This is a genomic window from Phocaeicola intestinalis (assembly GCF_014837065.1).
In the GTDB taxonomy this organism is placed as follows: Bacteria; Bacteroidota; Bacteroidia; order Bacteroidales; family Bacteroidaceae; genus Phocaeicola; species Phocaeicola intestinalis.
Window position 1 is genome coordinate 1 of sequence record NZ_JACSPP010000012.1, and the last position, 57,671, is coordinate 57,671.

The 57,671-nt window shown below is 41.3% G+C and carries 51 protein-coding genes; 15 read left to right on the forward strand and 36 right to left on the reverse strand.

What is annotated here, in order from left to right:
• The 6 genes from H9625_RS17610 to der form a co-directional block, all read left to right on the forward strand.
• Positions 1–245: hypothetical protein (locus H9625_RS17610; RefSeq protein ID WP_225226287.1), on the forward strand; the 245-nt coding region annotated here is incomplete at its 5' end.
• 25 nt (positions 246–270) lie between these two features.
• Positions 271–783, forward strand: coding sequence for a YceD family protein (locus H9625_RS05650; protein ID WP_087213360.1), 513 nt, complete (start codon positions 271–273; stop codon positions 781–783).
• A gap of 16 nt (positions 784–799) precedes the next feature.
• Positions 800–985, forward strand: coding sequence for a 50S ribosomal protein L32 (gene rpmF, locus H9625_RS05655; RefSeq protein WP_007565939.1), 186 nt, complete (start codon positions 800–802; stop codon positions 983–985).
• A gap of 121 nt (positions 986–1,106) precedes the next feature.
• Positions 1,107–2,111: a beta-ketoacyl-ACP synthase III gene (locus tag H9625_RS05660; protein WP_087213358.1), complete on the forward strand. Its 1,005-nt coding sequence runs from the start codon at positions 1,107–1,109 to the stop codon at positions 2,109–2,111.
• Between the two features lie 81 nt (positions 2,112–2,192).
• Positions 2,193–3,074, forward strand: coding sequence for a GTPase Era (gene era, locus H9625_RS05665; RefSeq protein ID WP_022039215.1), 882 nt, complete (start codon positions 2,193–2,195; stop codon positions 3,072–3,074).
• Between the two features lie 36 nt (positions 3,075–3,110).
• Positions 3,111–4,424: a ribosome biogenesis GTPase Der gene (gene der, locus H9625_RS05670; RefSeq protein WP_022039216.1), complete on the forward strand. Its 1,314-nt coding sequence runs from the start codon at positions 3,111–3,113 to the stop codon at positions 4,422–4,424.
• A 183-nt stretch (positions 4,425–4,607) separates the two neighbouring features.
• Here der and H9625_RS05675 read toward each other — a convergent pair whose 3' ends face one another.
• Positions 4,608–4,784 (reverse strand): hypothetical protein, encoded by a 177-nt coding sequence (locus H9625_RS05675; protein WP_191763364.1) that lies wholly within the window; start codon positions 4,782–4,784, stop codon positions 4,608–4,610.
• Between the two features lie 363 nt (positions 4,785–5,147).
• Between H9625_RS05675 and H9625_RS05680 the strand changes: the two genes are divergently transcribed.
• The 7 genes from H9625_RS05680 (at position 5,148) to H9625_RS05710 (ending at position 15,163) form a co-directional block, all read left to right on the forward strand.
• Positions 5,148–7,493 carry a TonB-dependent receptor gene (locus H9625_RS05680; protein ID WP_087405752.1) on the forward strand — a complete coding sequence of 782 codons (2,346 nt, stop codon included), beginning with the start codon at positions 5,148–5,150 and terminating at the stop codon, positions 7,491–7,493.
• 31 nt (positions 7,494–7,524) lie between these two features.
• Positions 7,525–9,390, forward strand: a complete 1,866-nt coding sequence (locus H9625_RS05685) for a GH32 C-terminal domain-containing protein (RefSeq protein ID WP_191763366.1) — start codon at positions 7,525–7,527, stop codon at positions 9,388–9,390.
• 143 nt (positions 9,391–9,533) lie between these two features.
• On the forward strand, positions 9,534–11,729 hold the full coding sequence (locus H9625_RS05690; protein ID WP_394354920.1) for an alpha-galactosidase: 2,196 nt from the start codon (positions 9,534–9,536) through the stop codon (positions 11,727–11,729).
• 13 nt (positions 11,730–11,742) lie between these two features.
• On the forward strand, positions 11,743–12,906 hold the full coding sequence (locus H9625_RS05695) for an MFS transporter (RefSeq protein ID WP_191763368.1): 1,164 nt from the start codon (positions 11,743–11,745) through the stop codon (positions 12,904–12,906).
• A gap of 181 nt (positions 12,907–13,087) precedes the next feature.
• Positions 13,088–13,975: a carbohydrate kinase family protein gene (locus tag H9625_RS05700; RefSeq protein WP_191763370.1), complete on the forward strand. Its 888-nt coding sequence runs from the start codon at positions 13,088–13,090 to the stop codon at positions 13,973–13,975.
• 233 nt (positions 13,976–14,208) lie between these two features.
• Positions 14,209–14,376, forward strand: a complete 168-nt coding sequence (locus tag H9625_RS17615; RefSeq protein WP_225226289.1) for a hypothetical protein — start codon at positions 14,209–14,211, stop codon at positions 14,374–14,376.
• Between the two features lie 283 nt (positions 14,377–14,659).
• A complete protein-coding gene (locus tag H9625_RS05710; RefSeq protein ID WP_140399981.1) occupies positions 14,660–15,163 on the forward strand; it encodes an energy transducer TonB in 504 nt (167 codons plus the stop codon).
• A gap of 194 nt (positions 15,164–15,357) precedes the next feature.
• On the opposite strand, the gene H9625_RS05715 is transcribed toward H9625_RS05710, so the two are convergent.
• Genes H9625_RS05715 through H9625_RS05725 form a run of 3 tightly spaced genes read right to left on the reverse strand, consistent with a single transcriptional unit; the run spans position 15,358 to position 16,738 of the window.
• The gene (locus H9625_RS05715; protein WP_022041135.1) at positions 15,358–15,960 is read right to left on the reverse strand and encodes a hypothetical protein; all 603 of its coding nucleotides are present in this window, start codon (positions 15,958–15,960) and stop codon (positions 15,358–15,360) included.
• Between the two features lie 35 nt (positions 15,961–15,995).
• Positions 15,996–16,562, reverse strand: coding sequence for a GNAT family N-acetyltransferase (locus tag H9625_RS05720; protein WP_191763372.1), 567 nt, complete (start codon positions 16,560–16,562; stop codon positions 15,996–15,998).
• Positions 16,559–16,738, reverse strand: a complete 180-nt coding sequence (locus H9625_RS05725) for a hypothetical protein (protein ID WP_191763374.1) — start codon at positions 16,736–16,738, stop codon at positions 16,559–16,561. Before H9625_RS05725 ends, H9625_RS05720 begins: the two co-directional genes overlap by 4 nt.
• A gap of 162 nt (positions 16,739–16,900) precedes the next feature.
• Between H9625_RS05725 and H9625_RS05730 the strand changes: the two genes are divergently transcribed.
• Together H9625_RS05730 and H9625_RS05735 are read left to right on the forward strand one after the other, a co-directional pair.
• Complete coding sequence (locus H9625_RS05730) at positions 16,901–19,654, forward strand: hybrid sensor histidine kinase/response regulator transcription factor (protein WP_191763376.1); 2,754 nt, start codon at positions 16,901–16,903, stop codon at positions 19,652–19,654.
• A 140-nt stretch (positions 19,655–19,794) separates the two neighbouring features.
• Complete coding sequence (locus H9625_RS05735; protein ID WP_191763378.1) at positions 19,795–20,442, forward strand: DUF3256 family protein; 648 nt, start codon at positions 19,795–19,797, stop codon at positions 20,440–20,442.
• A 67-nt stretch (positions 20,443–20,509) separates the two neighbouring features.
• Here H9625_RS05735 and H9625_RS05740 read toward each other — a convergent pair whose 3' ends face one another.
• The 32 genes from H9625_RS05740 to H9625_RS05895 form a co-directional block, all read right to left on the reverse strand.
• Entirely contained in the window at positions 20,510–21,691 is a 1,182-nt protein-coding gene (locus H9625_RS05740; protein WP_087248527.1) for a WG repeat-containing protein, read from the reverse strand.
• 9 nt (positions 21,692–21,700) lie between these two features.
• The gene (locus tag H9625_RS05745; RefSeq protein WP_191763380.1) at positions 21,701–23,365 is read right to left on the reverse strand and encodes a serine/threonine protein kinase; all 1,665 of its coding nucleotides are present in this window, start codon (positions 23,363–23,365) and stop codon (positions 21,701–21,703) included.
• Between the two features lie 185 nt (positions 23,366–23,550).
• A complete protein-coding gene (locus tag H9625_RS05750; RefSeq protein WP_191763382.1) occupies positions 23,551–24,849 on the reverse strand; it encodes a protein kinase domain-containing protein in 1,299 nt (432 codons plus the stop codon).
• Positions 24,846–25,412, reverse strand: coding sequence for a hypothetical protein (locus tag H9625_RS05755; RefSeq protein ID WP_191763384.1), 567 nt, complete (start codon positions 25,410–25,412; stop codon positions 24,846–24,848). The genes H9625_RS05750 and H9625_RS05755 overlap by 4 nt, the downstream gene beginning before the upstream one ends.
• Before the next feature lie 4 nt (positions 25,413–25,416).
• Positions 25,417–25,782, reverse strand: a complete 366-nt coding sequence (locus H9625_RS05760) for an FHA domain-containing protein (RefSeq protein WP_191763386.1) — start codon at positions 25,780–25,782, stop codon at positions 25,417–25,419.
• 77 nt (positions 25,783–25,859) lie between these two features.
• Positions 25,860–26,885 (reverse strand): peptidoglycan-binding domain-containing protein, encoded by a 1,026-nt coding sequence (locus H9625_RS05765; protein ID WP_087248518.1) that lies wholly within the window; start codon positions 26,883–26,885, stop codon positions 25,860–25,862.
• Between the two features lie 12 nt (positions 26,886–26,897).
• Positions 26,898–28,589 carry a hypothetical protein gene (locus tag H9625_RS05770; protein WP_191763388.1) on the reverse strand — a complete coding sequence of 564 codons (1,692 nt, stop codon included), beginning with the start codon at positions 28,587–28,589 and terminating at the stop codon, positions 26,898–26,900.
• Entirely contained in the window at positions 28,589–29,119 is a 531-nt protein-coding gene (locus H9625_RS05775; protein WP_087248514.1) for a hypothetical protein, read from the reverse strand. The genes H9625_RS05770 and H9625_RS05775 overlap by 1 nt, the downstream gene beginning before the upstream one ends.
• A gap of 15 nt (positions 29,120–29,134) precedes the next feature.
• Positions 29,135–30,127: a hypothetical protein gene (locus tag H9625_RS05780; protein WP_191763390.1), complete on the reverse strand. Its 993-nt coding sequence runs from the start codon at positions 30,125–30,127 to the stop codon at positions 29,135–29,137.
• An 8-nt stretch (positions 30,128–30,135) separates the two neighbouring features.
• A complete protein-coding gene (locus tag H9625_RS05785) occupies positions 30,136–31,062 on the reverse strand; it encodes a hypothetical protein (protein ID WP_191763392.1) in 927 nt (308 codons plus the stop codon).
• Position 31,063: 1 nt separating this feature from the next.
• The gene (locus H9625_RS05790; RefSeq protein WP_191763394.1) at positions 31,064–31,852 is read right to left on the reverse strand and encodes a M23 family metallopeptidase; all 789 of its coding nucleotides are present in this window, start codon (positions 31,850–31,852) and stop codon (positions 31,064–31,066) included.
• Entirely contained in the window at positions 31,852–32,085 is a 234-nt protein-coding gene (locus H9625_RS05795; RefSeq protein WP_143270421.1) for a hypothetical protein, read from the reverse strand. Before H9625_RS05795 ends, H9625_RS05790 begins: the two co-directional genes overlap by 1 nt.
• Before the next feature lie 87 nt (positions 32,086–32,172).
• Positions 32,173–33,516 carry a PAAR-like protein gene (locus H9625_RS05800; protein WP_191763396.1) on the reverse strand — a complete coding sequence of 448 codons (1,344 nt, stop codon included), beginning with the start codon at positions 33,514–33,516 and terminating at the stop codon, positions 32,173–32,175.
• An 18-nt stretch (positions 33,517–33,534) separates the two neighbouring features.
• Positions 33,535–36,606 (reverse strand): type VI secretion system Vgr family protein, encoded by a 3,072-nt coding sequence (locus H9625_RS05805; RefSeq protein WP_191763398.1) that lies wholly within the window; start codon positions 36,604–36,606, stop codon positions 33,535–33,537.
• Positions 36,607–36,618: 12 nt separating this feature from the next.
• Positions 36,619–37,065, reverse strand: a complete 447-nt coding sequence (gene tssD / locus H9625_RS05810; RefSeq protein WP_087248499.1) for a type VI secretion system tube protein TssD — start codon at positions 37,063–37,065, stop codon at positions 36,619–36,621.
• Between the two features lie 68 nt (positions 37,066–37,133).
• A complete protein-coding gene (gene tssD, locus H9625_RS05815) occupies positions 37,134–37,544 on the reverse strand; it encodes a type VI secretion system tube protein TssD (RefSeq protein WP_087248497.1) in 411 nt (136 codons plus the stop codon).
• Between the two features lie 26 nt (positions 37,545–37,570).
• Positions 37,571–38,977, reverse strand: coding sequence for a hypothetical protein (locus tag H9625_RS05820; RefSeq protein WP_087248495.1), 1,407 nt, complete (start codon positions 38,975–38,977; stop codon positions 37,571–37,573).
• Positions 38,978–39,199: 222 nt separating this feature from the next.
• Entirely contained in the window at positions 39,200–39,646 is a 447-nt protein-coding gene (locus H9625_RS05825) for a hypothetical protein (protein WP_087248493.1), read from the reverse strand.
• Between the two features lie 20 nt (positions 39,647–39,666).
• Positions 39,667–41,910 carry an AAA family ATPase gene (locus H9625_RS05830; RefSeq protein WP_191763400.1) on the reverse strand — a complete coding sequence of 748 codons (2,244 nt, stop codon included), beginning with the start codon at positions 41,908–41,910 and terminating at the stop codon, positions 39,667–39,669.
• Positions 41,911–41,929: 19 nt separating this feature from the next.
• The gene (locus H9625_RS05835) at positions 41,930–43,681 is read right to left on the reverse strand and encodes a WG repeat-containing protein (RefSeq protein ID WP_087248491.1); all 1,752 of its coding nucleotides are present in this window, start codon (positions 43,679–43,681) and stop codon (positions 41,930–41,932) included.
• Complete coding sequence (locus H9625_RS05840) at positions 43,668–45,194, reverse strand: serine/threonine-protein kinase (protein ID WP_087248489.1); 1,527 nt, start codon at positions 45,192–45,194, stop codon at positions 43,668–43,670. Before H9625_RS05840 ends, H9625_RS05835 begins: the two co-directional genes overlap by 14 nt.
• Before the next feature lie 62 nt (positions 45,195–45,256).
• Positions 45,257–46,519 (reverse strand): hypothetical protein, encoded by a 1,263-nt coding sequence (locus tag H9625_RS05845; RefSeq protein WP_191763402.1) that lies wholly within the window; start codon positions 46,517–46,519, stop codon positions 45,257–45,259.
• 39 nt (positions 46,520–46,558) lie between these two features.
• Entirely contained in the window at positions 46,559–47,965 is a 1,407-nt protein-coding gene (locus H9625_RS05850) for a FimB/Mfa2 family fimbrial subunit (protein WP_191763404.1), read from the reverse strand.
• A 34-nt stretch (positions 47,966–47,999) separates the two neighbouring features.
• The gene (locus H9625_RS05855; RefSeq protein WP_191763406.1) at positions 48,000–48,680 is read right to left on the reverse strand and encodes a porin family protein; all 681 of its coding nucleotides are present in this window, start codon (positions 48,678–48,680) and stop codon (positions 48,000–48,002) included.
• Between the two features lie 18 nt (positions 48,681–48,698).
• Positions 48,699–50,366 (reverse strand): WG repeat-containing protein, encoded by a 1,668-nt coding sequence (locus H9625_RS05860; RefSeq protein WP_087248481.1) that lies wholly within the window; start codon positions 50,364–50,366, stop codon positions 48,699–48,701.
• Entirely contained in the window at positions 50,363–51,883 is a 1,521-nt protein-coding gene (locus tag H9625_RS05865; RefSeq protein ID WP_191763408.1) for an FHA domain-containing protein, read from the reverse strand. The genes H9625_RS05860 and H9625_RS05865 overlap by 4 nt, the downstream gene beginning before the upstream one ends.
• Positions 51,884–51,901: 18 nt before the next feature.
• Positions 51,902–52,450 (reverse strand): FHA domain-containing protein, encoded by a 549-nt coding sequence (locus H9625_RS05870; protein WP_191763409.1) that lies wholly within the window; start codon positions 52,448–52,450, stop codon positions 51,902–51,904.
• A gap of 48 nt (positions 52,451–52,498) precedes the next feature.
• On the reverse strand, positions 52,499–53,413 hold the full coding sequence (locus H9625_RS05875; RefSeq protein WP_087248476.1) for a PP2C family protein-serine/threonine phosphatase: 915 nt from the start codon (positions 53,411–53,413) through the stop codon (positions 52,499–52,501).
• Between the two features lie 2 nt (positions 53,414–53,415).
• A complete protein-coding gene (locus tag H9625_RS05880; protein WP_087248474.1) occupies positions 53,416–54,408 on the reverse strand; it encodes a serine/threonine-protein kinase in 993 nt (330 codons plus the stop codon).
• Positions 54,401–55,936, reverse strand: a complete 1,536-nt coding sequence (locus H9625_RS05885) for a serine/threonine protein kinase (RefSeq protein WP_087248472.1) — start codon at positions 55,934–55,936, stop codon at positions 54,401–54,403. Before H9625_RS05885 ends, H9625_RS05880 begins: the two co-directional genes overlap by 8 nt.
• A 9-nt stretch (positions 55,937–55,945) precedes the next feature.
• The gene (locus H9625_RS05890; protein WP_191763411.1) at positions 55,946–56,632 is read right to left on the reverse strand and encodes an FHA domain-containing protein; all 687 of its coding nucleotides are present in this window, start codon (positions 56,630–56,632) and stop codon (positions 55,946–55,948) included.
• A gap of 409 nt (positions 56,633–57,041) precedes the next feature.
• Positions 57,042–57,626 carry a UpxY family transcription antiterminator gene (locus H9625_RS05895; RefSeq protein ID WP_191763413.1) on the reverse strand — a complete coding sequence of 195 codons (585 nt, stop codon included), beginning with the start codon at positions 57,624–57,626 and terminating at the stop codon, positions 57,042–57,044.
• Positions 57,627–57,671: the final 45 nt, after the last annotated feature.

Genomic DNA, 57,671 nt, shown 5'->3' on the forward strand with positions numbered 1-57,671 from the left:
TCCGAACAGAGAAGTTAAGCTTCGTCACGCCGATGGTACTGCGTAACAGTGGGAGAGTAGGTAGCCGCCGTTTTGGGGTTTCTGGCAAGTGCGGATGCATTTTGCCGGGAACCCCTTTTTTTATTTCAGATCGGGTATATAATATTGAAGGTGGAAAAAATATATTCCTTGAATTAGGGAATATCAATTATTATTTGTATCTTTGCTGCCCGATTTATATAGTGTTGTATTTTGGAAACGCTTGATACATATAAGGTAAATTTGAGGGACATGATGCAAGATGCATGTTCGTATGAATATAATCTTGACGATACTTTTTTTCAAAGTATAGATGCTCCTGATATACGAAAAGGTAAATTGCATGCCAATGTGAATATTCGGAAATTGGCAGGAAATTTTATACTGGATTTTCATATTGTAGGTACAGCAGTAGTTCCTTGTGATCGTTGTCTGGATGATGTGGGTATTGCTGTAGATACGATAAATACATTGAAAGTGAAGTTTGGAACCTGTTTTTCTGATGAAGAAGAATGGGTTATTGTTCCAGAAGAAGAAGGATATATTGACCTGTCATGGTTTTTATACGAGTTTATAGAGTTGAGTTTACCGATGCAACGGGTGCATGAGTCTGGTGAATGCAATCAGGAGATGATGACTGTTTTACATCAGCATCTGTGTGTGGAGGAAGATGAATCTCTAGCTTCTGATAGCGGTCAGGTTTCAGAGTATGATACTATTGATCCGCGATGGAATGGATTGAAAAAAATATTAGATAATAATTAAATAAAACGTTAAAAAAATGGCACATCCTAAAAGAAGACAATCAAAGACAAGAACTGCTAAGAGAAGAACTCATGATAAAGCAGTTGCTCCTACGTTGGCTATTTGCCCGAATTGTGGTGCATGGCATGTATATCACACAGTATGTGGAGCTTGCGGTTATTACAGAGGAAAGTTAGCAATCGAAAAAGAGGCTGCTCTCTAAATCTGAATAGAGAGAAAGCTTTGTTGAACAAATGTTTATGAAGTTCAATTAAGAATAAAGCCGGAGAGCTTTCGGCTCTTCGGCTGTTTTTTTTATATTTCATAAACTAAAAACAGAAATGATGGAGAAAATAAATGCAGTAATAACAGGAGTCGGTGGTTATGTACCCGACTATGTGTTGACAAACGAGGAGTTGTCGCGAATGGTCGATACCAACGATGAGTGGATTATGACTCGTATTGGAGTTAAGGAAAGACGTATTTTGAATGAAGAAGGTCTGGGTACCTCTTATTTGGCACGTAAGGCAGCTAAGCAATTGATGCAAAAAACCGATTCTGATCCGGATTCGATTGACTGTGTAATTGTGGCTACTACAACTCCTGACTATCATTTCCCTTCTACTGCTTCAATCTTGTGTGATAAATTGGGATTGAAGAATGCATACGCATTTGATTTGCAGGCAGCTTGTAGTGGCTTTTTATTTGCAATGGAAACAGCTGCAAGTATGATTCAGTCTGGTCGTCATAAAAAAATCATAATTGTGGGTGCGGACAAGATGTCTTCAATGGTGAATTATTCCGACCGTGCCACTTGTCCTATTTTTGGTGATGGGGCAGCAGCTTGTATGGTAGAAGCTACTACTGAGGATTTCGGTATTATGGATTCTATATTGCGTACGGACGGCAAAGGATTGCCTTTTCTTCACATGAAAGCGGGTGGTTCGGTATGCCCTCCTTCTTATTTCACTATTGATAATAAGATGCATTACCTGTATCAAGAAGGTAGGACTGTGTTTAAGTATGCTGTATCTTACATGTCTGATGTCACTGAACAGATTGCGAAGAAACATGGTCTGAGCAAGGACAACATTGACTGGATTGTGCCGCATCAAGCAAATTTGCGTATCATTGATGCTGTGGCATCTCGCTTGGAAGTGCCTTTAAGCAAAGTGATGATTAATATTCAGCGCTATGGTAACACCAGTGCCGGGACATTACCGCTTTGTTTATGGGACTATGAAAAGCAATTGAAAAAAGGCGACAATATAATTTTCACAGCATTTGGTGCCGGATTTACCTGGGGTGCTTCGTATGTGAAGTGGGGGTATGATGGTGATAAAATTTGAACGTGGAACAAATGAATATAATACAAGAAAACGCATCCCGACCCGATGCGTTTTTTTGTATAGTAGATAAATAAATAGAGTATGCATAAAGCTGGATTTGTAAATATCGTGGGCAATCCTAATGTAGGCAAGTCTACATTGATGAATTTGTTTGTGGGCGAACGTATCTCCATTGCTACGTTTAAGGCACAGACTACCCGTCATCGTATTATGGGAATCTTGAACACGGACGACATGCAGATTGTGTTTTCCGATACCCCGGGAGTCTTGAAGCCGAACTATAAGTTGCAAGAATCAATGTTGAATTTTTCCGAGTCAGCATTGGTTGATGCGGATATCTTGCTGTATGTGACGGATGCCATAGAAAAGGCAGACAAACATGCTGATTTTATGGAAAAAGTACGAAATTTAAAAGTTCCAGTTTTGTTACTCATCAATAAAATAGACCTGACCAATCAGGAGAATCTGGTGAAATTAGTGGAAGAATGGCACGACATGTTACCCAGTGCAGAAATTATTCCTGTATCTGCTAAGGCGAAGTTCAACATTGATGTGGTGATGAAGCGCATCAGAGAACTGTTGCCCGATTCTCCTCCTTATTTCGGAAAAGACCAATGGACAGACAAGCCTGCTCGTTTTTTTGTAACAGAGATTATCCGCGAAAAGATTTTGCTGTATTATGACAAGGAAATCCCTTATTCGGTAGAAGTGGTGGTCGAACGTTTTAAGGAAGAAGCTAAAAGCATTCACATCAATGCAGTCATTTATGTTGAACGTGAATCACAGAAAGGTATTATTATTGGTCATCAAGGCAAAGCTCTGAAGAAAGTGGCTACCGAAGCGCGTAAAACATTGGAACATTTCTTCCAGAAATCTATTTATCTGGAAACCTTTGTGAAGGTAGACAAAGATTGGCGTAGTTCTGATAAAGAGCTCAAGAATTTTGGTTATCAGTTAGATTAATTTCGGCTGTGACAGCCGTAAACATTTAAGAAGTATATGGGAAATTTAGTAGCAATCGTAGGACGTCCCAATGTGGGAAAGTCGACACTGTTTAATCGTCTGACGAAGACCCGTCAGGCTATTGTGAATGAACAGGCCGGTACGACCCGCGACCGCCAGTATGGTAAGTCGGAGTGGCAAGGAAAGGAGTTTTCGGTGGTTGATACCGGAGGATGGGTAGTTAATTCGGACGATATTTTCGAAGAAGAAATCCGTAAACAAGTGGTATTGGCAATGGAAGAGGCCGATGTCATCTTGTTTGTGGTAGATGTTATGAATGGAGTGACTGATCTGGATATGGATGTGGCAGATATTCTTCGCCGTTCGAAAACACCTGTTATTGTGGTGGCCAACAAGACCGACAATAACAATTTGCAATACAATGCTGCCGAGTTTTATTCGTTAGGATTGGGTGACCCGTATTGTGTTTCAGCTTTAAGTGGAAGCGGAACGGGAGATTTGCTTGATTTGGTACTGAGCAAGTTTAGAAAAGAAGCAGGCGAATTGATTGACGAAGATATTCCTCGCTTTGCCGTAGTGGGGCGTCCTAATGCGGGCAAGTCATCGATTGTGAATGCATTTATTGGCGAGGAGCGGAATATCGTGACCGAAATAGCCGGTACCACCCGCGATTCTATCTATACCCGTTATGACAAGTTCGGCTTCGATTTTTACTTGGTTGATACGGCAGGAATCCGGAAGAAAAACAAGGTGAATGAAGATTTGGAATACTATTCGGTTATCCGTTCCATCCGTGCCATCGAAAACTCAGATGTCTGCATCCTGATGTTGGATGCTACCCGTGGTATTGAAGGGCAAGATTTGAATATCGTATCTTTGGTTCAACGCAACCAGAAAGGATTGGTTGTGGTTGTCAACAAGTGGGATTTGGTAGAAGACAAGTCGGTCAAGGTGATGAAATTTTTCGAAGATGCTGTGCGTAAACGTTTGGCTCCGTTCACCGATTTTCCTATAATTTTTGCTTCGGCGCTTACCAAGCAACGCATCTTCAAGGTTCTCGAAGCAGCTAAAGATGTATTTCAGGCACGTATGACACGTATTCCTACTGCCCGTTTGAACGAAGCGTTGCTGCCTGTAATCGAGGCATATCCACCTCCTTCAAATAAGGGTAAATATATCAAGATTAAGTATATTACCCAGTTGCCTAATACGCAGATACCTTCTTTTGTGTTCTTTGCCAATTTGCCGCAGTACGTAAAAGAACCTTATAAGCGTTTTTTGGAAAATCAGATTCGTCAACGTTGGAAACTCTCAGGAACACCAGTCAATATCTTTATCAGGCAGAAATAAAGTCCTGTCAAAGTTTGGAAACAATGCGAAGATGAGCTGATACATTCTAGGAAAGATTATTTTGAATGAATGTTTGCATCCGGCCTGTATGCTCCCCTGAGGTGAAGATATACTTCAGTTGTGCATCATTATTGGGGCTGGTTGCAGACATTCATTTTATATTCATCAGGGAGGATCGTCTTTTTATTTAGAAGCTATTTTGAATTTCTCCAAAAAGTTTTTCTTGGCTTGATGTATCCGTTTTCGTGTGTGCTTTGGGCGATTTTTTTGTCTTTTTCGCTCCTGTTCTTCGTCAGATAGCCCGCTATCCTCCTCATCGCACAAGCGGAAATGCCTTAAAAACTCATCCCAAATCAGCACACGATAATTTCAAACAGTTTCTGAATAAAACTGTTTGAAACGTTCCATATAACTCCGTTTTCAGTCCTCCCTAATTAGGATTGCTGTGTTGAGGAGTAGAAACTGCAGTCCTGGTATCTTAGGATTATGCGAGGACTGGAATGGCAAGCACTATGCAGATAAATAGAAACGCCGTTTGATTGCGTGAACGTTTTCTCAGAATAGCTTTCTTGTTATCAATTATGTTTCATCTTTTAGCAAAAATGTTACATGGAAACATATTTGCTTGAAGATGAAACATTTCTTTTATACCGCTTTTGCATTGCTTGCTACATTTGCTGCACAAAAATCATTTATTGTTTGTGCTATTAAAATTGTAATACCATGAAAGCAGGTAAGAAAAAGTTTTCATTTCATCGAATGAATGCGGCAGTTTTGCTGCTTGCTTTAGCTTGTGCAAATGCCCATGCCCAGGAAGATAATTCTTCTAAAGGTGAATCTTCGAAAGAAGAAGGGAATCGGAACGTCATGCTGAATGCGGCAAGTGCCAACGGTCCTCGTGAGATTCAAATCGGACTTCCGTCGGCGGATGTCAATGTGTTAGAAAATGGTATCCCTGTAACGTATGCTACGAATCCGCATAGTGTGAATTCATTGTGGCGTGCTGATGCCAGTTTAAGCCATGTCGGCTTGTTGAAGATTTCAGAAACGGCGATTACAACCGGCAATATCGGTTATGCGGTCAATTCTTTCACCCAATTGGGGCAGAAAGGATTTCACGGAACATTGAATTATAAGGCAAACCATTTCGGCATGCACGAGATTTCGTTGAACCTGAACGGGGAGATAGCCAAAGACTGGTTTTACAGTGGAAGTATCTACCAGGACTTTGACCCGGGAACTTTTAAAATCAAGTCAACTCCGTTTCAAGACCGTACACAGATATACAAATTCGCTCTGACAAAACGTTATCATGATAACCGGGGCGAGTTTACGGCTATGTATCATTATAGCAATAGCCATCCGGTATATAATTATGCTACGCAATCGGCTCCTTTTATTTATGTAGGCGATGGAAGTGTAAAGGAATTCGGCAAGTTTGCATTGGGAACTACTTCGTATTTGCCTGTAGATAATGAAATGATGTATCGGGATATGCGGACTGGACAAGTGCATAAGACTAATCTGTATGACGCCACTCAGAATAAGGGAAGCGAGTTTGTCCTGATGAACGACTATAAATGGGATAACGGATTGCAATGGAAAACGATTGTGAAATATGACCATGCGACGGGCTCATTGGTTTATCAGACCCCGATGTCGCTTGACCAGAACGAAGCGGGCATCAATTATTTGTATGAAGCCGAAGACGGAAGCATGCAGGCATACGATGGCGAGTATGTACAGAGCCGTATGTCGTGTCTGAACCGTGGCTTCATAGACGAATTTATGTTTACGACCGAACTGTCACGCAAGGTGAATAGTGGCACGTGGCGTTTGGGTGTGAATGAATGGTATTATGATGTGGATTACACTTCGAATACGACGATGTATGACCAGTCGGTGCCAATGGATGGAAGCTATCCGGTACGTCTGTTCAATGCCGATTATGCTACTTATGCCGACCGTTCATATAGCGGAAATGGCTATTATTACGATTTCAATAAGAACGCTTCAGAATATTATAAAGGACACGAAAACAAACTTGCTATATATTTCACCCACGATTGGGACATAACAGATAACCTTAATTTGTATTACGGGGCACGTCTGGAATATCAGGCGTTGCGTGGTGAAAACCTGGCGGTAAAAGATGCCAACGGTGACTTTGTCGGCCGTTTTGCCAATTATTATATAGGCGCGACAAGTCCGAGCGGTGTGAAGATTGCTCCTACGCCTATCTCGTATGATTGGTTTAACTATGCATTGAGTGCCGCAGCTACATACAAATTGACCAAACAATTTGGTTTTACCGGAGACTTTACTTATATCACCCAGCATCCGCGTATCGAAAACTTCGCTCCGGCTACAACGCCGAATACCGATAAGATTTCGGTACCGTTGGGACGGGTAGGTATCTATTATAACAATGACTGGTTGAGCCTGACTTCTTTGTTCTCTTATATTTCGAAAACCAACAACAACTCTACGCTGAACCTGCAGCATGCCGTAAACGGTGTGAACCAGATTATGGCGGCTCCGTTGACTTACGATATCAAGACTTTGGGATGGACTACCGATGTGGTTGCTACGCCGTTCAAAGGTTTCGATCTTCACTTCCTGTTCACTTACCAGAAACCGACTTATAAGAAATACGAGACTTCGGTTACTTTCCCCGACGGTTATGTGGGAAGCATCAATGCAACAGGCAATATCGTAGCCGAGATTCCCCAGGTCATTGTGGAAATCGACCCTAGTTATATGATTACGAAAGACCTGAAAATCTGGACCAGTTTCCGTTATTTCAGCAAGACGTATGCCAATATCAACGATGCTTATTACTTTAACGGACGTTGGGAAACTTTCGGCGGACTGAACTGGCAGGTAAACAAGAAATTGTCTTTGGGCTGTACGGTAGTTAATTTCCTGAACCAGACCGGAGCGAAAGGAAGCATTGCCGGTGCCGAACTGATTGAGAAAGAAGATGCCGGACAATATGCGGGTCATGTAATGGCTGGAAGCTATATTCGTCCGTTTACCGTAGAATTTTCTGCGCAATTGAAATTTTAATACTATATTTACAACGAAAAATAGATACACCATGAAAACGAATCTGATTCATCTCGCAATGGGAACAATGCTGGCATGCGGCATGGTTGCTTGTCAGTCCCCAAAAGGTTTTACGATTGAGCACCAAGGAGATACCTTGACTGTGGTACACGTTTCTGCTCCTGGCAAATATCTCTTGTTACCTATTCAAGAGTCAAGTAACGAAGGCAAAGTCAAATTGGAGACCGGAAGTCCTGCCGATATGGCAATGGATGTCCGTCTTGCCGTTGATAGCATTGAGTATTATGTTCCTTTCGAGATTCCGCAAGGTGGGGATGCAACTGTTTCAATTCGTAAGGTGGTTGCCGATGCTGTATGTTGGGAGCATATCCAATTGACAGATACGTTCGATACAAGCAATACTGATTATTACCGTCCTGTTTATCACCATACTCCGCTTTACGGTTGGATGAACGACCCGAATGGCATGGTATATAAAGACGGTGAATATCACTTATATTTCCAATACAATCCATACGGCTCGAAGTGGGGAAATATGCACTGGGGGCATTCGGTCAGCACCGACCTTATCCATTGGAACCATTTGAAACCGGCTATTGCCCGCGATACACTGGGACATATCTTTTCCGGTAGTACTGTGGTTGATAAAAACAATACGGCTGGTTATGGTGACAATGCCTTGATTGCTCTTTACACATCGGCAAGTGACGAACATGGGCAGATACAATGCATGGCATACAGTACCGACGACGGACGTACCTACACGAAATATGAGAAGAATCCGGTGCTGCTCCCGTTTGACGGCTTAAAGGATTTCCGCGACCCGAAAGTCTTTTGGTATGAACCCGACAAGAAGTGGGTAATGATTGTTTCTGCCGATAAGGAAATGCGTTTTTATGCTTCACAGAATTTGAAGGACTGGGAATATATGAGTGCTTTCGGCAAAGGTTACGGTGCACAGCCCAATCAGTTCGAGTGTCCGGATTTCATTCAGCTGCCTGTAGATGGGGATAAGAATAAGATGAAATGGGTGATGCTGGTCAATATCAATCCGGGATGTATGTTCGGCGGAAGCGCAACGGAATATTTTGTAGGAGATTTCGACGGGAAAGAATTTACATGTGATACGAAACCTGAAACCGTAAAGTGGTTGGATTATGGAAAAGACCATTATGCGGCGGTCTGCATTTCGAATACGGGCGAACGTATCATCTCTATTCCTTGGATGAGCAACTGGCAATACGCCAATGTGACCCCAATCCGCCAATATCGGGGTGCCAACGGATTGCCTCGTGAATTGTCTTTGTACACCAAGGACGGTCAGATTTATGTAGCTGCCGACGTGGTGAAGGAAGTGGAAGCGTTGCGCAAAGATACCCGTTCGTTCGACCCGATTACGGTGAAAGACGAATATAAGATTGATGAGATTGTTCCGCAGACAGACGGTGCATACGAATTGGAAATGGATATAACTCCGAACACATCGGGTGTAGCAGGTTTCGACCTGATGAATGCCAAAGGTGAAGTCGCAAAGATTTACCTGGATATGAAGTCGGGTAAGTTGGTAATGGACCGTACGGCAAGTGGGCTGGTCGCTTTCGGGGAGAAATCGGAACCGCATGCTAAAGAAACAGACGACCACCGTAAAACGATGTCTGTCAATTATCAAAATGATTTTGCGTTGGGAACATGGGCACCGCTTTCTTTGTGCGAAGGCAAGACTTACCACCTGAATGTATTTGTGGACAAATGTTCGGTAGAAATTTTTGTGGATGGCGGACGCATTGCAATGACAAATCTGGTGTTCCCTACCGAACCGTATAATACGCTCCGTTTCTATATCGAGGGTGGTGAGGCACAAGTTTCAAACATGAAAGTATACAAACTGGGGCTATAATTAATTTCCATATAATTACTATTACGATTTGCAACGACGCAGAGGCGTGGAGGAAATGGCCTGAAAATCAGACTGAATAGAAACTCTACGCTTGTGTGTCGTTGTTTTGTTTGTTGTTTTTTAATAGATTAAATCGAATGGCTATGATGAGACATTTATTGTGTGCTGCAATGGGGCTTGCTTTGGCAGGGAATGCATTAGAGGCAGCCGAAAATCAGGTTATCCGTATTTCTACCAATCATACCGATTTGGTGTTACAGGTGGCAGAGAACGGACGGTTGTATCAGACATATCTGGGTGAGAAATTATTGCATGAATCCGATTTGAAGGAATTAGACTGGGCGGTACATGCCGCTTCGGACGGGAGCGTCTGCAAACGGGGCTGGGAAGTGTACAGCGGCTCGGGAAATGAGGATTTCTTCGAACCGGCATTGGCTGTGACGCACAACGACGGGAACGCTTCCACTTGGCTCTATTATGTATCATCTTCGATGAAAGAGGTGGAAGGGGGAACGCAAACCGATATCGTGTTGCGTGATGATGCATATCCGGTAGAAGTTACGTTGCATTATGTGGCATATCCGGAAGAAGATGTCATCAAGACATGGAGTGAAATCGTGCATCAGGAAAAGAAACCGGTTTATCTTTCGGCGTATGCTTCTACGATGCTTTATTTCAACAGGGGCAGTTATTATCTGACCGAGTTTACAGGCGACTGGGCAAAGGAAGCTCAGATGAGCACCGGGCAGCTTCAACCGGGAAAGAAGATTGTCGACACTAAGTTGGGAAGCCGTGCGGCAATGCATGCCAGTCCGTTTTTTATGGTTGGGTTAGATCAGCCAGCCAGTGAAAATCAAGGGGATGTATTGATGGGTACATTGGGCTGGACCGGGAATTTCCGCTTTACCTTCGAGGTTGATAATGTAGGAAACTTACGTGTCATTCCAGCTATCAATCCGTATGCTTCTGTCTATCCGTTGGAGCGTGGAGAGGTCTTTGCAACACCTGAATTTGTCTTTACATACAGTACGGAAGGAACGGGACAAGGCAGCCGTAACTTGCAGAACTGGATGCGCAAGTATCAGTTGAAGAATGGAACAGGGGACCGTATGACCTTGCTCAATAATTGGGAAAATACAGCTTTCAACTTCAATCAAGAACTGTTGGCTGAACTGATGCGCGAGGCGAAGGACTTAGGTGTAGACTTATTTTTGCTGGATGACGGGTGGTTTGGAAATAAATACCCACGTAAAGATGACAAGGCAGGGTTAGGCGATTGGGAAGCTACGCAAGATAAATTGCCCGGAGGCGTGCCGGCATTGATTGAATCTGCCAAACAGGCTGGTGTGAAGTTTGGCATTTGGATAGAGCCGGAAATGGTGAATCCCAAAAGTGAATTGTTCGAGAAACATCCTGATTGGGCGATTCATTACCCCAATAGAGAAAGATATTATTATCGCAATCAGTTGGTATTGGATTTGAGTAATCCGGAAGTGCAGGATTATGTGTGTGGGGTTGTGGATAAGCTGATGAAAGAAAATCCGGAGTTGGCTTATTTCAAGTGGGATTGCAACAGTCCGATAACCAATATTTACTCTCCTTACCTGAAAGACCGCCAAGGACGTTTGTACATCGACCATGTACGTGGAGTGTATAACGTAATGAAACGTGTACACGCAAACTATCCGGACGTTACCATGATGCTTTGTTCCGGAGGCGGTGCGCGTTGCGATTACGAGGCCTTGAAGTATTTCGATGAATTCTGGTGCAGTGACGATACAGACCCGGTAGAGCGGGCTTACATCCAATGGGGATTCTCGCATTTCTTTCCTGCCAAGGCGATGTGTGCCCATGTGACAAGCTGGAACAGGGCGGCGTCTGTCAAGTTCCGTACCGACATGGCTTCGATGTGTAAGCTGGGCTTCGACATCGGCTTGAAAGAGATGAGTGACAGCGAACGGGCATATTGCCGTGCGGCTGTAGCTAATTGGAACCGTCTGAAACCGGCTATTCTTGAAGGAAGCCAATACCGGTTGGTCTCGCCTTATGAAAGCAATCACATGGCGGTCAATTATGTGAGTGAGGATAAAGCCAGCGCCGTGCTGTTCGCCTACGACATCCATCCGCGTTATCAGGAAAAACTGTTGGCGGTCCGTATGCAAGGGCTTGATCCCGAAAAGATGTATCTGGTCAAGGAAATCAATCTGATGCCGAACGCTTCTTCTTCGTTGAAAGCCGACGGTAAGGTATATTCGGGCGATTACCTGATGAAGGTAGGGCTGGATGTTTTCGGTTTCCAGCAAATGCAGAGCCGGGTCATAGAGTTTGTAGCACAATAAAAATAGAGGAATTATGACACTCGACAACCAAATCAAGTACGGGAAACTGGTTCCCGTGATGCTTTGCTTCTTCGCCATGGGCTTTGTCGACCTAGTGGGCATCGCATCCAATTATGTGAAGGCAGACCTGAACCTGAGCGACGCGGAAGCGAATATCTTCCCCTCGCTGGTGTTCTTCTGGTTCCTGATATTCTCGGTGCCTACGGGCGTGCTGATGAACCGCATCGGACGCAAGCGCACGGTGCTGCTCAGCCTTATCGTGACGTTCGCTTCATTGCTTCTTCCTTTGTTTGGCGACAGTTATGGCATCATGCTCTGCTCGTTCTCCCTGTTGGGCATCGGCAACGCCTTGATGCAGACCTCGCTCAACCCCTTGCTGAGCAACATCATCGCGGGCGACAAGCTGGCAAGTTCGCTCACCTTCGGGCAGTTTGTCAAGGCAATCGCCTCGTTCCTTGCCCCCTACATCGCCATGTGGGGAGCCACGCAGGCGATACCCGAGTTCGGTATGGGCTGGCGCGTGCTGTTCCCCGTCTATATGGCGGTGGCTGTCGTCGCCATCCTTTGGCTGGGAGCTACCCCGATAGAAGAGGAGGCGCCCGACAAGGCTTCCGGCTTTACCAGTTGTCTGAAGCTGCTTGGCAGCCCGTTCATCCTGCTGTGTTTCTTGGGCATCATGTGCCACGTGGGCATCGATGTGGGCACCAACACCACGGCTCCCAAGATTCTGATGGAACGCCTGGGCATGCCGCTCGACGATGCAGGATTCGCCACGAGCCTTTACTTCATCTTCCGAACGCTGGGCTGCCTTTCGGGGGCGGTCATCCTTCAGAAAGTGGCATCGAAACCTTTTTTGGGCATCAGCGTGGCATGTATGCTGGCAGCTATGGTGCTGCTCTTCGTGTCTGCCGACCTGACGGTCATCTACATCGCCATAGCCCTGATAGGTTTCGGCAATTCGAATGTGTTCTCCATTGTCTTCTCGCAAGCCCTGCTTGCCGTGCCCGACAAGAAGAACGAGATATCGGGACTGATGATTATGGGTCTCTTCGGCGGCACGGTCTTCCCGTTGCTGATGGGTTTCGCCAGCGATGCCGTAGGCCAGAGCGGTGCCGTAGCGGTAATGACGGCAGGAGTGATTTATCTGATTATTTATATGTTTAAACTGAAGCGTTAGTTTTTAAGTTCTTGAGTTTGTAAGTTTTGTAGGGGCGTATCGCATACGCCCGAATACGTCCACTAATCCATGCGGATGCTTTCAGGGCGTATGCGATACGCCCCTACATGCAATTTGACAAAATGCTTAAACTCAAGAACTCAAAAACTTAAAAACTCAAAAACTTAAAAACTTAAAAGCCATGAACAATACAATCGTAGTAGGAATGGGCGAAGCATTGTGGGACATGCTGCCCGAAGGAAAGAAAATAGGTGGTGCGCCGGCAAACTTTGCGTATCACGTATCGCAGTTCGGACTGGACAGCCGTGTGGTGAGCGCGGTAGGCGAAGACGAGTTGGGCGTGGAGATTCTGAAGAATTTCCATGAAAAGAAACTGAATTGCATGATAGAGACCGTGCCCTATCCCACGGGTACGGTGCAGGTGGAACTGGACCGCAACGGCGTGCCCTGTTACGACATCCGCGAGGGCGTGGCGTGGGACAACATCCCCTTCACTCCGGCACTGGAAGGGCTGGCGCGCCAGACCCGCGCCGTATGTTTCGGCTCGCTGGCACAGCGCAGCGTGGTGTCGCGCGAGACTATCAACCGCTTCTTGGACGTAATGCCCGACGGCGAGGGGCAGTACAAGATATTCGACATCAACCTGCGCCAGGGCTTCTATACCAAGGAAATCATCTGCGAGTCGATGCGCAAGTGCAACATCCTGAAGATAAACGACGAGGAGCTGGTCACCATCAGCCGGATGTTCGGCTATCCGGGCATTGATTTGCAAGACAAATGTTGGATTCTCCTTGCCAAGTATAACCTGAAGATGCTTATCCTCACTTGTGGGGTAAACGGAAGCTATGTGTTCACTCCGGGCGAAGTGTCATTCGTCGAGACTCCGAAGGTGGAGGTGGCAGATACGGTAGGTGCCGGCGACTCGTTCACGGCGGCTTTCGTTGCCTCCATATTGAAAGGCTTGCCTATCCCCGAAGCGCATAAGTTAGCGGTAGAGACATCGGCATTCGTCTGCACGCAGAATGGCGCGATGCCGGTGCTGCCCGCCCGGCTGACGGAAGGTTTTTAATTTACGATTTGACGATTTAAGATTTACTATTTTCCCTAAATCGTACTTCGTAAATCGTCAAATCGTAAATAAAATAATCCGTGTAATCTGTGGTGAAAGATGCTATCTTTGCATTGATATCAAAAAGAAAGGAATGACTTATGGAAGCAACGACCTTGACCCCCGCACAGCAACATTAGCTGAAACTCTTCTCGTTCGACAGCAGCGAAGCCTACGCACGCGAGATACAAGAAGTGCTGACCCGCCATTTCCAAGCGAAGCTCGACCAAGAGTCCGACCGCCTTTGGGACGAGGGCATACTCGACCAGCAACGCCTTGACGAACTGCGGAAAGAAGACCTTCATCGGAAGTTTTCCAAAGTGGAAGTCATCAAATTAGATGAAATGATGCGCAATATCTGACTTTTCTCGATTTTTATTCACCACAGAGGCGTACAGAAGCGCACAGAGGATAAAGAAAGGAAACGCAAATTGGCGCGGATTTCCGCGGATTAAAAATAAAAAATAATCCGTGTGAATTCGCGCCAATCTGCGTTTATGTAGAGACGATGTGCACATCGTCTCTACTATGATGATATTCAATATTTTTTTATTTCATTTGCACGGCAAGTTAGAGGGAAAAGATGGAAATTCCAAAAGAATTTGATAATTTTTTGTAGATTTGTTCGTATAAAATTTTGTGCCTATGAAAACGATTTTCTTTTTATTATTATCGCTTGTCTTGCTTTCTTGCCAAGGAGGGAAAAAACAAAATGTTCAACCTGCAGATACGGTAAAGGAAGATGAATTTATTGCCAGCGTTTTATACACTGCACCTCCGTATTATGTGATAGGCAAAGATACAATTTATAATTATGCTACAGACCCCATATTTCCTGTACATACTTCCGATCCCGAAAATCCGCTTTTATCGATAGACCTAAAGAATTATGTGCAAAAGAAGTTAGCCGATGTACACCTTGGAAAAGGAATAGTGGATGTTGCTTTCCTTATTGATAAAAAAGGATATGTCCGTCAGGTAATCATTGAAAAATCGGCGGAAGAGAACGGTGCCAGTCCCAATGTAGCCGCCCGTATGGATTCCATTGCCTGCAAAGTAATAGCCAACTTGCCCCGTTTCACTGCTCCAGCAACACGAAAGGGTAAGCCTGTGAATTTTTTAAAGAGGTGGACGGTACGGTTTGAGTGACTGAAGCTCCCGTTTTTGCGGATTTGCAATCCGCAAGCATCGAGTATGAGGATTTTTAATCCGGTAAACGACTAAGTTACCGCTTTCTGTTAGGTATCTGCTGAGCGGATTAAAATTGACTTTGTCGACCTTCGGTTCCTTATACTCATTTACGCCGGATTGTAAATCGGCGTGACGGTTAACGGTATTTCAGCTCAGAGTTCGAAGACGATGTGGCAAGGCTTTCCGTCGATATAAAAGGTAAGGCGGTACAGCCCTTTTTCTATCGAATCGGTCGTGCCGTTGTAGAGCGGAAAAGAAAAGTGTGCCGTTTCGTTCGGACGAATGGTTCGTATGAGTTCCACCAAATTGTATCCCGTAAGTTCCGTCTCCGGCTTGGGGATGGGATAAATGTGGCTGGGGTCATCAGGGGCGCTTTCCCGAAGAAAATCGAAAGGGTAAGACGTGGAGGCTTCTTTCTTTTTATAATGCTGTTCGGACGGAGCGAGTTGGGTGGTCACGTTTTTCCATCTCCCGTTTCCGTAATGAAAGACCTCGCAGGGGAAAACGCCGTATGGCATTTGCAGCTCACGACCGTCTTCTGCGGTATTCATCAGAGTCACATACACCATGCTGTCTTGCAGGCTGACGCGCCATGCCTTCTTGATTTCTTTCGGAAAGCCGGACGTGCCGAGAGTCATGGTGTCCGCTTGCTCCTGTTGGACGGAACCGGCTGTTTTGTGGCTCTTTTGTGCCTTGTCTCCGCAGCCCGGCAGGCAGAGGAGGCACAGGAGCATTCCTAAGATTCGTGTTTTCATCGTTGTTCCGGTTTACTGCATGGGTTGAGATTGTTCTAATCGGCGATGTCGTTCAGATCGAAGTAGAGCAAGCGTGTGGCGGCTCCCTCGTCTTCTGCCGTCAGCGGCACGAACTTCTGCTTGAAATAGAAAGGTATGGCGGCGGCGTATGCGTCTACCGTGAGGAAACGGCAGCCGGTCTTGTTGTCGGCGAGGAAGTAACTTTTGATGAAATTTATCAAGAATTGTCCGATGTGTTGTCCTTTCAATTCTTGATTGATAGCCAGACGGCAAATTTTTACAGCCGGATAGCTTTTCAACCGTTTTTCGTTGACAAACCGATGTCTCCGGAAACGGTTGAATTCCGTTTTAGTGGGAAAATCAGACATAGACACGCGGTCGTTTGCCAAACTGAAATATGCGGCTATGTGTTCGTGGTTTTCATCATCTGCCGCTTCGAACACATAAGTAACCGCCAATAAGGCTTGCCGGTAAAATCCGGATTCATTTAAAATAAAATCGTTCAAGTCGGCATCGCCGCAATCGAACGATTTTACTTTTTCATTTATTTCCAACTTACGGATTTTGTAAGAAGAGAAGGGTGTTTGCAGGCTGGTTTTCATACGCTTTTCTTTTTTGTACGTTCGCCCAATTCGAGCATTTTCAAAGCCAATTCATAATCAGCCAGCCTTTGTTCTCTTTCTTCCGGCGTTTCCCGGCGGACTTGCTTCATCCGCTCCTCGAACCGCCGTGCGTCTTCCCCGAAGAGTATCGGGGTTTCTTTGATGGGTCTTGCCATAGCTTTTCCTTTCTCTTTATGGATTCTGCCGCAAAGGTAGCGATTTATTCGTTGCGGATTATGCGGAGCGGTCAATTAATTTTCTGAATCTGCGCAATCTGTGGTGAAAATTACGCGGAAATGCGTATCTTCGCATCGGTAAGAACTTAAACGGATGATACGATGAGGCACAACTGCATATCCTTGGTAAGCTTGTTTCTGCTGCTGGCGCTGCTGGCGGGATGCTCCGGACAGCAACGGCGGTACGTCATCGGCGTGTCGCAGTGCAGCGACGACGAGTGGCGCGAGCAGATGAACCGGGAAATCACGCGCGAGGCGTTGTTTTATCCCGAGGCGGAAGTGGTGTTCCGCAGCGCGGGCGATGACAACAAGCGGCAGATACACGACATCGAACTGCTGATGCGCAACAAGGTGGACCTGCTGGTGGTGTCGCCCAACGAGGCGGATGCCATTACGCCGGTTATCGAGAAGGCATACAGCAAAGGGATTCCGGTGATATTGGTCGACCGGAAGATACATTCCAACCAATATACGGCGTATATTGGCGCCGACAATTATGCCATTGGTTACAACGTGGGCGAATACATCGCCTCGCGCCTGCAAGGCAAGGGACGGGTGGTGGAGGTGACGGGGCTACGCGGCTCTACGCCTGCGGCGGAACGCCACCGGGGCATGACGGACGCCTTGCGCGAGTATCCCGACATACGGGTGACGGCTTCGGTGGATGCCGGCTGGAGGCGCGACCGTGCGCGCCTGGTGTTCGACTCGCTCTTGACGCACGCTCCGGAGATAGACATGGTGTTTGCGCACAACGACCGCATGGCGGCAGGTGCCTACGAGGCGGCGGTGAAGTACGGGCGCGAGAAGGAAATGCTGTTTGTGGGCATCGACGCGCTGGCGGGCGAGGGATATGGCGTGGAGCAGGTGGCAAGCGGGCAGCTCGACGCCACCTTTATTTATCCTACCGGCGGCGACCGGGTGATGCAGACGGCGATGGCTATCCTGACGGGGAAGCCTTACGAGCACGACGTTGCGCTCTCTTCGGCGTTGGTCAACAAGGGGAACGCGCGGGTGATGCGGATGCAGACCGGGCAAATCCGTCAGCTGGACGAGAAGATAGACATGCTGGACAAGAGGATAAACCATTTCCTTACCCGTTACGCTTCGCAGCGCGTTTTGCTGTACACGTGCGTGGTGATGCTGGCGTTGTTCGGCATCGCGTTGTTTGTCGCCGTGCGGGGCTTTTGGACAAAGAACCGGCTGAACGTGGAGTTGTCCGAGCAGAAGAAACAGCTGGAGGCGCAGCGCGACCAGCTTATCAGCCTTTCCAAGCAGCTGGAGGAGGCGACGCACGCCAAGCTGGCTTTCTTCACCAACGTGTCGCACGACTTCCGCACGCCGCTCACGCTGATAGCCGACCCCGTCGACCAGCTGGAGGCAAGCCAAAACCTGAACGAGCACGAGCGTTTCCTGCTCCGCATCGTGCATAAGAACGTGACGGTGCTGTTGCGCCTCGTCAATCAGATACTCGACTTCCGCAAGTTCGAGAGCGGCAAGCTGAAGATGTACCTTTCGGAGTTTGACATCGCCGGGGAGATGAACGAGTGGACCGAGGCTTTTCGCACGCTTTCCTATCGCAAGCATGTGCATTTCTCGGTGTCGGCTGCCCCTTCCGATGAGGGATATACGATGATAGCCGATGCCGGGAAGCTGGAGCGGATAACGTATAACCTGTTGTCGAACGCATTCAAGTTCACGCCCGAGAACGGACGGGTGGAGCTTGCCTTGTCGCAATTCGAGCACGGGGGGACACGCTGGCTGCGCTATCAGGTTTCGGATACCGGAGTGGGCATTTCCGCCGAGCACGTGCAGCACATCTTCGAGCGTTTTTACCAGATAGACGTGCATTATGCCGGTTCGGGCATCGGGCTGGCGTTGGTGAAGGCTTTCACCGAGATGCACGGCGGCACGGTGAAGGTGGATTCGGCAGAAGGCAAGGGCACCATCTTTACGGTGGAGATGCCGATGAAGCAGGCGGGCACGCTTGCCGAAGGGCTGGAGAAGCAGGCGGTTCCGGCAAGCCTGAAAGAGGGAGCGGTGCTTTCCGCCGGTCAGGGAACGGTGCAGGCGTCTCCGGAAGCGGGCGAAGACGACCGGCGTGAAACGGTATTGGTCATCGATGACAATCAGGACGTGCGCGACTATGTCAGGTTGCTGCTGGAGAGGGAATACCGGGTGCTGGAGGCCTCCAACGGGCAGGAAGGGCTTCAGCAGGCGATGAAATACGTGCCCGATGCCATTATCTGCGACGTGATGATGCCGGTGATGGACGGCATGGAGTGTTGCCGGAGGCTGAAGTCGGAAGTGCAGACCTCGCACATCCCGGTGATGATGCTCACCGCCTATACGATGGACGAGCAGAAGGTGCAGGGATACGAGTGTGGGGCGGATTCGTACATCCTGAAACCTTTCAGTGCCAAGCTGCTGCAGGTGCGCCTGCGGAACCTGATAGACAACCGCCGCCGTCTGCAAAGCTTCTTTGCCGACCGTTCGGCTCTGAAACAGGAGTCAATCAGCGAGGTGGACAAGGGTTTTGTGGAGAAACTGCGCGAGTTGATTGAAGCCCGTTTGGGCGATGCGGGTTTGAGTGTGGAAGACTTGGGTGGGGAATTAGGGCTGGGACGTGTCCAGCTTTACCGGAAGTCTAAGGCGTTGACCGGTTACTCGCCCAACGAACTGCTCCGCATCGCGCGGTTGAAACGTGCCGCATCGCTGCTGGCCTCTACCGACAAGACCATCGCCGAAATAACGTATGAAGTAGGTTTCAGTGCGCCTTCGTATTTCACCAAGTGCTATAAAGACTACTTCGGCGAAAGCCCTACCGATTTCTTGAAGCGAATGAAGAATGAGGAATGAAGAATCGCGCTTTGCGCAGAATAAAGAATTTTCATCCGCATGGAATTCTTCATTCTGCGTTCTTCATTCTTCATTTAAATAGTTTTGTTTGCTCGAAAGAAATCCCTATCTTTGGCGGGAAATAAAAAACGATAGTTAAGATGAAATGGATTATAGGACTTGTGTGTATGCTTTGCAGCATGAATTTGCAGGCACAAGATTTTAAATCATTATACATTGCTTTACCCGATTCGCTTTCTCCTTTGTTGACTAAAGTGAACCGGGAAGATTTCGGTGATTTTCTCGCCAGCAACATGAAAGCGGAGGTGAAAAACCGTTTCGGACAGACCTCGGAAATGCTGAAGTTGACAGACGATTACCTGTTAGTGCACGTCAGCAAGTCAAGTAGGGAAGAAATGAAACTGTTGCCGCTGAACGATTCGGTGAAAGTGGTGTGTGTGGTCCGTACTTATTGTGGTCCTGTACCCGACAGTGAGGTCAAGTTTTATGATACGGCTTGGAATGAATTACCGGCAGCAGATTTTGTAACTTTGCCTGAAGAGAATGAATTTTATAAGTCTGTACTTTCTGAAACAGCTTCCGACTCTTTGCGTAACTTACGCCTGAATGCAGACATGTATCTGAAGGAAGTACGCTTGTCCGACAAAGACCTTTCGCTTTCAGTAAGTTACACCACCCCTCAATATATGGATAAAACTACGGCAGACAAGCTGAAATCTTATTTGATAAATGCTCCCATTGTGTATACATGGAGCAACGGTAAGTTCCTGAAAGTTAGTACTCAATAGATAAGCACTCAATTTAGGGCATCCCCCTTTGAGTGCTTACGAAAATAGAATGCTTATAAGGGCATTATTACCTTGAACGTACCGGAGTATAGCGCTTTATAGCCACTGTAAAATTTTTCTCAATTTGCTCTTTATTATATACGGTACGAACAACAATATTACGCCTAACAACAGCAGTAGAAAAGCGGGCTGGCATAGTGAAAGACAAGCTTAATTCAGAATTTGCCTCAATATTTCCTTGCCATTCTCTAGAAGCATTCGAACACTCTATAAAAATATGAACATTCTCATACTTAACATTTCCAATATTTTTCACTTTTATCTCAGCATGAGCCTGTCCTTTCGAATTTGCTTGCAAATTTTGAGATACAATCCCAACCTGCAAATCATTTTCAAGCGATATTGTATCAATTGGTGCTATAACTTTTTTTACTATGTGTTTTTTAGGCTGTTGTATAAAAATAATAGAATCAGTCCCATTCTCGTATTTTGTAACACGCATAAGAGAGTCTAATGTTAAAATACCTTCTTTGAAAATCAATTTGGTAAAACTTCCATCCTGGTTCTTTTCTATAAATGAGGATGAAGGAGATAATATTCTTTTTACTACAGCAAATGTTCCATCATCTGACTCTTGATATTGTTTGATGCCGTCATTGGTAACAATAATACATTCACCCTTATAAACAGAAGACCGAAAAAAAACTTTAACCTTTTTATCCCTCAATTTGTAATGTTCTGTTCCTTCTTTATCAATATGCCTCCAGCCATCTTTATGCGTATAAACTGCAGCAAAGTTCTCTACAAAAGGAGCCACATCATCAAATTGAGTAGGAGATTTCTTCCCTAATGAAAAAAAGCCCTTTGCCTTGATACGTAAAGGATTTCCATTTTCGTCTATATATCCCCATTTATCTTCGCCAACAATAATATATCCATCATAAATATAACGATATTTAGGATGAACCTTGTATTCTGCATTAAACATTTTAGTAGCACCTAAGGAATCAACAATACCATGGATAAAACCATCTTTAGTGAGCAAAGCTTTTCCTTCATGGAACAATATATCCTGATATTCTATCGAGACTATGACATTGTCATTTTTATCTATAATCCCATAATAATCACCACTTTTAACTTTATAAAGTCCATTTCCTACATCGGTTTTATCATCATAAGCAAATCCTTGAGCATAAACAGCAGAGAAATAACCGATTAATAATAATGACAAAAAAATCTTTCTCATAATTCAAATCTATTTTAGTAATCCCCAAGCTTTTAAGGTTTCCGTATCGCTTTTTATAGCATTTATATATATATCGGTTGCCACATCATTGGACTCCTTAGCCCTTTTGATAAACATTTCGTATAACTTTGTAATTAATTTATCCCCACTTGCCGGCAAATCCCCTGCAATCTTTTTTTCCATCAGATTATTAAATGCCCAATACACAGACTTATAGTCTGCTGTATCAATTTCCATAGCTTTGAACAACCAATCATTGGCCTTATCCAAATCAGCTTCTATATTTAAGAAAGATTGACGCACGGTTGGCACATTAAAGAAGCGATTTCCTTTCGACAATGTAAGTCCACATTCAAACAATGCTATACTATTCAGTGTATCTTCTTGGATTATCTGACATAGTCCGGCAAACCCGGAATTTACTTCTGATGAATTGTTTGAATTAAGCAGATTGACATAATAATCTACTTTTGCTGGCGCAAATAAGCTATCTTCAACAAGTATCCTTAGTAATTCTTTTCCTTTTGTTTGAAGTTCAATGCTATCTTTCTGATTCAAAAAGGATAAAGCTTGATTGTACATTTCCACGCAGGTTGGTTGCCTAAGTGTAGGTTTTGCCACTTCTTTTTCAGACTCATTATAAAAGAGAAAACAGGCTACGCCAATTAATGCTACCACAACACATGCAAATCCGATCATAAACGGAACCAATTTTCTGTTTTTTTTATTGCCATTCGTTAGCACATGTTCCAAATCGACCCTAAATTCCGCTACAGAAGCATACCGCTTAGACTGTATTTTGTCTGTAGCTTTGCGGATAATTCTTTTCAAAGCAACATTGCGAACATCTTTCATCGGCAATGGGTCACGCAAATTGGCTGATAAAACATCTTGATCTGTGCCTGTAAAAGGTAAATGACCGGTACATAATTGATAAAGCAAAACGCCTAATGCATAGATATCAGTAGTATAACTTTGGTTTTTCACATCTCCAAGCACCAACTCTGGAGCGGCATAATTCACTTTTCCCATAAACACACCGGTTGCGGTCAAAGCCTTATCCACACTGCCGAGAGAAACAATCTGCTTACAAATCCCAAAATCAATAAGTTTAATCTTTCCATCTATGGTAATCATTATATTCGAAGGGTCAATATCCCTATGGATATACCCTTTATCATGCAACGCCATTAAACCGGATAAAATGGGCTTCATAATTCTAACAACCGCTGCATCACGATTCTGTAAATACTGACTGTAAATTTCTGCAGCAAATGGAATCTGCATGCCATTTTGGTCACAAGTAATTCCATTCATTACGTTTTCAAGGGTTACTCCTACCAACAATTCCATAATGACGTGGTAATGTACCTTAACTTTACCCCCGCTTTCTGTCTGGAACGTTGTTTCAACAAAACCGTACATCCGTATCAGATTGTCATTCTCCAATTGGATATTGGCTTCCCTTCTGGCACGTTCGACAACATGTTCAGGTATATTCTCATAGATAGCCTTAATCGCGACAGGCATCTTTTCTCCTGTTCTTTCTATTACACGGAATCCTTTGAATACACGCCCCATGCCTCCCTCTCCTAAAGGAATAGCATCTGTATCATATTCATAATATATACCATTCCGCTTTTCTATTTCGCCTTGTAGTCTTATGATATTCATTTGAAATGTAATTTTATATGAATGTCCGCATTCGGCCAATATATGCCCTCTGAGAACGAAGATATACTTCATCAGCAGTTTAATATATACTGCAACTGCCTACGAAGATATACTTCATCGGCCAACGAAGTATATCTTCATTTTCAACGTGGCCAAATTGGCAAATTGTGGACATTCATTTAATTTTAATATGCTTCTACTCTCAGTTTTACATTACCTATAGATATAATATCCCCGGGAATTATTTTACTTCCCTCTTCTGTGACTTCCTTTGAATTAATGTACGTGCCATTCAAAGAACGAGCCCAATTCCCTTGTACTTCTTTATCCCACTGCCCATCGCGAAGATACCACGTTTCGGTTTCATCATCCCATTCAAGCGTGCAATGACGACGGGATATATACGAAGAAACAGGTTCGGATAATTGAATCTGGTTGAATATGGAGTCATCTTTTCTCCCCAAGGTTATAATTCTTTTGGGTGACGGCATGATTTCCGGCAGACGGTAACATTTTCCCCAGTCATTTCCTTGCATCACATGAAGCATGATGCCATTTAATATTGCATTTGGAGCTTCTACTTGGCTACCTTGTACGGCAATATATGGATATTCATTCCCTGGAAGTTTCTCCAACAATTCATCAACACTTCCTGCACGGCTGTGAGGGTCGGCAGACAAGCATGCTTCCAATATGTTCATCCACATCTCCCGCTGTTCGTTTCGGAATAAGATATTTCTATTCCAGTCATCGCTTTGTACACGAGTCTGATAATGTATCCAATCTGATTCTGTAACCAACTTCCCATAAGGCAATTCACCGGTCAGCATAAAGAACAATATCACGCCGAAAGAAAATATGTCAACCGAAGGAAGTATAGTGGCATATCGTTCTAATCGGTAAAGTTCTGGAGCCTGATAAGCCAATGCTTTATCAATGAAATGCGAATGCAGTGTCTTATTCTTGCTCGCCAATAAGTTGGCTCTGCCACCAAGTATTACATAATTGGTTAACTTAACACGATTGCCATCAGCTATAAGGATGTTTTCCGGAGTTAGCTGACAATGTACCTTCCCCGATTTGTGCAGGTCTCGCAATCCATATAGTATTTCTTTGGCAGTCTTTACGATATCCAACCTTTGGCTCCTGATAAGATGAGATAAATCCAAGGACTTGCAATATTCCAAAAGCAGATAAGGATTGCCGTTTACCATACCTGTGTGTACGATATTGGTAAGGTAATTGCTCTTTATCTGACAACTCTTTATTTCATTATCAGCCGAGAGCAACATCTTTTGGCGAAGACTGGGCTCCACTTCCCAAAGCTTTAGCAACTTCAGGATGTACTCATTACCGGATGTATCATTCACCTTAAACTTTTGGTCACTCCGAGTAGAATTAAGTACCCTTTCTACCCGGAATTTCCCATCTATCATATCGTGCATGCGAAAATCGCAGCGTTGAGCTGAATTTTTTATCATCATCTTGCATTCTTATTTACATAATGTATAATCAAGTTTTTCCCTTGTTCTTTCAATATAGGATGCTCAACACGATGAAGAATACTTCTTTTTCTATCATAGGAACACTCTTTCATTGATTTAGGAATTTGACCATTAGGGAAACATGAACGAAACTTTATAAAGTCTTCTTCTGTCCATCCGTAGTAGAAATCATTCAACCAAGGTTTTTCTCTGTATTCTTTGGGAACTGATTTTTCATTGCTATCTGAATGATTCGTAAACCTCATATCTTCTGGCTCTATATATGCAACATCAATAAAAACATGAACCGTTTTATGTGGCGAAGATTCTGCATAAGAACGCGACAACTTTTCCCATTCTGGCAATTCATTTTGATACCATATTTCACGAGATGATTTTCCCAACTTTTCAAGATTGCGCCTTTGCTTTTTAAGCGTCTTTTCTTTATACTCTGCTATATGGGTACTTTCAAGCACTAAGTATCCATTTTCAGAAGCAAATTTTTGCGCTTCTTCTTTTGCGCCATTACCAGACCAAAAGACATGTATTTTATCATTAGCCATAGTATTATTGCTTTCTTGATTTTATATTAAACTCAAATAATCTATCCCCCATTCTTATTATGTCACCAGGCTCAAGTTTTATACCAGCTCCAGCATGAACGTATGTTGAATTGTCGCGAGAGCGATCCTCAATGAACCAATGACCATCCGAGAAGAATAGGCAAGCCTGTTCTTCATCATCAATGGTCGTATCACGCGAAACGGTATTCTGACGAGAAAGATAAACCTCGGTACCTTCATCGTAAACTTTTTCAGTCATTTCTCTTTCACCCGGTAACGAAATTGGCCGTAAAGTGCAACAAGGTATTTCATCCTCGTCATACCATTCCTCTTCTGTCGCTGCTACAGGAGCAACAATCTCGTCAGGCATTTCTGCCAAGCAATTCGGGCAAGCGTGCATCCCGTTTATTACGGGGTAGCCACAATTATTACATTGTATCATATTTGCTATAAATTATCAAAATAATATTCAATATATTTGTTCCAAAAGTATGATATACAGAATATTATAATAGCGACAACGATAGTAGCGGCCAATGCCGCTATTGCTGTTGCTACGGTTCCTAAACCAGCTGTTGCACATAATGCTACTGTACCCGCGACTGCTGCTGAAGTAGCGAGTGCCATTATGCCAATCTCTAATATTTTAGAAAAAGCCTTACATAAATACTCATATCCATCAATCCATTTGCCTTCAGAAAAATACGTCCACCCTTTTTTTATATAAACCACAACCGAACTCCATTCTATAACTTTAAAAATCTTTCCTAATGGCTTCAAAAATGACATTATTTTTGGAATGCATTCGTTTAAAGTTGTTCCTATATTCTTGACTTTATTTATGGTCTCTACTATTTGATTAGCTCTCTTCTTTGCCGTAGAAACTTCTCTAAGATGATTAACTCTAATGCTTTTCATCTGTTCTTGAATTTGCAGTTTTCGCGCCGAACTTTTGGTGTTATTTAACTCTTTACCTAAGTTTATGTATGACTCTGGCATAGCTTTTATTTTCTTCTTAAAGAAGTCTTTTTCATTTAGTGCCTTATTGTAAAGCCTACTTAAGCTATGACGATCTGTTGCTCCTACTTTTAAATCTTTTACACTATCGCTTCCGGTAAAGAAACTAAGACCTACCAATCCCTTATTGTTGTAAAAAGCCTCGTCCAAAGCGTCTATTATGTTATCAATTATATTGGTAATCTTATCATAATTGGATTCTTTGGCTGTTTCTGCCTTTTTATTTTTCCACGGGTCTGCATCCATTAGAGCTTCTAATGTCAAAGGTCCAATTTGACCGTCTGGAGTTAAATTTCGACTTTGTTGAAACCTACGGATTAATGATATAGTTTCAGGACCCAATTTATCATCTTCACGGATTTGTGTCTGCATAATCCGATTTAATTTTTGTTGTACCCAGCGAACGGATACGACTTTATTCGTTTGATATATTCGATAGCCTAACAATTGCTCCATATCAAAAGGCTACTATATAAAAATTATTAATAGACAAGAAAAACTCTTTCTCAACTCAATATTAATTTTCAAGTAATCAAAAAAATCAGACTTGTTTATCTCTTCTTTCAATGACTCGGAGAGGATTTGAAAATGCACATTAATGCATTTCTCTATATGTCTGTCAACAGGAACATTGCTTTCAGATAGAGATATGTTGCAATAGCTTATGGCTTCTTCTCCAAAAGCACGCATAAACTCCATTTTGCAATATTGCAGCAAATCCATTTTGGTGAACAAACGGTCATTACTGTTCACAATATGCCTTGCCAATTCTTTGCGTGTCTTTATATCTCTGACTTTATTGCGTCCTCCTGTTGCGTCAATCAACGCTTCAACATCCCCTACAGCGGCATTTGTTGATGTTAATCTTCCGCCACGTCTTAGAAGATTTCCCCGTTCGCCATTGGTTGTGAAATAGGTCAGCACCATGGGTTGCTGGTTGTTCCGAGGGTTACGAATGGCGTATGTTCCTCCGTATCGGCGGACATTTCCCGAACGGAATTCATCCAATGAATCGTAAACCTGCATCATTGACTGACGCAAGGAACGAAGTGTAGCTCCGTCGTGCAATGAATTGCTGTCTACAAAGGCAAAATAATCGTTTACGTAATGACGATAAAGATTGGTTACATCTTCACGAATCCGTTCATTATCATATTGGTTGACATCGAAATCACGTATAAAGAAATCTTGCGCCTGTTCTTGATTTTGTACCACATCTAAAAAATAAGTGCCCGTTTTATCATTTTCTAAACGCTGAATAGGCTCGCTATAATTCAGTTTCACATCTTGGATGTCATAATTTACAGCTGGAATGCAATTCAATAAAATGGCCGTGTCAAGTGGCAATGAACCCCCCCGGTCTGTTTTGATTCGTATCCACAAAAACCGATTACCTATAAAAGGCTCCAAGATTTCCTGTGCATACGAATCCATAATCCAAGCCGGAATTTCTCCGCGATGCAGCGTGCGCTTATTGGAACATTTTCCAAAGCGGTACAACCACAGACCATAGTATACCAAACTTTTTTTCCAGAATTCAACCAGCATGAAGTTTGAATTTAGCGTACGAGGCATATCTTCCATAACCAAAGACAAGGGGATCTGCACATCTCCCACTTCTGCTGTCAAGCTATCGTCTGGCAATGGATGTGACAAAGCAATCATGACATCCTCCAGCGTATTAACTTCCCCTGCCGCATCAAATGCCAACCACAACTCTTTATTATACCGGTTGTCCGGCCATGTCGCTTGAACGGGCAACTTACCAGGTTGCAGCAGAGTATTGTTCATGAAGCAAGCCATCAGCCTGCCGGGCACAATGCGCGTCTTGAATATCGGACGATAATTGCACTTGGTAGGTTTGTAGGTAAACGCATCATTTTCGTCAATAAAATAAGGTGTACATTCGCGCCCGTTGCCGATACTAAGCACTGTAACTGCAGGCTGCGCCTTGAGGTTGCTCTGTAATAACACCTGGTCGCAGAAACGTTCAGACAGTCTTTCCACCGTCTGATCCATCTTTCGTTCTATCTCACAAGACTGGTGAGACAAAGCGACAAGCATCATCTTTGCCACAGGATCGGAAAGCGATATGCGTTGCTCATCCTGCTCCAACGCCTGCTGTATCTCAGCAACCTTGTTTCTTACCTTTACATCCATTATTTGTTATTTAAAAACGGATCCATAAAAAATTCCACTTCACGCTGATACTCACCTTCGCGTGTACCGACAAATTCATTGTAAGTCAACCGTCCCTTAACCAAAACCCTGACCACATATTTGCTATTTTCACCCCGACGGGAAAACTTATTCTTCTCCATACTAAGTTGTACTTCCACTTCCAAGTTCTTCAGGTATGGGATGTAATACAAAATGCTGTCGCGCACACTTCTCTCACATTGCCTGATACCGGCTCTCGACATCTGCACCTTTTCTTCCCGGTTGTTTTTACGCTTCACAATCTTAAAATCAGCGCCATGGTTGAAATCTACCAAATTCATGGCAATAAATTCATTATCCCAAAAGCTGAACCCAAATTCTTCATCAGCCTTAAAGCGCCGTATACTGGTAAACACTACGGTATCTACCCAGTTATCGATGACAGAAACCACGTTAGACAATGGTCGGTCAATCTGAAGGTTCAACTGCTCGTCGTTTACGAAACGTATGGGAGAATCACTATAATGCATACCAATGATTTGAAATTAATGGTGCTTTTTACGAATGCTATCAGTGCTGCCTACTATCCTGCGTGGTGGCCTTACCACTTCCGACTCCAGTCTTGCCTCCGCCACAACTGCCGTTTTCTGCCTGAAAAGTTGCGGCAAACTTATCAGCAGGTGCGTCAACCGGATACCTTCATGTACCATCTCTGAAATTACATAAGGAGTATAATGAGACTCAACAAAAGCCATGCATTTCTCTGTTTCAGGAACTGTGATATCCTTTTCCATACTTATCAATGTCAGCAATACCTGTATGCCCTCTTGCATAAGAGTTATCAAATGTCGAGGTGTCATACAGTCGGCTTCTTTCTCTACTTCAATAGCGATGCGGCACAATGCAGGAATAGCAGCCATTACCAACATATATTGTTCTGTGTTGACGGCATCTTTCAATGCACTGACAAGAGCTTCTATCTCCACTGCATAGTTTGCGGCAGCACGCAAAAGTGCCCCATTGGAACGCAATGAAATGCATGGAGCAATGAAAGCTTCATCCATGCTCCATCCGTGCCTATAGACAAAGCGGGCAAACGGAACGGCATCCGGATTATTATAATGCTCGCTCTCAAGCTTTGCAAATAACTGATAATCAGCATCGCAAAGAGGTACAGAAGTGTCATTGCAGGATACCTCGACTGTCTTATCTGAAGTCTTATCCAAAAACAAGATTAACGGTTCTGTTGTTTCGGGTAGACGAATGTTTTGAAACAAACTTCTCTCTTCCCGTGAAAAAGATAACTGGATCAGCTTTCCAGACCGACTGATGGCATTCGCTTGCAGTTCTGTCACCGACAAACTTGTTTCCGTCTGTTCATACCGGAAAATCGGCAGTTCAAGAAATCCATAGTCTCCGTTAACCAATGCGGCGTATAATGGTTGCAGGTAAGACAAGTAATATTCGTCCGACATACGAAACGTTTCATCGGTCAGCCGCATCCCTGCTTGCCAATCTACTCGATATTTATTCACCATAGATAAAGTTATATCAATTGTGTACTATAATTTAAGAAAACTCCTTCTTCAATTCTGGCATCAGACAATTCCGGGAAAGCCCATCTGTCGCCAAAAGTTATTTCAAGTTTATCTTCCACCGATAAAAACCATTGGGAAAAGAACGTAGAAAATTCTTCGATTTGTTGTTTTAACTCACTCAAATGCTTACCCGTTTTTATCTTTACTTGATAGAAAACTTTCCATACATATACCCTTGTTATAAATGTGGAACCGCAATATAAATCATCCAATGTCCCATTCAAATTCGAATGAATATTCTCGGATAAGGCTTCCGTCACTTCAACTTTTGTTTTTTGAATTTCAGCATGTCCTTCAAAAGCATATCCCAAGGCTGCCTTGACCATGTCATCATTACCTCTAAAATTCCTAAGCCAAGGAATGCACTGATAAACAGCCTTGATATATGAATTAGCGATGTCAACCCTTTGGCCTGCCGTAATAAAATCTGAAAGGAACTGGTTTCCAGAGAATATATGTTCGTTAAGCCAGTGTTGGTATTTAATCCTCAGATTTTGGTAGTATTGATCAAAAGGCTTGAAATAGGTCAGGGCTTTCTCTTTCTGTTCTTCTTGCTCCTTATAACGTTTTTCAAATTCTTCCGTGTCGCCATCTGTTCCTAAGTAGTGGTCTAATGGATGGAACAAATATTCAGGCAATATATGATACAGGCTGTCGCGTTTTAACGAAAACTTTACAACAGGAGGCGCACTCTGTTTATTCCTTATAATTAAATTAAGCTCATCTCCTAAGGCAGTCCGCTCTGAAACACCCTTAAATTCATAAGTGTAGAAAGGCTTTTTATCAACCAATGAATCCATGTGTTCTATTACAACGGCCATGGCTACATCGGCATCCAGTTCTTTCGGAATATTTGGTTTTGATAATTTCATCATCTCAAAACAAACTAAAACTTTCTTTCTTCTTAACTTTTACGTTTGCCTGCCATTTGTTCTTCGGGTCTGCGCTATAGAACTTGGTTTTGACAATTGCATTGGGGTTCTCTTGCTTTCTATCGCCATGTTTAGGACTTGTACGGTACTCAAAATGCAGGTGCTCATCCTTGCCAGACAAATTATAAGCATTCCCTGTAATACCGCTTTTACCCAATGTAGTGCCTTTTCGTACTTTCTCGCCATATTTTACAGAAACTGTACTCAAGTGGGCATAAAAAGAATAGTAAATTCGTTTAGGTCTTTTGTGGGTAATCAAAACACAATGCCCATAATCAGGATGATTCTGAATCAATGATACAACGCCATCTCCCACTGCATAAACAGGTGTCCCTTGAGGTGCATAATAATCAAATCCTCGATGCCAACGCACACTGCCATCTGCATTATGTCTTACCGGACCAAATAGATTGCTTGCCCTGTTGGCTCTTATTTGGGGATTGGCGACAGGGTCTCCCCATGAAGTATCAAAAGAAATCTCGCCTAAAGTCAAATCAATGTCCACATCAAAAAGTTTGAAAATGGAATCATTTATACTTAATTCAATTTGTTCTTCCTGCTGTTGAGGCTTTGAGTTTGATTTGGACTTTTGCTTCTCTTGGAATATCTGGTCAAACGAAATTTCTTGCAGTTTTTTGAAATTATCATTTGATTGCGCAAAAGCACTCGACCCATACAAAATGAATATGGAATACAATAAGATTCTTAAAAGATTTGTATTTATAGCCAGCATCACTTCAACTCTTTATAGTGGACAGCCCCATAAAATATATCGCATAACCGTTCATGCATTTCATCATTTTCATCAAAGTATCGGACACCTATTGCTCCAATATCATATCTGTCATAAATATCCTCAGGTTCATGTATCGAATTATTTGTTATCACTTCTCTGTAAATGTCTTTTAATTGATTTAATATATAAGGATAAATAGGGTCATCATTACTATCTGATATTTCTTTCACATAAGTTATAGTGTCTTTTACGACTTGGCTATAAGTGAACTTTGTCGGCATTTCAGAAAATCGCTTGTACATGATTTGAATGATATTTTATTTAATGTTCGATTTCTTAACAAAGAACACTTGCGTACCGCCGCCCGGTACTTTTACCGGATTTTTACGATCACTCCATGAGTCCGTTGTTTTTCTTGCTTTTGTAACAATATAAGGTGTGTTTTCTGTTATTTCAACAGAGTACATTTCTCTTTTAAATGGAATTTCTTTTCCCTCTGAAGTTTCCAACTTACCTCCATCGGCGATGCCAACACGTCCAGGTGTTGTGTTTGAAGAGTCGATTTCTCTTATTCCATAATTACCCGGTGCATCTATGATAGTTCCATGTTCGTTAACTTTTCTGAACATATAATATCTATCTCCTTTCTGTGCGATTCCTTTTTCTATGATAGGTGATGACACATCAACACAGTTCAAATGAGATTCTCTTTCAAACATGTCAACATCCGAACCATCATATAGCTTAGAGATTTCATCTCTTCTATAGTAACGCACCTTCTTCATAAAGAAATCAGAATCCGAGTCAGAAATTCCTAATTGTTTTAATTTCTGTGGTGTGATGTCTATATATTTAAATTCTTTAGAAGCCTGAGCTAATTGGGCATGCCGCTTATATTTGTCAGTTTCTTTAGCTGCTTTACTAATCTTCTGCATTACTCCTGTCTTTTGCAATACCCTCGCTGTTTTTGCCCCCCTATACGCAATTTTAGCTCCGCCAACGACATCACCAATCAAAGGTACGGCTGCTATGATGGATAATCCTGCACCAACCCAATCACCTCTCAATGCCGAAATAGCGGCATTCATCAAATCCGGGATAGCTCCAACGCCCGGTGTCATCCCAGCAACATCCAATGCCATCTGTACACCATCTAGAACTGACTGTTGCGATAATCTTTCTCTATCAAGCGCATTAAACTCTTGAAGAAGTTCTTCCGGAATTTCTTGCATCGCTTTTTCCTGCTGTGTTTCACTCCTTTGTGAGAAAGATACACCACGTACCTTTATTTCTAAACTTTGCCCCGGATTTACAATCGAAATTGTTCCCCCATACATGCACCTTAAAGTCGCAGGCTCCAATAAAGCCGGTTCTCCACATATCAGGCTGTCTTTATCTATAGCCTGCCATTTAGGACATGTCCCCGGTACGCAAGGCATGGGAGTAAGCTTGCCATGATTAGCGGCTGTTGCAGATGCAGTTGGGGGATAACCCAATGAACGGCATCTACCAAAACTTGGGATATTTTTTATGGATACATAATCCGCTATATTGGCTTGATCTTTTCCAGTCAAAGAAACATTTTTAGGCGTTGCTCTCAATTTAGGACACGATGTTCCCATCGTGCATCTCAGCGTTGCCCCTGTACAAACATATTTCATAATCAGCCCTGTTGGATGTTAGCGTACTTTGACTTTCGAAGCTTGTATAGACACTTCTCTTTCTGCTTCCATTGAAATATTCCCTTTAGATTTTATCCCGATATTCCCGTCTGCATTAATTCCTATATTCCCTTTGGCATTGATGTTTACATCTGTATCTGCAACAACTTCTACCTCTCCAGCAGAATAGATGGTTATTTTCTTGTCATCGGCAGACAGTGTTATGTGATAAGTATTGTTTTTATTGTCATAGATTTCGATTAAACCCGCTTCACCTTTATCGTTAAACAGAATCGTATGTCCATTACGAGTCCTGATAGCTTTTACATTATTACTTGTCCCATCTTTTTCTTGCGACACAGCCCATGCCTCATCAGGCTTTCCTGTCCCACCGTTATAAAATGAACCGATGATATATGGGCGTTCAGCATTGTTCATTTCGAACCCGACCATAACCTCTTCACCTATCTCTGGCACGAATTGTTGTCCTTTGCTCTGACCAGCATAAGGAACGGCTATACGCAACCAAGGTGTTTTCATGTCCTTGTCTTGTATTTCCTGCCATGGGAACTGTACCCGCACACGGCCTAACATCTGTTCATCTTTATTCTCGACAACTTTTGCTCTTTGCTGGGGAGCCGACGCAAACACATCAGCATCAGAATAGGAAGGGTAGTCACATGCCACAGGTATGGCCATAAAACTATTGGAATATTCCTGCCTATAATCAAACGAGTGGTTAATGCCTATGACCTTTAATGATTTCTGTTCCACATCTTTGCTTTCTCCAGATTTATTTTGGACATTGTCACGAATTAGAAATGTCTGTCCGATTTTTAGCATAGCCAGTTTAGAAAATCCTTGAACGGTCATAATACCCGTTTTCTTCCCTTCTGCTTCTACTTTCAGGGAATAATCTAATATAGCATCGGCTCCTTCGTCTTCCTTTCCACTGTCAAATCCGCCAGCTTTCAATGCCACGGTTTGTTCGTCTTGAAATCTTTGTATTGAAGCATTGTATGCTTTGTCAGTCCAATCATTCACTGTTCCATCGGCCATACCTTGTGCTGACGTTTTTAGAATGTCCTTACCCTTTCCATACTGATAATAATCCGGAAGTAAATGACTGAATGAAAATGAAGTCACATTTTGATGCAGGCTGTATGACATCAAGCTTCCTCCCGGATATTCCAAATTTGCAGCCGATGAATCTTCTATATCCAATTCACCAAAAACAAATGTATCTCCTGTATTATACATCCATTCTCCGAAACGCATTGCCAACATGCTAATGAAAGCGTAGTCACTTTGGTCGTATTGTACAATATAGGGTATCTTATCCTTAAACCTTGGTGACACAATTGATTTTATGTCGCGGTATGGTTCAAGGACAGCATCTATTATTTCTTTCAATGTCATATTTTCAAAAGAACGACAATGTGGGACATTTTGGAGCAAGGCATCCCATGTGGCTACAGTGATACTTGCTGATTGGGCACTTGCTGTCGCTCTTGAAGCAGACACATCTATAATCATTCCTTTAAATACGAAAGCTACTTGAGGATTGGCTTCTTCATCGTCCTGGCTGGCCTTTATCGTTGAAACATTTATTTCCAATGATTTCCCAATCAACTGCGTGATATTAGCAAACACCACATCCTGTTGTGTTTCTGTTTTGTCTTCTTTTTCCAAAGAAAAGCTTAACAACATCGGTCGCAGTAATTCTTGAGAAAGGGAATAACCGCTCAACACATAATTTTCACCATTAATGACGCAACACGAATTTTGTGAAGATGGACAGCCTTCTAAAACCACCTCGATTTCGTGAATCATGTCTGCGCTGTAGTTTCCACCCTGTGTCTGTGTTTGGGTACCAGATTTCTTTTCCGAGCTATTCTTTTGCTCGTTTGGATCAGATTGTCCCGTCTGAGTTTTTTCGTCCTTACCCTCTTCCTTTCCCGTGTTTTTAGCTTGGCTGCCGTTGCCATCGGTATTTTCAGTTGGGTCAGGATTGGGTTCATATCCTCCTAACTCGTTCTCCTCTATCTTGTTTTTTATGTCTTTGCTTCTAAAGTCCAAGTATGTTCCGCGGATGGAATTAATAGTGTCTTTTACCCCACTGATTCCCGCCGATATATTTCCCTCTTTAAATGCATTAAAGCTGCCTATGCCTATCGATGCCGCACCCGCCAACGAGCCTAACGAGTTAACGCCCATGTTGTTCAGGTTGTCTAACTTTCCAAGAATTACGCTGTCTCTGCCTGTTACGGCCGAAAATAGATTATTGGTGATAGCATTGACCTTGTTAACGGCATTGTTTATGTTCTTCAGTCCTGTTTCTATCTTCTTGGCAGCGGTCGAAGGGTCGCGCCAACTTCCACCAAAGACATCTCCCAATTGCATGAACTCATTCACGCCGCTTATTGCGTCCGAGGCTCCATTCTTGATAGCAGACGCTGCGTCATAAAGTTGGTCTCCAAATTGATATCGAGCCCAAGCCTCAATATATTCCGTAGAACTGTCACCTGTAACAATTGAGGATAAATCGCTTATAGCCTCATCATAGCCTTTGTCCATTTGTGCGGCAGCATTGGCCATATCTTGGGGCGATACCTTTCCAGAAAGGGTATCGGACAAGTTATCGAAATTTCCCACTCCTTGGGCTACAGAAGCGTCAAGCTGCTGTTTTTCTTTATTTACATTGTCCAGTTGCTTTTTCTGTTCGTTAAGCTGCCTCAGCTCTTCTTCCAGTTCTTGTCGCCTTTTCTCACGTTCAAGATCCACTGGCTCAGCCTTTTTATCCGCTATCCTGTCTTGAATGTCTTTCTTGGCCTCATCAAGTTCCTTGTCGATTTTGCTTATGTCATCCAACTTCATCAAATCATCGGAAGTCTTGATAAGCTTATCATCGATTTCCGCTTCGGCAGCGGCTAATCGGGCATCCAACTCCTCCAGTTTTTTACTGGCATTTTCCAGCTCTTCCAGCGATTTGTAGTTAGCCCTCTGCACTTCATTTATCTCATGAAGTGCCTCATACTTTGACTTAAACCGCCCTATGGCCTGAGGATAAATGGGGTAGGGGTTATTCATAAGGAACAATTGTTATCGGGTTATCCAATCATTTTCAAAGTTGGCCGAACCGCCGAAGGTGAATTTCCTTGCGCTAAGTGTGATTTTTGTCCGCACCAACAGACTATTGCTGTTATTAAAATATTGGTACATGTTCACCAAGTAGGCATCTTCAAAAAAGAGGTGGAGGTATTTTTTTTGATTGTCGTCAGTCGACAGCAGCATTTCAATCGTCCCGTCATGTGTCTCCGCGCGGTTGAACATCCAATTGTAAAAAAACAAATCATCGTCCCCTTGGGCGGGCATAACAAATTTTATCAATCCGCTTTGCGGCCTGGATGCAGGTTTGCTGCTTTCGTCCAGCGATTGGTAAAATTCATACTCACATTCTACCAATTCATATTTTTTCCCATTATAAGCTTCGACCTCTGCAGCCGAAGTTTTTTGCTGGTCCATTATCAAAGTCGCCTTAAATGCCATGCGTTCGTTGAGTTAAGGAATGCGACCGCCTGCAACGCAGGCAGTCGCGTGTTTTAATTTTAAATTAGTTAAAGAGCCCAGTGATTATCGTATTCTACGCTACCCTTACCCGTCACTGTGAGCTGACGGCAAGTAATAGTAATAGACTCATACATGCGATCTGTGTTGGTATCATCATATACTTCTTCATAACTTACGCAATAAGCGTCAATGAAAGAAAGAGTTTTCATAATACCGCCAAGTTTGTTAGGCCATGTGATGGTGCCATTTTTTGAACCATAAGAGTCACATGTCCACTCCAACAGGTCCGTATTACCGGCATCTGTTGATTTAACCTTCAAGTTGATTACTCCACCACGGGTTGTACCTGTAGGTTGTCCTTCCACGTCAATCTGTTGATTGAACTGATACTGTACATAAGTGACTTCGCGATCTTCGCATCCGTCAACCTTTAGCTGCGCTGTTCTAGGTGCTGCCATGATTTTAATTTTTTTAAGTGAATAAATTATTTGATTTCATTTGTCCATTCTGTTACGCCATTATCCCCATTATGTCCGGTCAACTTAATGTAGAAATTCTTAGCTGCAAAGAATGGTTTTAACTCAATCTCAATTTCAATATCTTTTGTTTTCTCGTTACGAACGATTTTGGGATTCGAGTACCCTTCTATAAGTTTGCCCGGTCCCTTGTAATCTTCCAAGAAATCAATAACCTGCTCACGGATTTCTTGTGCCAATTTACCGTTCCAATTTTTAAAAGCCTCGTCATTAAAGAAATTAGAAAACACTTTGCCTATCCAATCGAAAACCCGTACAATCGGATATTCCTGCAAACCAATAGTAGCACCATTATAAAGAGAACGGTTTGAAAAAGCCATTACACGGTTCTCTTCAAACGTCATAGGAACTACTCCTTTGTCTATTAAAGCAGTCAATTCAGATTTTAACAAATCGAGACGTGTCCCTTTTGCCATGTCTATTGTGCCATACTTTTTCCCGGCGATACCTTGTGAAATAGGGGTTTCATCCGTATTGCTCATGCGCCCGGCAATTGCTGCAGAAGGCGGCAAGAACAAATCTTCTTCTTCATCATTTGCCTCATCTGATTTCTTACGTCCAAGGATGTAATTACAAGCCATAATGACGTTGGCCAAGTATGCATCGGTGTCACTTAAGTTCGCTTTGTCCAATCCTTTATTAAGCAGTTTCAATGTAGGAGAATCTGCATAGTCTGTAACCAACATTACTTTGTTGCGGTATGCCATTTGTCCCCACATATTTACAATCTGTTTACTTCCAAGATAACCGGGACTGACTAACAAGGAATAATTTTCCTTGAGGGATAACCGGTCAAAACTTCTATTTAGCTCATCGCGGACAGCTGCAAATACACGACCATCTGGATCCCCTAAATCTTCTTTATCTACATTGATAAGGTTTAAACATTTCAATTTGGATTGGCCGGAATTAGCAAAAAACTCTCCAAGCGAACGGTATGCAATCTCCAGTTTACGTGTCTGCTCATGCACGCTCCCTAAATTTTGAAGAAGATTCTTCTCTGCGGCTTTGGCAGCCTCCTGACATTTGTCCACTGCTTCTGAAGCTGTGGTTGCATCGCTATCCAAGATACTCAACCACATAAGCAAGTCTGTTTTAAGACGTTTACGTTGCTCTGCGAATTCACTGTCTTGCAAAAATATCTTTTTAGCGGCCCTGCTTTCCGGATTCATATTCTCAAGTCCGTCAGCCATTGTCTCCAAAAGGTCGAAATCTCCATAATCTTCCAGTCCTTCCAAGCTTTCTTTCAGACGTTCAGCCGGATTTTCAATTTTCTTCACCTCATCCAAATAAGCACTTTCTGCTGTTGTTATGGTATTGGCTGCTTGAGGCTGTAATTTTAATTCTTCTGGCATATTATTTGAATTTATTGAGTTAGACTTTTATTTTAAGCGGCATTAAAATGTGCATATTGTAAACCATGTGATGACTCAAGCATGCATTTTGATGAACATAAGTGACTTGGGTGTTTCACATAAGTAACTCGGACGTTTCACATAAGTAAGTCTGGTCTATCACTTATGTTCGTTTGAGGGGGATTGGGACAAAACACACAAATCCATACTGCCATAGTATAATTAATTCTTTTCCAGTTCAGCCAACAAAGACTGCAAAGCAGTAATAAGGTGCTTTCTGCTCTCCTCGTTCTCAAAAGCACGTCTAAGCACTTTATTTTTAATCATTTGTTGTTCAATAGTTTTAAAAGAATCAATTGTCGCTTTTTGCTGACTTAGATAAGCGCTTTGTTTGATAAGTTCCTTGTCATCAAAATCTTTAAGGGCATTAAACTTGAAGTTTTCTTTAACCGGACGTCCTTCCAAATCCAACATTTGCACATTGCGTTTTTCCGGTTGGTAATGGTTAAACACATCTTCCATTGTTTCCGGCTGGAACACATCACCCGGTTTAACAGGTGCCATATCAGTAAACTGATCCACATAGAGGGTCTTGTTTTGAGGAAACTCAATAATCCCATCTACCGCCTCCGCATCGAGGACTTTTGAAATTACGGTTTTCTTTGCCATATTATTGCATGTTTAAATAATTATTCATGATGTATAATTTCCCATTTCAATTCATTCCTTTCGTCCAAAGCAAGTGTAACATGATCACCCTCTCGCAGTTCGCCGGAAATAATCATTTTCGACAAGGGACGACGGATGTCTTTACGAAGAATGCCTAGAATCGGTCTTGCTCCATATTGAGCATTAAATCCATTTATAGCAATCTTATGAATTGCTTTTTCGTCTACCTGAAGAGTGATATTCTGCTCACTTAATGTTTTCAATAATCCTTTTAAATGAATGTTGAATATCACAGTCACAATCTTTTCGTTGATAGGCGCAAAGGGAACTATTTCTGTTAGACGAGCTAAAAATTCAGGACGGAAATATCCCTGCATTACTTCAAGCATATCATTATGGGTCGGTACTAAACCTTTTTCAAATTGTTCAAAAATATACTGGCTCCCAATATTAGATGTAAATATGATCAAAGCATTGGAAAAATCGCCAACTCTTCCCAATCTGTCATGCAATTTCCCCTCATCTAAAATTTGCAAAAACAAATCAAATACGGAACGATGTGCCTTTTCTATCTCATCAAACAAAACTATCGAATAGGGCTTTTGTCGGATTTGATTCACTAAAAGACCACCTTCCTCATAACCGACATAACCCGGAGGTGCCCCATAAAGTAACGCTACTGAATGTTCCTCTTTGTATTCAGACATATCGAAACGCAAAATTGCGGTTTCATCTTGAAAGAGAAATTCCGCCAACGATTTTGCTAACTCAGTCTTCCCTGTACCCGTCGGTCCTAAGAAAAAGAAACTACCAATAGGCTGCCCTTTCTTATTCAAACCGGAACGGGATTCATAGATAGAATCCAATACGGCTTTAATGGCATGATCCTGTCCGACTACACGCTTCTTTAAAATTTCCTCAGCATTGACAAGCCGCTCGCGTTCGGCAGCTTGCACATCGCCTAAGGGTATACCGGTTTTCTGAGATACGACTTCTTTCAAATGTTCTACACCTACGATTTCTTTCCGTTCATTGGGATGTAAATCATTTTTTATTTTCAATAAAGCCATGGTACGGTCGATCAAGTCAATTGCCGATTCAGGCAAGTGTTTCTCGCTGAAGTATCTTTTGGCAAGTCGAATGGCATTTATCAATAAATCATCAGAAGCCTTTAACTTGTGGAATTCTTCAAATGACTTTATTACAGCTTGAAGTATGATTTCAGTATTTTCGATAGATGGTTCTTCTAGGATAATCCGCTCAAACTTTCCGGTAATCTCTTTATCTGTTTCTATATTTTTTGTAAATCCCTCGATAGAAGAAGTGCAGACACACAGCAATCCTTGATTTAACGAAGCTTTCAGTAAGTTTATGGTTCCATTCAACGCTCCTTGCTTGTCCATTAATTGGTCGAACGATTCGATGACTAGGATGGCATTATCCATATCAGACAATTCATCCAAGATTTTTTTCATTCGGCTTTCAATCTCGCTCTTATAAGAAACCCCGATAGATAGAGCGATTGTATCAAGTTCGTAAACTTGTGCATTCTGAAGAAAGGTAGGTACTCTTCCTGCTACTATAGCTTGTACAAGTGCGTGGATTAGGGTGGTTTTGCCCACACCGGATTCTCCTGTGATAAGAATATTGGCTTTTGTTTTTCTTCCGAGAATGCCGAATATTTCATTCAGTTCTTTTTCAAAACCTACAGCTTCAGGAAGCTTTCCTTCTATCTGTTCTTGGTTTTTCCAAATGCAATATGTTGCTACATTCTTATTTCCATTGTTTTTAGTTCGAGTTGTAGAATTGTTCGCTGCGTTTGTTTGACCCTCTCCAAAGTTTCCGCAAACAGCCATAATATCTTCTTTCTGAAGCGGAAGTGTCTTAAGTTGTTCAAATGTGAAACCAACCCCAGGAGTTACAATAGCTATCAGTAATGAAACCGGATCAATAGATTCTTTTTTCAATGCCACTCGGACACTGTCAGCCTCATTAACGACAGCTTTTGAAAGTGGAGAAAGACCCTTTTGCGGAGAAGAATCATAATTCTTTTTGGACATCTTAATCCGCATGTCTGCCCAATCAAGAATATAGTAGTAATCCGCATTCAAGCTTTTTTCAATGAATGAGACTAACCCCACATCTTTATGAAGCAATGCCTTCAGGATATGAGCCGGTTCTATTGCCGCATTCATGTTTTCCTTAGCGTAGGCTTCCGCAATTTGGAAGACTTCTAAGGTACTATCACTAAAGTTATTCAACATATTTGTATTCATTAATTCATTAATCCAGCAAAATAATTTCCTTTGCAACCGGAGTCGTTTTCTTTTGTATAGGAGTGATAGTCACTGTTGTTTTTTTGTTCCTCTCTCGTGGCTTTGGCTTAACAAATACCATTTCAAATGGATACTCAATGGTTGGACAACCAATTTCCGTAATCCGAACAGAGAAATTGATACGTTCTTGGTCTATGCCAAACAACTGAAAGATATAATGGTTTTCTGTTATTTTATTCAAGATAGGCTGCTCCGAAAAATTTGAAGCGACAACTTCCACATTCTTGAAATAATTGCTTTCATCATTTCTTGCTACATCAGTTTTTATCAGATCAAATTCAACTGAAATTGTATCATTGGCTGAAGATATAGAGAAATTGGTATTGGATAAATTCACTTCGTAGTATTTTACATACCACTCAGATATCGTGACTTTATGAGGTACAGAAAGTAGTCCATCGTAACGTAACGAATAAAAATAATCGTGTGCAGTCAATGTATCGGTCAAATCTTTGGGTATAGATAAACGGCAATTATAGGTCAATGTATTCCCTTCGACATTTTCATTTTCCGTACGGGATTCTATTTGTATTTCACAATCCTCTGAATGGCTTGCCACTGTTGCTGATGTGCATTTAATATAAGGAGGCATCAAAGTTGTCAGCTTAGCATCATAATATTGATGATTAAAACCAATGTTTTCATTGTTATTCAACTTAAACAAGAAATTGTTATCCGAGTCTACGGTTATCACCCCACATTTGCCGTCAGACTTCACTATAGCCAAATCATCCTCCAAATGAAGAATCTCGTCAAATTGAGGAGGAAGAAGCTCTTTCCCTTTAAAAACCAGCCCATAACGGTTATCCTTGGATAACTTTTTAAATACACTCGTATAAGTACGCTCTGACTCCAGTGGAAATTCACTGATTACCGGCTCGTTTCCCAAAAGCTCCATATATTTTAATCGCATAAATTGATCAAAAATGAACTTGCCGTTCTTTGCACCAACTAAATAACCCTCGTCTCCTTTTATTATTGGAATTTCTTTTGCAGGAGAAACAACCAATGATTTTTTGTTGAATGTGCTATCTATCGAAATAGGAGTCAGTTCGTAGGTTTCTGAATCGATGGTATAGAATTTCTTTTTAATTGCTATGATTGCCCTTCCATTATGAAATGAAGACATAAAACTAATATCTTTTTTATCTTCATCTTGCAATACAAAAGGAATACCTTCTGTATTGATAAAATCACAATATGTCTCATTCGGATTCTTAGGATAATCTGCGTAAGACTTCACCAAAGCATGACCATCAAAAAATGGATACGCTTCAGCAAACGGACCGAAAACTTGTATGCCTTCAGTATTGAGATAGAAATATTGATTGTTCTGCCTAACCAACAACAACCCAGAATAAAAACGGTTTACTCCGTCAGGTAATTTATATTCTTTTCCTTCTATAGAAAAGATCTGCCCATAAGGATCTGTTATACCATACAGTTTCCCGTACTTGAAAAGCAAAGCCCTTTCTTCTTTAAATGCAGTAATGCTGTCAAATTCCAATGGAAGAATCTCCTTCCCTTCTTTATTCAACAAGCCGATTTTACCATTTGAAGCAACTTTCAATAAACCATAATCCATCATTTCTATAAAGTCATAATTAGGGCGTACCAACCACTTGGCTATTTGTGCTTGCACAGATAAACTCAAACATGCCATTATGACCCAAGCTAACATTTTCTTATTCATTTTCATGCTTTATTTTTTTAATGCGTGATAAGACTTTATTTATTTTTTCTATGTACTCTTTGTCTTGATTCTTTATAGCCTCATTTTTGCTCTTATTTAGCAGTTTAACTGCGACCTCAATGTCACGATTGACAACCATCCCATTCAGATAATATTGCGCTAACCAAGACATGGCCTGATAGTTGGTCGAATCTGACGCTTGAATAGCCTTTTTCAACCAAGTCATTGCTTCTTCGTTCTTTGCATTTTCAATCAGAAGTCCCAATGAATCTGTAATAAGTCCTAAATTCTTTTTGCGCAATAAAGACAAACTATCCTTTGGCGCCCACACATACGTATAAGCGACTTGGTACATTGCAGGCATGTAACCCTTTTCCGCTAAATTCAACATGCCGTCAAAGCCTTGTGATGTCTTTTCTGGCTCCGAACTGTTTAGTTCGGTTAAATAACTTTGGTATAATTCTTCCGGAGTAGGTTCAGAGGCAGAAGAGGCTAATGACCAATAAACAATACACCCACATACGGCTGCTGCCAATACTGCAATACCACTTGTTAGTATCGTTTTGTTTCTGTACCATGGCTCGGGAAAGACAAAAGCATCAATTGCAGCTCTAAATTGAGCCGATGTCGTATAACGTTCCGATTGCTTTTTAGCAGTGGCCTTTTTAATGACAGTTCTGATTTGATAAGATTGGATGGCTTTCAATGGTATCGTTTTCTGTAACTGGGCTTCCATCATATCATAAGAAGTGCCTTTAAAAGGTAGATGCCCTGTTAATAGCTGAAAATATAGAATACCTATCGCATATACATCTGTAGAAAAATTCTGATGCCGGATATCTCCAAGAATCAATTCGGGGGCTGCATACCCTGCTTTTCCTAAAAATTGTCCGGAAGAAGTTAATCCTTTATCTGCCGTATTAAGCCGAACCAACTGCTTGGCTACACCGAAATCGATGAGTTTGATTTTCCCGTCTGTAGTTACCATGATGTTCGTTGGGTCTATATCTCTGTGGATGTAGCCCACATCATGCAAAGCCATTACTCCTGCCAAAACTTTCTTTATAATCTCTGTGGATTTCTGCTCCCGATTATCAATGTATTCTTCATAAAGTTTTTCTATACTGGGGTGCACCACACCGTGTCTATCCTCTAAATTACCAACAATTAAATTCGCCAAACTTATGCCATCCAGATATTCACTGATAACATGATAATGAGTGACGTCAGCACCAAGCATGTCTTTATCCTGGGTTTCTATAAAAGCATACATAAGGACGAGGCTCTCATTGTGCAGTTGTATGGAAGCTTCCCGTCTGGCTCGTTCAATCACAAGATCTGGAAGTCCTTCAAACATCGCTTTGATAGCTACTGGAGTTACACCTCCATTGCTGTCAATTCTTTTGCCAAGATAGACACGCCCCATTCCGCCTTCACCTAAAATGTCAGCATCCGTGTCGAATTCATAATAAACACCTTCGTTACGTTCTTTCTGTCCTTGCAATTTTCTTATTGCCATAATATGTCTTCAAATTTTAGCTAAATAAGCATCAACTACCTACAAAATAATTGCCTAATGGCTTAATTCTTACTATTGCCGTTTTTATTTATGACATTAATCACTATATAGTCTTCTTTTCCTTGAATATATAATACATAGTCACCGGTTTCGTTTAAGGGAAATGTAATTTTGATGTTGCTTAATGGAGTAACTTCGCGATTAATTCCAATGGGTGATTGCACCAAATCTTGATAAGTGATAACTGGCAGAGAGACAATCCGTTTCTTTTTGCCGTTTGGAACTGTTACATTTTCAACATGAGCCTTTACCAAAGTTATTACATTGTCTACATTTTCCAAATTGGCTTCTACACAAATGGTATCACCCACCGTTGCTTGTGCAGATACAACTGAAGTTAACACAAGATATGAGCCAACGGGGTTAAGTTGTACAAAATATGCAGGTTTCCCATTGAGAAGGATTTCGCCTTCTTTCAAAATTTTATCATATACAGCTACATAGCTCTCGTTGGGAATTTTAGCATACGATACAATTTTATTAAGTGGTATCGTACGCTTGCTGCCGTCTTCAAAGTTGAAAACAAGTTCTTTACCTGAAGTCCTCGAGGAAATAAAACCCACTAAAGGACCATGTTCTTCTTTAACCTGAATTTGGTCAAGCAACTGTATTTGTGACCATAAATCCAACTTATCACTTAGCTTTTCCGTTCGAATTTGTTGCACTTGGCTGAATTTGAAAGACAATACCTCTTCATCATCGGTCAGTATTTTCAAATTTCGTCCTGGAAATTGTTCTATGATTTGCCCGGTAATCTCAGTACCATCATCAAGTACCACTATTTCTTTGACACCTGAAAAGAGATTCTCTGGTCGTCTGTTTTTCACACTGCGATACATATCCCCCCAAGCAAATGTATATTGGCTTCGCCCAAGATCTAGAAATTTAATTAACGAACCTTTTTCCAATAAAAAAACCCTGTGGAATGTACTATTCTTAAACTCCAAAGTCGTTAATTCCAACGATTTACCACTTGTGCTTTTTACGTACTTATCATTTTGTTCCGCCCATTCTTTCCATTCTTGAGATAATGATTCTGATGGAATCCTTTCGGTTATTCTATTCAGAAGCGAATCACTATTTACAACGATAGTAGCTTCTTCAGTTTGAAGCGTTATTTGTTTTCCGGGGATTTGTTCAGCAATATATCCCTTTATAATGGAGCCGTTCTTCATGTAAATCTGTTCGATGTTTTGGCTAAACACATTATTACACATAATCACCAATATAAATAGGAACAGATAGAATAACTTTTTCAAAATCATATTTCAAAATTTGATACAATTCCTAAGTCGATACATATTTTAATTTATAGCATCAAAATACAAACAATTATTATGTTTATCCCATGAGATGCCAACTGTAGCCTGTTCTAATACCGCATTATTAATGAACTGTTTCACATTCTCTGTCGTTCCATTATCTAATGGAGTATACATCTCTGAAAGGACTTCAGTTACTAATTCAAATTGCTTAGCTTCAATATTCCACGTTAACATAATCCTATTTGCTTCTTCCATAGTAGAATCTGTAAACCTGGCAGTAATCATACTAATTAAGCCTGTTCCCCAATAACTGGCTGTCGTTTCTGTTGTATACCAAGCTTCTTGATTAAGATATGTTTCTATGGTATTTCGTCCCATTCCCACATATTTATCATACCTTTCATTAAGTGTCCTCCTTATGACTATTTTATTATAATCATCTATATATTTTTCTATTCTTTCAAACATATCCACACTGCTATTATAGCTATCAACATATAAATACGTTTGGTCTAGAATTAAATCCATAACATATTGCTTACCTGATTCTATATTAGGTTTATTATCTGTTAAATCAGACATTTGCCAATCATTACCATCTGTAAACAAGTATTGCCCAGTGCCTTCTACACAATTTAATTCAAAATAGAAATCACGATTTTCTTGTGGTAATAGTGCTCTAAATCCTAAAACCTGCGTTGCCCCTCTTTTTTCATATTGGGCTTTAGGAGAGTGAGTTTGAATAGGATACCTAGTAGCTTGATCTCCGTAATCATATGTAGGATTAACACTGCCATTAAATTCAACAACCTGTTTCAAGTCTTGAGCGAAAATAGTTAATTCTTCAATATAAGGGGCGTAAAAGCTAAAACCATCCTGACCTGTACCTGTAAAATCATCATCCCAAATGATTACTTGTAATAATCCTGTTACAGGTTTTATATCAATTGTTATATTCTCAACATGCTCTCCTATTTCAAATTCTTTTGATGTTATACCTAATGTTTCAAATGGGGAATTACATATAGTAGAACTCTCAACAATATTCAAGTCATTGAGATTCTCTGCATTAGATATATTCCAAAACTTATAGTTTTGTCCTTGTACAATTCCTGTAAATTCTGCAATAGCAATAACTGAATATTTACCTGGTAATAAATCAAGATCAAAAACTAATGCATTTTCTAATGATGAATATTGTGCTTCATTACTTTGAACGAGATTTCCATTAATATCATAGATGAAAGCATGAAGATTTAAATCCCATTCACCATAATTAGTACCTTGCATTTCAAATTCATCACCCAAAACCGTTGAAAAATCATCAAAGATATGACTTGCTGTAATAGACATATTTGTCTGATACGCAATCTCAATTTCTTCTTGATCTGTACATGAGACAAATACTGCCACTATTGCAAGAAGACCTGCTATTATCTTTTTCATATATATTCCTATGTTATAACGTTAATAAATCGGATTAGAACAGCCAGCCTACCGTGACTTGAATGTTGTTGTTGTTTTTCCATTTCAAATTCTCCCCTAAATCGGTAAGACCGATTGAGTATCTTGCACCAACCATAAAACCAAAATCAAACTCGTATGCAGCACCTACTCCTATACCCCAATTAAAACCTTTACAGTCGCCTACTTTCACATTGGCATCACTCAACTTTAAAAAATCAGGGGAAGATGACAACAGATAAGAGAACTCCGGTCCCACCTCGATACTAAGCGCAGACAACGGATATACTTTCAGCATTACTGGGATTTTTATATAATTGAGTTTGATATCACCACCGTCACTTTTTATCGCCTGATATGAGTATAACACTTCCGGTTGCAGTCCCCACAGTCCCGTCCCAGGCAGACTGCTTGCCGTCCGTTGCCCCCAGTGGAAATTCATCAAAGCACCAATTTGAAATCCTGTTCCCATAGAGAAACCAGGGTCAAACGTCATATCATTGCTTATATTCGAAAGATTGACTCCAGCTTTTACACCATACTTTATAGCCAAAGCAGAGCCATGACGTTTTGTTACCAATCTCCCATCTGTTTCAGTTTTGGGATTGCCATACCCCCTGTCTATTTTGACCTGAGCCATGACATTGCTCAATGCAAGAAAGGCACTGACAGCTAAGATGAACAATTTCTTTCTCATAAAATAATTATTAAATAGTTATATAATAGTGATTTTTTTCTTTTCCCTTTCCCGTTTTGGATGAGTAACCATCTTGCTGATTTCTTTCTTTATCGTAGGGCAACCTTCTTCTGATATAGTTATATTATATGTAAACGTTCTACTTTCCCCTTCAGGGATATAAACGGGTATAGAGATTGCCATTTTTTCCCCAGGTGCAAAACTATATTCCTCGCCCCCTGATACTTTAACCTGAGTAGTAACATTAGACTTTCCGACCTTCGATTCTATTACGATATTAAGCAAAGCATTACCTTTTTCATCAGTTGAATTTCCACCCGTTACACTAACATCATACCCTTCTTCGTGTTTTGAAGACAAGGTTATCAAGCGATGCATCCATTCCAAACCATCATAAGTTACTGCAATATCCACTTGTCGGGTTGTTACATTATCAAATTTCGTATCGGACTGAAAATAGGGCAGATGTAATTTCCAAACTTCTCCGTGTCGTTTTAATGGGGCATAACGCAAGTAGCCGTCTTCGTTGATATAGCATTTCAAGCGTAAAGGATTCACATCTTTCATGTCCACTTCAACTTCCACATATTGTTGAGGCTCCATTTCGTCCAAATTCCCTGTCAAATTGCTTGATAGCGGATTATGATGGAAGACAATAACTTGAGTAGGAGCAACCAGTTCAATGCCGGCTGAAGGATTCAATTTGAGAATACCTATTGTTTTATTTTTTGCACCGACTATTGCATACTTTTTCTCATACGTTTCTACAGAATTAAACGAATGCTCCAATATAGGTTTTCCTAAGTATGTTATTTGAATTCCATCCTGCGTCTCTTGCTTGCTGAGCAACTCAGAACTTTCGGTAATGAACAATGGCGTATCATTTATTTTATAAGGCAGGTCAAAATTATAATTTGCCCCTGATATACGCCACTGATTGTCAATGTAGTAATGATGCCCGTTTTGGCTTGCCAAATATGTAAAATCATCAGACAGGTCAACGAACATTCTGCTTTCAAGCTTTTTAACACCATCTAACTTGTTTCCATCCAGCTTCATGATTCTCAACAAGTCACCTCCTCTTATAGATGAAGTTACAGCCAATAGTCGTCCATCAACCAAAGAACTTAAGAACTTGTATTTTGTATCCGATATAATAGCAGAGCCACCAGACTTGTTGATAAGGCCATAATATCCATCTCCATCGGCATATTGAACAGTTGCAATGCCGTTTTGAAACGGTGCAGCTAAATAGAAGCGGGCTTTAATCGAAATATTACCTTGATTATTTAGATAACCACATAAGCCGGATTCGTCTTTATACCCTAACAGCCCTTCTTTATAATAAGGATAGGCTGTCGCATATATGGGTTTATCTGCAAAACTACGCAAAATTTCCCCGTTTTGGTCTATAATACTCAATATCCTACGTCCCGTTTTATCCAAAACCAAGGCTCTATTTTCAACGTAAGAAGTTATACTATCATATTTGACTTCCAACACTTCTTTCCCGTCAACAGCGGATATTATCCCCCATTTCCCCTCTGATTGTACTTTAAATAAATCATGCCCCATGTATTGTATTCCGGAAAAACTTCCAGGACGACACAACCATTCCATACTTTGAGCCATACCACTGGCAGCAGGGAATAACAACACTATTACAAATAGAATAAAAGCTTTCAATTATTATCCTCCATTGATTGGGTTAATAATTCTTTCGCATGAATTGCTTTTATGGCATAGTTGAAACCTTGACTTTTGCTCACTCCAGAGTTCAATACCCCAACCAATTGGCCTTTGTCATTGAATATAGGAGATCCGCTTGCACCTCCGTATGATGGGGCATTAAATCCAAAGGAATATCTGGTGCATTCTTGTGTGATGCTTCCACCATTTGCAAGGAGTTGTACTCCTTTAGATGACTTCAAGTCTTGAAGACTTAAACCGAAAGGAAATCCCATCGTGTATATATGTGATCCGACCCTTATTTCCGAATCATCAATAACAGCTTGATTCAAGTCTACTATGCAGATGTTTTCATCAGGTAACCTTTTGGATTCCAATTGCAGTATGGCGACATCTTTTTCTATATTGTCATGCCCGACCAATTCCCGACATTGCTTTAAGTTTTCCACGCTAAAATAGGAGCCGTTAGGTACCATACCAATATAAGAAAGCACTCCCTCTACCTTAATTTGAGAAGTAAAAGCATTAAGTGCAGGATTCTCGGATGCGACAGTAGCGATAAGCATTTTGTATTTATCTGATATCATAGACAATTCCTTATCAAACAACCAAGGTCTAGTGATATGTAAATTGGTTACAATCTTACCGTCCTCTGAAACAAAGAATCCTGTTCCAGTAAAGCTATTCATTTTAGAACGCCCTCCATCAACCTTTTGAATTGTTCCATTCGCCCAAACGACTTCAGTAGGCAGTCCCAATTTCTCCAAATCCAAATTACCGGCAGAAACTTTGTAATAATAAAATCCCAATAATAACACAGTCGAATTTTTATACTTGGTATAAATTTCTTCATCTGACATGTGCTTGCCAGAATAAGACAATGCTGTAGGTTTATTATCCCAATTATTGCCAATCAGGCGATAAATTCCATATATGCCGCCACATAATAGGAGCACAATGAACAAAACGGAAAAGATTTTTTTATAATTGACAGTTTTCCCTTCACCATATGGATTTGGAACCGATACCCCAGCACATAATATCTTATCCCCTTTTTTTAATTTCACATCTTGATTGGGAGGGATTGCCCGCCCGTTCACTGTTGTCCCGTTTTTACTATGGTCTTGTATATACCATTTCTTGTCGCTCATTAATTTGAGTGTTGCGTGGAAACGGCTGACTTTATCCCCTTGTAATTGATATTTGTTTCTGAAATTCGTTCCAATCCCTCTCATCTCTTTAATTTTAGACATGTCTGGCATGGGAAGGGCAGGTATTTTATTCCAATCCAATATTTGATCTGCAAAGCGGATAACATCACCCCTTTTTATTGGAACCTCTTTATCCGGTTGCAGCCTATGGTCATTAAGATAAGTACCATTCCTGCTTCCTTTATCCGTCAACAGGATTTCTCCATTGTCAAGCAACAGCAATTCGGCATGATAACCACTAACAAATTGGCTATTTAATCTTATATGAGAATTATTCCCACTTCCTATTACAATCAGCTTCATGCGTATATATGTTTTTATTTAGTATATAGGATCGTAAATTTCTTCTTTTGTTTTGTTCGCTTTAATCGTGTCTTTATTTTCCTGCTTAGGTGGAACGGGGGCTTCTGGCTTCACAACTACAGTGTCTCTGACAATTACCGTATCAGGTTCAGGTTCCGGAATGACTGTTGGTGGTTCTGCTATTGGTTGAGGCTCCACTGGCGCCACCTGCTGGTTATTATCATAGAGATATTTTGTTCCTAAAGCAATACCAGTTAAAACAGCTAACGACATAACTACTACTAGCATTGTTCGAAGTGTATTTTTCTTTTGAAAAGGGATCAATGACCAATCCAAATTATAGATATGCGCAAATGATACAACATCCTTACGCGATACGGGTATCTCTACATTGGAGGACATTTTCATTCCGTTGACATAAGTACCGTTCCGACTTTGGTCTGTCAAAAATATCTTGCCATTCGACTCAACCCTAATGGTTGCATGTAGCCTACTGATAATGTCGGTGTTGTCCGGTATTACAATATCACATCCTTCATCCCTACCTATTGTATATATCTTTTTCATTTCCTATATTTCTATTTGGCTTATTTCCCATAAAAGGATATTCTTCCTTTATCTGTTAATCATGTTGCAAATCCTTTCCCAAAAAGAATAGTCACCGTGTTGCATAAGGATATTGAACACAACCCCTCCTATCAGCAATAAAGACAAAATAACCAATAAGATTTTAGTAGACTTTTTCATCTTCTTCTTTAAAGTTGAATTGCCATTCATCTCCAATATGGCTGCAGTCAAGTTGTCATATTCAGTTCCGCTGTTCCTCCCTATGCTTTCTATAACATTTGCCGTGGAATCAAGTATTTTGTCAATGGATTTCTTTTCGGATAAATGTTTAATAAATTCATCTTCCGGCATGGCTCCCCAAAAACCATCTGTACAAAGAACGAACCGATCCCCTTTTCGGTAAGGAAGCTCAATTGTCTCAACTTCCATATCTGTTTCTATTCCGAGTGCTTTTAATATAACATTAGATTGTGCAGACAGTCTGGCTTGTTCTTCGGATATGACTTTTTTCTTGACCATCTCAAATACCATTGAGTGATCAAACGTTCTGAAAATTTTTTTTCCTTTCCTCAATTGATATATCCGGCTGTCCCCCACATAAGCTGCAATAGCAGAACGGGGTGTCAGAAGGAGTGCTGTTACTGTTGTCCCCATACCTTGAAGTTCCGGAGTGTTTTTACCCTCCTCAATAATGGCCATATTCGCATTTCTGATGGCTTTAATCAACGTCATAGAAGGGTTAGCCTGTTTATCTGCTGAAGCCATGGTCTCAAGAATCTTCTGGACAGCAAGCTGAGATGCAACACTACCACCCTGCATACCCCCCATACCATCGCATACTACTATCAGATATCCGAGTGTCGTTTTTTTTATACCGGCTGAATCCTGATTTTCTTTTCTTCCTCCTATTCGGGAATCGATAAAACCTAATATTTCTCCATTTATTTCAATTGGTGTGACCATAATTATATTATAAATAAGATAATTAAAAGAACAAACAACAATACAGCTATGCTTATTATCAGTTTCTTGTGTTCTTCAAACATTTCCTTGATCGGATTACTTTCCCCTTGAAGAGCTTCCTTTATTGCTAATTTGAACTCAAGTGCAGATTTAAAGCGTTTTGATGGGGATTTTTCTGTTGCTTTTAATATAACATTATATAATCTTCTCGGGATTTTTTTGTCATACGGCAACTTCATGGATATTTGTCTGGATAAAATCTCGGCCTCTATATTTGTCTTAAAAGGATTATGTCCTGTTAACAATTCATAGAACGTGATTCCTGTAGAATAAATATCTGTTTGCGCATTGATTTCCGTATCGGCAGAATCTCGCAAAATCTGTTCAGGAGCAGCATATTGTGGGGTTCCGATAAAACCAAAAGATGAATATTTATTTCCTCCACTCATCCTGGCTATTCCTAAATCCATAAGTTTTACTGTTGAACCATTTTCTATCATCACATTAGATGGTTTTACATCCCGATGTACCACCCCTCTGGAATGAAGATATTGCAATGCATCCAACACATTACAAATTTCATTAGAAATCTTTTCTATTCTATCTGCCGGGGGTAAAGCATTTAACTGTTCCCGGACATGGGTTTCTAAGGTTATTCCAGCTACATAACCGCTTAAAATAAATATAGGTCCATAATCAGGATTATATTCACATAGACCTATCATCTGCACCAGATTCGGATGGGAAAAAGACAAGGAGGCTTCTTGTTTTGCCCTTTCTCTAATCATTTTATTGTTGGCATATATATCCTTGACCCTTTTTATTGCAACTCTTTGATTGGAGTTGCAACTAAATCCTAAATAAACTGTTCCCATTGCACCATTGCCTAATGGGGTAGAGTTCGGATCATAGTAATACCACTGCCCCGAGACCTGTAGATAAATATGCGGATCCCCTTCACGTTGGTATACTTGCTGAACAGTGTTATTATTCATACTTGATGGATTTTAACAATTCTATATTCTCCGTTAAGACTTTCTGAAGTTCTTCGTTATCATATCCGTGCCGAGAGTTTACTTTTTGTTCCAATAGCCTTAAAGCTCTTTCAAAAGAATTTAAAGCTTTCAATATATTATTCTCTGCATCGACTGTGTAATAGGCGGCTCCTAATATATAATACATTTCAGGAGTTAAAACTGATGTGTCTTGTATTTTAGACAAGTATTCTATAACTTTATTGAGCTCAAATTTATCAATATCGTTGCTCAAATTTAAATGCTTCCTTCTTTGAAGGAGCATATCACTCTTAGTTCCTGAAAAATAAGTAATTCCTACTTCAACTCTTGCACTATCATAGTTTTCATTAGCCAATTCCTGCATTTGCTTAAACCCTAATTTAACAGAATTTTCCATATTAGAATCTAATAATGACAAAGCTTTTTTATAGCGTTCAGATAGTGTCGGTTCTGAAAGAATTGCGTTTGTGCTTTCGGCATTATGTGCAAAGTAAAACCACGTACCACAACCCACGCCTACGACCAATACTATGGCTACAGCATATTTCCAAAGATTGTTTTTCGAAGGACATTTTTCTGCCATATCAATTGCAACTCGGAACTCAGCAATGGAATGATACCGATTCGTTTGTTTTTTTTCTGTTGCCTTCCGAATGATTTTCGCCAATGCTTTATTTTCTATATTTTTTACAGGGACTTTACGCTTAAGCTGTTCCTGCAAAACCTCGTATTGACTGCCCGTAAAAGGCAACTCTCCTACTAAAAGCCTGTAAAAAAGAATACCTAAAGCATAGATATCTGTCGTATAATTCTGGCTTTTGACATCACCCAATACTAACTCCGGCGAAGCATATTCTGCTTTCCCTATGAATTTTCCCGCTGCTGTCATTAACTTGTCTTTAGAACCTAAAGCATTCAGATTCTTTGCAATACCGAAATCTATCAATTTTATGCAGCCATTGTTGGTCACCATTATATTGCTTGGATCAATGTCACGATGAATATACCCCTTATCATGCAATGCCAACACTCCTGACAAAATATTCTTAATGATATATATGGATGTATTTTCCTTGTCTTTTACGTAGTTTCTATACAGGTTACGAGCGAAATCATTATCCTGATCCGTTACATTGTCAAAATGCCCGACTAATAAATCAGACAACTCCATACCATGCAGGAATTCACTAATGACATAATGATGATAGATTACTTCGCCCCAACGATTTTTTTCAAAGACACTTATTAGCCCTAACATCTCTACAAGATTGTCATGCCGAAATTGAATGGAAGCTTCACGCTCAGCCCTGGCATAAACTTCTTCAGGAAGATTGTCATGCAATGCTTTTATCGCGACTTCTGTTCGCACACCGCTTTTTTCATCTACACAAAAGCCACGATATACAACTCCCATTCCCCCCTCTCCTAGCGGAGGGGAATCGGCATCATATTCGTAATATATGCCTTTCTGTTTCTCGGTTTGTCCCTGTAATCTTCTGATTTGCATCGGAGATTGCTACATAAATATAGTTCCACCAGGTTTCGTGACAGGCTTATTCCCTGATTCATCCAATCCGACTGTTCCACCTTGGGAAACAGCATTTCCCTCATCATATCCTTGAGTATAACGATTAAAGGCCGGTGCTGCATAAGGATTGGTATTTATGGGAGTGTTGTTGGAGGCCTGTGTTGACATAAACTCATGACAAACGTTCAAACCAATTTGTTTGGCATCAATTAAGATAAAAAACAAATCATAATGTTCACCTATAGTAATAATATCACCATTAAAACATTCTCTTTGATCAAATCCCAGACTCTCACCATTTATCATTGTCCCACAAGTTGAGCGGGCATCACAAATAGAGGCAATGATTTTTTCTGGATTTTTCATTTGCCTTACAACCAGTACTGCATGTTGATCTGATACGGTTGCTTCACTCAAGCAAATATCACAATCTGCAGAACGTCCGATACTGTTTGAACCTATGTGAAGCGGCCAATATTCACCGGCACTTGTTCTTGAAATAGAATACAGAAAACCGACAACTGGTTTCTGATTAGGAACATTATTGGGCACTGTCCCAAATGGATTGGGGACAAAAGTGCCGTCATGTGGCTTAGGTTCTGATTGGCGATGATTTTGCGGTAAATCCGTATATGCATCTTCCATTCCCGGAATAATAGTTTTATTGCTGCTCATAATTTATTTATATACAGTTTTATATCACTCTTATTTTTTTACATTTCCAAATTCCTAATGCAGGATTTATTCTTCCCAATAAAACATGACTTATCATGAAAGTTCTAAAAAATTACAGATTATTTCTCCATTTTTTCTCCGACTTCAAACACCAAGTCAGTTATTTTATTTAGAAGCAATAGAATTTTAATTGATTTCTTTTTATGGTCATTTCACTTATATTCATTTGCAGGAATGTAATCATTAATTACTATTTTTTTACTCCAGTTGCAATTCTATATTTCCGATGGGATTTATTTCTCACATGGTCTGCTTGATCGTAAGTGAAAACATTGATTCTTCTTTCATTGTTAGAAAGTTTCATGATGACAAGAAAAGGGGGCTAAATAAAATGAAGATAATTTTAAAATCATTTTACATGCTCTAAATCTTTTGCTGAAATGGACACGCTGGCACATCCCAAACAATCTATCACAATCATTATCTTGGAATTTCCATCAGAGTCAACAGATGCATAGCCGACTAATCCTCTTAACAACCCGCGTCTCACCCTAACTTTATCTCCTTTCCGAATAGTCAAAGGCTCCATCGTGATTTCAGAATCTGCATTTCCCAACATAAACTTGAATTGTTCAATCTGTTCATCTGGTATAATAGCAGGTTTATGCTCACCAGGAGCCGTCAAGAAACGATATATAAACGACAAGTTACGAACTTTCTCCAATTCTTTAGTTGTCAATTTAACGAAAATCATCATAGGAATCACCACACGCTCCACTTTTTTCCTGCGGTCACTCCATTGATGCATTTCTATTTGTATGGGAAGAAAAGTCTCAAAATTTAACAACTGCAGTTTTTTATTCGCTGTCTTTTCACAATTCATCTGAACCAGAGCGACAAACCAATGCTTTGGACATGCTTCGCTTTCGTCTGTCACATTCCCGACAGGCGAAACCGAATGAATTTGACCACATATCTCCATTGCTTTTCGCATTTAAACTTTCGTCAATTTATCCGAAAGAAATAGATTGACACTCGC

Bases quoted from the DNA above. Each gene is read 5' to 3' on its own strand.
- tssD (WP_087248499.1), bottom strand. From the start codon at position 37,065: ATGGCATTTAAGGCGACTTTGATAATGGACCAGCAAAAAACTTCGGCT.
- H9625_RS05775 (WP_087248514.1), bottom strand. From the start codon at position 29,119: ATGCATTATAGTGATTCTCCCATACGTTTCGTAAACGACGAGCAGTTG.
- H9625_RS05875 (WP_087248476.1), bottom strand. From the start codon at position 53,413: ATGGTCACACCAATTGAAATAAATGGAGAAATATTAGGTTTTATCGAT.
- H9625_RS05785 (WP_191763392.1), bottom strand. From the start codon at position 31,062: ATGATGAAATTATCAAAACCAAATATTCCGAAAGAACTGGATGCCGAT.
- H9625_RS05805 (WP_191763398.1), bottom strand. From the start codon at position 36,606: ATGAATAACCCCTACCCCATTTATCCTCAGGCCATAGGGCGGTTTAAG.
- H9625_RS05685 (WP_191763366.1), top strand. From the start codon at position 7,525: ATGAAAACGAATCTGATTCATCTCGCAATGGGAACAATGCTGGCATGC.
- H9625_RS05885 (WP_087248472.1), bottom strand. From the start codon at position 55,936: ATGCAAATCAGAAGATTACAGGGACAAACCGAGAAACAGAAAGGCATA.
- H9625_RS05745 (WP_191763380.1), bottom strand. From the start codon at position 23,365: ATGAATATCATAAGACTACAAGGCGAAATAGAAAAGCGGAATGGTATA.
- H9625_RS05855 (WP_191763406.1), bottom strand. From the start codon at position 48,680: ATGAGAAAGAAATTGTTCATCTTAGCTGTCAGTGCCTTTCTTGCATTG.
- H9625_RS05660 (WP_087213358.1), top strand. From the start codon at position 1,107: ATGGAGAAAATAAATGCAGTAATAACAGGAGTCGGTGGTTATGTACCC.
- tssD (WP_087248497.1), bottom strand. From the start codon at position 37,544: ATGGCAGCACCTAGAACAGCGCAGCTAAAGGTTGACGGATGCGAAGAT.
- der (WP_022039216.1), top strand. From the start codon at position 3,111: ATGGGAAATTTAGTAGCAATCGTAGGACGTCCCAATGTGGGAAAGTCG.
- H9625_RS05695 (WP_191763368.1), top strand. From the start codon at position 11,743: ATGACACTCGACAACCAAATCAAGTACGGGAAACTGGTTCCCGTGATG.
- H9625_RS05790 (WP_191763394.1), bottom strand. From the start codon at position 31,852: ATGCTGGCTATAAATACAAATCTTTTAAGAATCTTATTGTATTCCATA.
- era (WP_022039215.1), top strand. From the start codon at position 2,193: ATGCATAAAGCTGGATTTGTAAATATCGTGGGCAATCCTAATGTAGGC.
- H9625_RS05865 (WP_191763408.1), bottom strand. From the start codon at position 51,883: ATGAAGCTGATTGTAATAGGAAGTGGGAATAATTCTCATATAAGATTA.
- H9625_RS05715 (WP_022041135.1), bottom strand. From the start codon at position 15,960: ATGAAAACACGAATCTTAGGAATGCTCCTGTGCCTCCTCTGCCTGCCG.
- H9625_RS05650 (WP_087213360.1), top strand. From the start codon at position 271: ATGATGCAAGATGCATGTTCGTATGAATATAATCTTGACGATACTTTT.
- H9625_RS05720 (WP_191763372.1), bottom strand. From the start codon at position 16,562: ATGAAAACCAGCCTGCAAACACCCTTCTCTTCTTACAAAATCCGTAAG.
- H9625_RS05680 (WP_087405752.1), top strand. From the start codon at position 5,148: ATGAAAGCAGGTAAGAAAAAGTTTTCATTTCATCGAATGAATGCGGCA.
- H9625_RS05765 (WP_087248518.1), bottom strand. From the start codon at position 26,885: ATGGAGCAATTGTTAGGCTATCGAATATATCAAACGAATAAAGTCGTA.
- H9625_RS05780 (WP_191763390.1), bottom strand. From the start codon at position 30,127: ATGGTGAATAAATATCGAGTAGATTGGCAAGCAGGGATGCGGCTGACC.
- H9625_RS05690 (WP_394354920.1), top strand. From the start codon at position 9,534: ATGATGAGACATTTATTGTGTGCTGCAATGGGGCTTGCTTTGGCAGGG.
- rpmF (WP_007565939.1), top strand. From the start codon at position 800: ATGGCACATCCTAAAAGAAGACAATCAAAGACAAGAACTGCTAAGAGA.
- H9625_RS05840 (WP_087248489.1), bottom strand. From the start codon at position 45,194: ATGGCAATAAGAAAATTGCAAGGACAGAAAGAACGTAACGAAGGTGTT.
- H9625_RS05820 (WP_087248495.1), bottom strand. From the start codon at position 38,977: ATGCCAGAAGAATTAAAATTACAGCCTCAAGCAGCCAATACCATAACA.
- H9625_RS05825 (WP_087248493.1), bottom strand. From the start codon at position 39,646: ATGGCAAAGAAAACCGTAATTTCAAAAGTCCTCGATGCGGAGGCGGTA.
- H9625_RS05710 (WP_140399981.1), top strand. From the start codon at position 14,660: ATGAAAACGATTTTCTTTTTATTATTATCGCTTGTCTTGCTTTCTTGC.
- H9625_RS05880 (WP_087248474.1), bottom strand. From the start codon at position 54,408: ATGAATAATAACACTGTTCAGCAAGTATACCAACGTGAAGGGGATCCG.
- H9625_RS05750 (WP_191763382.1), bottom strand. From the start codon at position 24,849: ATGATGATAAAAAATTCAGCTCAACGCTGCGATTTTCGCATGCACGAT.
- H9625_RS05845 (WP_191763402.1), bottom strand. From the start codon at position 46,519: ATGATTTTGAAAAAGTTATTCTATCTGTTCCTATTTATATTGGTGATT.
- H9625_RS05760 (WP_191763386.1), bottom strand. From the start codon at position 25,782: ATGCCTGACGAGATTGTTGCTCCTGTAGCAGCGACAGAAGAGGAATGG.
- H9625_RS05895 (WP_191763413.1), bottom strand. From the start codon at position 57,626: ATGCGAAAAGCAATGGAGATATGTGGTCAAATTCATTCGGTTTCGCCT.
- H9625_RS05890 (WP_191763411.1), bottom strand. From the start codon at position 56,632: ATGAGCAGCAATAAAACTATTATTCCGGGAATGGAAGATGCATATACG.
- H9625_RS05870 (WP_191763409.1), bottom strand. From the start codon at position 52,450: ATGAAAAAGATATATACAATAGGTAGGGATGAAGGATGTGATATTGTA.
- H9625_RS05770 (WP_191763388.1), bottom strand. From the start codon at position 28,589: ATGGATGTAAAGGTAAGAAACAAGGTTGCTGAGATACAGCAGGCGTTG.
- H9625_RS05740 (WP_087248527.1), bottom strand. From the start codon at position 21,691: ATGAGAAAGATTTTTTTGTCATTATTATTAATCGGTTATTTCTCTGCT.
- H9625_RS05835 (WP_087248491.1), bottom strand. From the start codon at position 43,681: ATGAAAATGAATAAGAAAATGTTAGCTTGGGTCATAATGGCATGTTTG.
- H9625_RS05800 (WP_191763396.1), bottom strand. From the start codon at position 33,516: ATGAAATATGTTTGTACAGGGGCAACGCTGAGATGCACGATGGGAACA.
- H9625_RS05755 (WP_191763384.1), bottom strand. From the start codon at position 25,412: ATGGCTAATGATAAAATACATGTCTTTTGGTCTGGTAATGGCGCAAAA.
- H9625_RS05830 (WP_191763400.1), bottom strand. From the start codon at position 41,910: ATGTTGAATAACTTTAGTGATAGTACCTTAGAAGTCTTCCAAATTGCG.
- H9625_RS05725 (WP_191763374.1), bottom strand. From the start codon at position 16,738: ATGGCAAGACCCATCAAAGAAACCCCGATACTCTTCGGGGAAGACGCA.
- H9625_RS05850 (WP_191763404.1), bottom strand. From the start codon at position 47,965: ATGAAAAAGATAATAGCAGGTCTTCTTGCAATAGTGGCAGTATTTGTC.
- H9625_RS05735 (WP_191763378.1), top strand. From the start codon at position 19,795: ATGAAATGGATTATAGGACTTGTGTGTATGCTTTGCAGCATGAATTTG.
- H9625_RS05700 (WP_191763370.1), top strand. From the start codon at position 13,088: ATGAACAATACAATCGTAGTAGGAATGGGCGAAGCATTGTGGGACATG.
- H9625_RS05730 (WP_191763376.1), top strand. From the start codon at position 16,901: ATGAGGCACAACTGCATATCCTTGGTAAGCTTGTTTCTGCTGCTGGCG.